The following is a 57671-nucleotide window of genomic DNA, read 5'->3' as shown; positions in this document are numbered from 1 at the left end:
GCCAAGGTAGACCCAAGTTTCTTCGCAAGACTGCATGAATCTTGGATTTCTCCAAAAGACAAGAGAAAACGCTACTCTGCAATCATTTTTCCTACTCCGGAAGAAGACAAGAAGTTTCATGATGAATATCCAACGATTTATCATTTGCGCGACAAGTTGATGAAGGATGATCAGAAGCATGATATTCGGGAAATCTACATTGCCATACACCAAATGATCAAAGCGCGCGGAAATTTCTTGCATGATGAATCCGTAGAAACTTACCGTTCAGGGATGAGCTCATTGGGTGGTCGGAGCGAAAGAACCATTTTGAGCGTTCAAACTCTTGAAGATTTGAATGATCTTTTTGCTGAGAATGAAGGCACAGAGGACGTTGAACTAAATGTTGCTTCAGCTAATCAGATTAATGATATCCTCACCGGTGGTCATTTGAATTCTGATAGTCAGAAAGAGATTGCCACCCTTTTGCTGCCAAGCAGCTTTCCGGCTTTTGAAGAAAAAGCCAAGGAAAAACAGGTCCAGAAACTGATCAAAAATGTGGCAACGAATATTTCTAAAGCATGGTTGGGATATAAGGCGGATTTCTCAACTATTCTGAATATCGCCAATGTTGACAAGGATAAAAAGAAAACTTTCGCTTTTGCTTTGCAAGGCGCGGATGAAGAAGACAAAATACAAGAATTGGACTCTTTGTTAGAACAGAGCCAAACAGAGATTGTGGATCGTCTTGTTGAGATCCGGCATGCAATTGTTCTTAGTGAGATTGTTCCAGTCGGAATGACCTTGTCTGAAGCGATGATCGAGAAGTACGAGCAGCACAAAGAAGACTTGGCTACTTTAAAGGCTGTCATTCGGAATACAAAGGACAAAAAGAATGCTGCTAAGTTACAGGCAATTTATGACTTGTACGTCAACAATCGCCATGCAGATTTGGCAAAAGCAATGAAGCTGACTGGGATTAAGAAGAGAAGCGAATTACTTGATCCTGAGGAACTTGAAAAGAAAATTTCTAATTTGTTGGATGATTCCCCAGCAGCACTTGAGATTAAGCAAAGACTCGAAGAAAAGACCTTTTTGCCTTTGCAAAGATCAAACAACAATGGCGTAATTCCAAATCAGCTTCATCAAGTCGAACTCGATGAGATTATCAAGAAGCAGAGTAAGTATTACCCATTCTTGGCTGAGAAGAATCCAAATAAATCCGAAGAAGCTCAAAAGAAGGCTCCAACTAAGTTGGACGCCTTGCTGACTTTCCGCGTGCCGTACTATGTTGGTCCAATGATTACCAAGGAAGAACAGGAAGCCCAAGACGGTCATAGTTTTGCTTGGATGATTCGAAAGGACTCGAAAGACCACAAGAGGATTACTCCGTGGAACTTTGATGAAAAAGTTGATCGGATGGCATCAGCTACGCAATTCATCAAGAGAATGACTACAAAGGATACTTATCTTTTGGGAGAGGATGTTCTGCCTTCATCCAGCTTAAAGTACCAATTGTTTACGGTGCTGAATGAACTGAACAATCTGCGGATAAACCATAAAAAGCTGACCCGTGAAGAAAAGGAACAAGTAATTGAAGATCTGTTCAAGAAGTACAAGACTGTTAAAACGGACAAATTTAAGAATTACTGGCTCAAGGGACATGCTGGCTTAGACGTGAAAATCCAAGGAATGGCAGACCCAGCAAAATTCAATTCCACGATGTCAACTTATATTGACTTGCGGAAGATTTTTGGCGATCAGGTCAATGATGAGCGTCGGCAAAATGACTTTGAAAAGATCATTGAATACTCGACGATTTTTGAAGATCGTAAAATTCTTGCGAAAAAATTGCATGCTGATTTTGCCTGGTTAAGCGAAGAGCAGATCAAGCAGCTTTGCCGTCTTCGCCTGCAAGGCTGGGGAAGGTTATCCTTAAAGCTGTTGACGCGCTTGACGGATGCTGAGGGCCAGAATGTACTCGAACGACTTTTAAATAGCAATGACAATTTTATGCAGATTGTCAGGGATCCAGTCATCAAAGCCAAGATTGAACAAGAAAATCAGAAGCTCCTGCGTGATGATCAGTCTGGGGATGCAACCGAGAGCATTCTGGATGAAGCATACACTTCACCTCAGAACAAGAAAGCTATCCGTCAGGTAATGCGTGTTGTTCACGATATCGTCAAAGCTTGTGATGGTAATCTTCCAGCAAAATTTGCAATTGAATTTGCCCGGTCACAAGAGGATGATCCTAAGCGGACAGTTGCCAGAGCTGACAGACTGCGGAAAATTTATGCTCAAATCAGTGATGAAATTGTCAGTCAAGGCGTTAAGGATCAGCTGAACGGAATGAAGTCGCTTAAAGATCGCTACTACCTGTATTTCATGCAGGGGGGCAGAGATGCTTACACTGGAAAGCCACTGAACATTGACCGTTTGTCAGACTATGATATTGACCACATTATGCCACAGTCCTTTATCAAAGATGACTCTTTGGATAACAGAGTATTAGTTGCCAGAGCCGTGAATAATCAAAAATCTGACAATGTTCCAGTATTACTGTATGGCAATCATTTGGTCGCTGACTTGGGGATTACCGTTCGTGAGATGTGGGATAGATGGCAGAAGAGCGGCATGATCTCCAAGAGAAAGCTGACAAATCTGCTTACTGATCCAGAAACGCTCTCAGAGTACCGTGCTGAAGGATTCATCAATCGTCAGCTGGTGGAAACCAGTCAAGTAATCAAGCTGACGGCTACCATTTTGCAAAGTGAATTTCCTGACAGCAAGATCATCGAAGTTCCAGCAAAATACAATTCGATTTTGCGTAAGCAATTTGATTTGTACAAGAGCCGTGAGGTTAACGACTACCACCATGCTATTGATGCCTACTTGAGTACAATTGTTGGCAACTATCTCTATCAAGTATATCCAAATCTACGCCGGTTATTCGTCTATGGCGAATTCAAGAAATTTGACCATGGTGCAGAAGAATCAGCACATCAGGTTGTTAGACGCGTCAAGTCGATGAACTTCTTGGATGACCTTCTGCGTGGCAAGAATGGCGATGACATCTTCTGTAGAAGTACTGGAGAGATTGTATTCAGCCGAAAGGATATCATTTCAAAGCTGAAGCAGGCATACTCTTTCAAGCAAATGTTGGTAACGCAAGAAGTATTTACGAAAAAATCAGCTTTGTTTGATCAAACTGTCTACCCATCCCCAGCTAGAGACTCTAAGGCTAGAACTGGCTTGATTCCACGAAAGCAGGGAATGGACACCGAAATATATGGTGGGTACAGTGGTAATCAGGATGCTTATTTTGTATTAGTAGAAGTTATAAAAAGCAAAGGTCATACATTACAGGTTGTTGGCATCCCTATTCGCGCGTTAGAGTCTTTGACAAATTGTTCAAATTATTCTGAGCAGTTGTTAAAGATTGTCAAAACGCAAGTGTTGTTTAATAAGAAGACTGGAAAAGCTAAGAAAGGGATTAACGATGTTAGGATCTTGCTTGATAAGATTCCATATCGGCAACCTGTCTTAGAAAATAGTACTTTCTATATGTTAGGCAGCTCTACTTACAAGTATAATCTTAAGCAAATTTCCCTTAGCCAGCAGTCAATGAAGTACATTCTTGATTACATTGACGATCCAAACTTCAATAAGCATGGAATGACTAAAATTGACCAACAAAACGAAAAGGAATGTTTGTTGTCAGTTTACGATGAAATTTTGGATAAGATGGATAAGTATCTGTCACTCTATGATATCAATGGCTTCCGAAAAAAATTGCATGCTGGAAGGGCTAAGTTCATCAAACTTGAAGTTGCAGAACAGGCAGAGGCAATTAAAAATGTTCTTAAAGGGCTTCATGCAAATTCAGATAGGACAAAAGTTTCCGAATTGGGATTAAGTACATCTTTAGGATTCATGCAAGCTCCGGATGGGATCAAGCTGTCAGACGATGCTGTATTTATTTATCAATCGCCAACTGGACTATTTGAAAGAAGAGTGAAGGTCTCAGATTTGTTAAAATAGGCAGACTATAAAATAAAGCAGGGAGCTACATGTTTGATGTAACTCCCTGTTTTATTGCATAAAAAAAGCCCACAATACGTGGGACAGATATATAAACTCAGTTCCGAAGAACTTTGCTTGATTTTAAATTAGATAGTCTATTCAATGAGATCTAACGTTGGGAGCTACCCAACAACTAAATTATAACATCGAGGTAGAAATAATCAAGGGAGATAAATTATGGGATGGCGAAATGTGATCATTACTCAGCATTCAAAGCTGTCATACTCATCTAATATGATGATTGTTCAGACTAGAGATGGGATAAATCAGATTCCGGTTAGTGATATCAATTTGCTGCTCGTGCTGACGACACAAGCTGTTATTACTAGTGCGTTGATTGCTGAGTTGGCTAAGAAACAAACGAAAGTGATTTTTGTTGATGAAAAGCAAGAGCCAATATGCGAAACTCAAAATTACTATTCTACAAATTGCCAACCAGAAAAGTTGCGCAAACAGTTTAATTGGAGTAAAGACAGAAAAGAGGTCTTATGGACGAAAATTGTTGCTGCAAAAATACAGAATCAGATAAATGTATTGCGCTTATATGACTTGCCAACGAGTGAAATCGAAAATGATTTGCTAGAACTAGAATACAACGATGAGTCCAATCGTGAAGCTACCACAGCGAGAAAATATTTTGCGGAATTATTTGGAAAGGACTTCAAGCGAAGAAAGGGTTCAGATGTAGTCAATGCTGCTCTCAATTACGGCTATTCGATTTTGTTGTCAGCAGTAAATCGCAAAATTACGATGGATGGCAATCGAACATATCTTGGGATACATCACTCGTCAGAAAACAACCCTTTTAATCTGGGATCCGATTTGATGGAACCCTTTAGGCCATTTGTTGATTACTGGCTTTATGATCATAAGGATATGAAGGATTTTACCCCAGATATCAAATATGGCTTAGTTGAGTTACTGAGTCTTAGAGTTATCTATAATGGCGACCGAATGATTTTGGGAAATGCTATCAATCAATATGTTCATGATTGCTTGAGATACTTAGATGGATATTTGTTCGAAATGGATATTGAGCTGAGGGTTGACAATGAGGTACCAAATGATGCGATTGATGATAATGTTTGATTTACCTGTTGATACTGCTGCTGATAGAAAACAGTACCGACAATTTAGAAAAGACCTAATTAATGAAGGTTTTGTAATGATTCAATATTCAGTTTATGTTAGAGTATGTGCCTCGAAAAAGGCAGCACAGCTGCTAGAAAAAAGAATCAAAGGGTACGTTCCGGAATATGGGGTCATTCAAAGCTTGATGCTTACCGAAAAGCAATACAATGATATGCATTTCTTACTAGGCGAACCAGTTAAAGACGTCAGAAACACTTCGGATCGGACGGTGATCTTATGATCGTAACCTATGAGTCTCATAAATCGTTTGAGATCAAAGAAAGCAGAATTAACATCATTGCAACATCTAGTCCAATTGTATATCGAGACCTTATTGAGGGACTGCAGGATAACAATGAGTTGGTAAGATCAATGACTGATGACTATGAGACGATTCCTTTAAATAAAGCATTAGATTGGCTTGGTGACCCACTAATCAGTGAATCCTTGTTTCAAAAATATATGACTAAAGTGACTAGCTATGTGGTAGAAGACTTGAGTGCAGATGGACGAAATAGGATTATTACACTCTATCGTGACTTGTTAAATGCAGTTCAAGATGAGCTTTTTATGGAAGATCTTCCATTGGAAATGAGCTTTGACACGGACTTGAAGAAGCTCATCAAATTCGGGGGACTTCATTTTGATAAGTCTCTTACTAAGGATCCGTATGGTATAATTGAAACGGTACTTAGGATACATGATAGATTAAATCTTAAGTCCATCGTTGCCTTTAGTAATGTAGCTCATTACTTAGATAGGCAGCAATTCAACGAGATTTCTAAATTATGTCTAGAACTAAATAGGGCAATCATTTTTGTTGAATTTTGCAGTCAGAAGGATCTGTCTGTGTATGGGGATGCAAAGCTCAACTATATTGATGAAGACCTTGTTGACTGGTACTAGCTTTGATTAAAGCCTTGTTAAAAAACAACGGTTTTAGAAGGTAGTCTATTCAATGAGTTCTAACCGACGGAAGTCCTCTATGCGATAGCGAGAGCAGTTTTAGAAGGTAGTCTATTCAATGAGTTCTAACCGCCGGCACGTAGTAGCGCACCCACTCACGCCGTTTTAGAAGGTAGTCTATTCAATGAGTTCTAACCGGGCCGGAGCGGGAATCGAACCCGCATTAGTGTTTTAGAAGGTAGTCTATTCAATGAGTTCTAACCGAATTCGTACTTCATTGTAGTGCCCTCCTTTGTTTTAGAAGGTAGTCTATTCAATGAGTTCTAACCGGTTAAGATGATGGAACTAGCAGAGCAATGGTTTTAGAAGGTAGTCTATTCAATGAGTTCTAACCTAGCAGCTTCCAGTGTCCCTTCTTGGTCTTCGTTTTAGAAGGTAGTCTATTCAATGAGTTCTAACCTGGAAAGACAGTTTAAAGGAAGATGACTATGTTTTAGAAGGTAGTCTATTCAATGAGTTCTAACCGGGCAGCTGAAAGACACAAAAAGCTGCTAGCGTTTTAGAAGGTAGTCTATTCAATGAGTTCTAACCGAAGAAATGAGACGACTCACCAGAGGCCAATGTTTTAGAAGGTAGTCTATTCAATGAGTTCTAACCGAATCCATGAGAGCGACCAGCTCAAGCGGATGTTTTAGAAGGTAGTCTATTCAATGAGTTCTAACCGTGATAACCGAGCTGGCGAAAAAATGCGGGTGTTTTAGAAGGTAGTCTATTCAATGAGTTCTAACCGAACGAACAGTTCAATCGTTGCCATGTCGGCGTTTTAGAAGGTAGTCTATTCAATGAGTTCTAACCGAGAGGAGAAAACTAATGGCTATCCCAGATGTTTTAGAAGGTAGTCTATTCAATGAGTTCTAACCTAGCGCCGGGGTGGACCTTCACTCTGAAGTCGTTTTAGAAGGTAGTCTATTCAATGAGTTCTAACCTTAAGAAAAAAGGTCTGCTTCGGCGGTGTCTGTTTTAGAAGGTAGTCTATTCAATGAGTTCTAACCTCTTCATGCGGTTTATCAACATTTAACCGTGTTTTAGAAGGTAGTCTATTCAATGAGTTCTAACCCCGTCTCAATCAGCGACGTTGAGAATTACACGTTTTAGAAGGTAGTCTATTCAATGAGTTCTAACCCATGCGATTTCCGTGAACGGGAACTCTTGACGTTTTAGAAGGTAGTCTATTCAATGAGTTCTAACCCAATACCAGGGAGTCCACTATGACTCAGTGCGTTTTAGAAGGTAGTCTATTCAATGAGTTCTAACCCAATGGGGGCGACAGCATGAACGAAGAAGACAGTTTTAGAAGGTAGTCTATTCAATGAGTTCTAACCCGAAGGAGTGTTTTATTATGACCGTTAGCGTGTTTTAGAAGGTAGTCTATTCAATGAGTTCTAACCCAGCGAGATTGAAGAGGATTTAAGCAATGGCGTTTTAGAAGGTAGTCTATTCAATGAGTTCTAACCCAAAATCTTTTAGCAAAAACAAAGCTCCGGCGTTTTAGAAGGTAGTCTATTCAATGAGTTCTAACCCGCAAACGGCGGGCGCAGGTAAGTTAACGACGTTTTAGAAGGTAGTCTATTCAATGAGTTCTAACCCTCTTTTTCGTTTTTAACTAGAAAACAACTGTTTTAGAAGGTAGTCTATTCAATGAGTTCTAACCAATCGACAGCGGCACCAGGCGTTTTAAGCGGTTTTAGAAGGTAGTCTATTCAATGAGTTCTAACCGTTCCGTCTCGTAGGTGTGGACGCATCAGCGGTTTTAGAAGGTAGTCTATTCAATGAGTTCTAACCGAACCGACTCAGCAGACATTTTGCTGGATCTGTTTTAGAAGGTAGTCTATTCAATGAGTTCTAACCGTCTGACCTTTTGAACGGTTGCTAGTGCTTGGTTTTAGAAGGTAGTCTATTCAATGAGTTCTAACCGGAAAGAACCGAAGTTTTGGAAAGGCAACACGTTTTAGAAGGTAGTCTATTCAATGAGTTCTAACCGTAGCCCTTGCTGGACTTCAGCAAAAAAGATGTTTTAGAAGGTAGTCTATTCAATGAGTTCTAACCGTGGAAAAGTGGCGCTCAATCCACTAAAGTTGTTTTAGAAGGTAGTCTATTCAATGAGTTCTAACCCCCATGCGCTTCACTCTGCGCATCTCATACAGTTTTAGAAGGTAGTCTATTCAATGAGTTCTAACCTGCCAGTTAAGATCTGTAAGTCACACGACCAGTTTTAGAAGGTAGTCTATTCAATGAGTTCTAACCTTCGTTAACCGTTGTTTTGCTCTTCGAAGGAGTTTTAGAAGGTAGTCTATTCAATGAGTTCTAACCTCGGTGTATTCCACCGTATTCTTGTAGATCAGTTTTAGAAGGTAGTCTATTCAATGAGTTCTAACCCTGAAAACAGGACCAAGGTGACCCTAATCAAGTTTTAGAAGGTAGTCTATTCAATGAGTTCCAATTCGATGTTCAATTGGCAACAGGTGTTGCCTGATTTGCTTTGGAATCATCCTACGTAAGTGGGGGTGATCGTTTTAGTAGGGTCTATTCAAAATATTAAGTGCTTTTCACCATGTGAGAAGCACTTTTTACTTGTTTAATTTTTGCTAAAGCAATCCCAGGCACACGCATCAAGCAAAAGATTATAGTAAACTATAGTAGTTTAGAACAGATATTAAATATTGCTGTTTTGATTATTTTTGAAGATTGTCCCCAAAATGGATGACTTATTGAGGAGAGTTTATTAATAATGCAAGAGATATATGTTGTTGCTGCAAAAAGAACCCCGTTTGGCCGCTACCACAAGCAGCTGGCCGATTTTTCCGCCATTGAATTAGGCGAAATTGCCTTAGAAGGGGCTCTGCAGGAAGCAGACCTTGATGCAACGGCTCTGGATGCCCTCTTTATGGGCAACGTCTTGTCCGCTGGCCTGGGCCAGAACATGGCCCGGCAAGTGGCTTTGAACGCCGGAATGCGCCAGGATTCCGTAGCAACCAGCATCAATGAAGTTTGTGGCTCCAGCTTGAAGGCCGTGCGTTTGGCCCAAGCCCAAATGGCTATCGGTGACTTGGGGCTGGTTGCGGTCGGCGGCAGCGAATCCATGACCAACCTGCCAAAAGACCTGATGATGAAAGACGGCTTGATTGATGCCTTCAGCAAGAAACCAATGGGCATCACTGCTGAAAACGTGGCTAAGCGCGACCACGTTTCAAGACGCGACCAGGACGAATTCAGCCTCGCTTCTCACCAAAAGGCCACTAAGGCTTGGAAGGAAGGCAAATTCGACGATGAGGTCCTGGTCATCATGGACGATGAGCGGGAAATCGACCACGATGAGAACGTTCGCCCAGATACCAGCATGGAGGCCTTGAGCAATTTGAAGACCAGTTTCTCAGAAGATGGGACGGTGACCGCGGGCAATGCATCCCCAATCACCGACGGCGCCAGCATGATCATCCTGGCTACCGCTGAGAAGGTCAAGGAATACGGCCTTAAGCCCCTGGCCAAGCTAGGTGCTTACTCAGAAGTCGGCTACGATCCGGAATTCATGGGCTATGGGCCTTACTACGCGATCAGCCGCTTGTTTGAAAAAACTGGCCGCGGCAAGGACGACTACGACTTCTTTGAAATCAACGAAGCCTTCGCGGCAACTACTTTGGCCGTGGCCCGCGACCTGGAGCTGCCTTTGGACAAGGTCAACCGGCAGGGCGGCGCGATTGCCCTGGGCCACCCGCTTGGCGCAACCGGCACCCGGCTTTTGGGCACTGCGGTGCGCCAGCTGCAAAGAGGCGGTGAGCGGGCAGTAGTCTCCCTGTGCATCGGCGGGGGGCTGGCCATCGCCTTTGAGGTTGAAAAAGCATAGATGAAGTTTTACCAAATGTCGCCCCAGGAGCGCCGGAAGGAACTGGCAAAGCAGGGCGCTTCACTTGAGCCGGTTGCTGAGGACACTCTGGCCCGGCTTAACGACATGAGTGAAAACGTGGTTGGGGAAATTGCATTGCCTCTCAGCTGTCTTACCGGCGCCGTAGTCAACGGCAAGCAGTGGCAGATCCCGATGGCGACTGAAGAAGCGTCAGTCGTTGCCGCGGCCAACCATGGCTTCAGCGTTTTTGCCAAAAATGGCGGCGTCACCGCCCACAGCCAGCGCGACGGCATCTATGGGCAGATCGTCTTGGAAGTTGGAGCAGATTTTTCTTTGCCTGACTTTAATGCCCAGCTCCCAGCCTATATTGACCTGGCCAACCAGGAGTTTTCCTCGCTGGTCGGCCATGGCGGCGGGCTGCGGCAAATTTCTGCCCGCCAAGAAGGCGACCTGCTCTATCTTTTGGCCCTGATCGACCCGGCCGAAGCGATGGGGGCCAACAAGGCCAACGCCATCTTGGAATTTCTGGCTGAAAAAATGCAGGCCGAGCCTGGCGTCAAATCCAAGCTCTTTGCCATCCTGTCCAACTATCCCAGTCAGCTGACCAAGGCCGAAGTCACTTTGCCTTTTGCCAGCCTGACTAAAGACGGGGACGTGGCAAGAGGCGAAGAAATTGCCAAAAAGATGGCCCTCTTGAGCCGGATCGGGCAAACCGACGTCTACCGGGCTGTCACCAACAACAAGGGGATCATGAACGGCGTTGACGCGGTCTTGGCGGCAACGGGCAACGACACCCGGGCCGTTGAGGCGGCCAGCCATGCCTACGCGGTCAAAGACGGAAAATATCAGAGCCTGAGCTCATGGACCATCGAAGGCGGCGTCCTGTGCGGGCGGATCATCCTGCCTTTGGCCCTGGGCGTCGTTGGTGGTTCGATCTCCAGCCGGCCTGATATTAGACAAAGCTACTCGATTTTAGGTAAAATAAAAGCCAGAGACTTGGCTAATTTGGTGGCCAGCGTGGCTTTGGCCAATAACTTCGCCGCCATCAACGCCATCTCGACCAAGGGGATTCAAGCCGGCCACATGCGCCTGCAGACCAGAAACGTGGTTGACCTGCTTGAAGCCACTCCAGCAGAAAAAAAGGCGGTCTTCGACTTGATGACCAGCCAGCATAAATATGGCGAAACTGCCGCCAAAGTTTTTTTGAAAGAATTGCGAGGACGATAATTACATGGAAATTGGTATTGATCAGATAGGTTTTTTCACGCCGAACAAGTTTGTCGACATGGTTGACTTGGCTCACGCCAGAGGCGAGGATCCCAACAAGTTCTTGATTGGGATCGGCCAAGACAGAATGGCTGTTGCCGACCAAACCCAAGATGCGGTTTCTATGGGGATCAACGCCACCGCAGAATACCTGGACCAGGTTGACCTGGACCAGCTGGGTCTGCTCATCTTTGCGACGGAAAGCGGGATCGACCAGTCCAAGTCTGCTTCGCTGTTTGTTAAGGAAGCCTTGGGCCTGCCTGCTCAAATCCGGACTTTTGAAATCAAGGAAGCCTGCTTTGCTTTGACGGCCAGTCTGCAGGTGGCCCGGGACTACGTCCGCGCCCACCCGCACCACAGCGCCATGATCATCGGCAGCGACATTGCCAGATATGGCTTGTCAACGCCAGGCGAAGTGACCCAAGGCGCCGGCGCGATCAGCATGCTGATCAAGGAAGACCCGGCGATCATTGCTTTAGAAGATGGCCACACCTCTTATTCTGAAAACATCAATGACTTCTGGCGGCCAAACAACTTCCAGACGGCCTTGGTGGACGGCCACTACAGCCGCGACGTCTACCTGGACTTCTTCAGACATACTTTTGCCCCATACTTGGAGGAAAAGGGCCTGGAAGTCAAGGACTTCGCCGGCATCTGCTACCACCTGCCATATACCAAGATGGGTTTCAAGGCCCACAGCATTGCTATTGACGGGCAAGATGAAGCGGTCAAGCAGCGCCTGGGCGACAACTTCCAGCTGTCAGCCAAGTACAGCCGCGAAGTCGGCAATATCTACACGGCCAGCCTTTACATGTCGGTCTTGAGCCTGCTGGAAAATGGCGACTTGCAGGCCGGCGACCGGGTAGGCTTCTTCTCCTACGGGTCAGGGGCCATGGCTGAATTCTTCTCAGGCAAGATCGTGGACGGCTATGAAAGACGTCTGCGTCCGGCAATGCACAAGCGGATGCTGCAGGAAAGAATCCGCCTGGGCGTTGGCCAATACGAGGAGACCTTTACTGAAGCCATGCAGACTTTGCTAGAAAACGTCGAGTTCACCAGCGATGCCAACCGGGGCACCTGGTATTTGGCTGGGCAGAAGGGCTACGTGCGTCAGTACCGGCAAAAATAACGCGAGCAGCAAAAGAGAGCAGGAGCTCTCTTTTTTTATGCCGTTTTGGAAGATTCAGAAATTGAACGTGTTTGCCCCAGCTGAATATTTGGCTGAACAAAAGCGGGGCGGCTATGACCTGCCGGAGCTTTTTGCCTGGATTGACCGCATTGCTAAATAAGACATATTTGAAGCATGGCCCTGCACGCTGCAGGGCCTCTTCGTCGACTGTTACAAAAAGGACTTCTGCCTTTACCAAGCTGGGCATCAGCGGGTAGAATAGGTTAGTAAAGAAAGATTGGGAGAGATAAAATGAAGACAAGAATCAGCAATATTCTGAAAATCATCCCCCTCCTCCTGGCTGCCTTGCTTTTGGCCAGTTGCCAGAAGCCGCTGCCGAAAAGCGTCAAGGCCCGCCAGTCCAAAGAAACGGTGACTTTTTTCTTCCACGGCTACGGGTCCAGCATCAATGCGGAAAAGCACATGGCTGAGGCGGCGAGAAAGGCGGGCAAGACCAATGAAGTCTTGATGGCGACGGTTGGCTGGGGCGGAAGCGTCAAATTGCGGGGAAAGATCCAAGACAAGCCCAAGAATCCGGTCATCCTGGTCGGCTTTCAAGACAACGATAACCCCGACTACCACCGGGACGGCTGGTATGCCTACAAGGCGATCAAGACCGTCCAGAAGAAGCTGGGCTTCGAAAAGATGAACCTAGTGGGCCACTCCATGGGCAACATGGCGATCTGCTACATGATCATGGATGACGGGGGCAAAAAGAGCCTCCCGGTCATCGAGAAGCAGGTCAGCATCGCCGGCCACTACAACGGGATCAAGGGCTACAGCGCGAATTCCGATTCGCCGCTGACCGCGTCTGGCAAGCCAGAGCACATGGACGCGACCTATAAAGACCTCCTGTATTTGCGGCAAGTCTATCCTAAGGGAGTCGCGGTGCTCAATATTTACGGCGATACCGGCAATGGCTCAGATGAGCGCGTCTACAACAACTCTTCCAGGTCTTTGAAATACCTGCTGGTCAACGCCAAGAGCTATCAGGAATTGCGGATCAAGGGCCAGGGCGGCCAGCACAGCCAGCTGCATGAAAACGCGCGCGTTGACCGGGCCCTGCAGAAGTTTTTGTGGAATTAAGAATTAGCAGCGGAAATCGAGGATTTAAGCATGATTAGAAAATTTCAAGCAGCTGACTTGGACGCAGTCGCGCGGATTTGGCTGCAGACGAACCGGGAGGCCCACGGCTTCGTGCCTGACCACTTCTGGCAGGACCAGCTTGCGGACGTGAAGAGGGAATTCTTGGCAGCTGACCTTTACGTGGCCGAAGAAGACGGGAAGATTGCCGGCTTCATTGGCCTTGAAGGGGACGAAGTCGCCGGCCTGTTCGTCGCGGCATCCTGCCAGTCGCGCGGTCTTGGCAAGCAGCTGCTGGACCAGGCCAAAAGCGAGCACCCACAGCTGCACCTGCGCGTTTATGAGCAGAATCCACGGGCTTTGGAATTCTATGAACGGGAAGACTTCAAGTTTCAAGGCGAAGAAACGGACCCTTATACCGGGGAGCCGGAATACGCCCTTTTTTGGCAGCGGGACTGCTAAAGAGGACACGGAAAAGACAAGCGAAAACGTTCCTGGAGTGATCCGGCCTCAGGAACGTTTTTGAATTTGCGATTTGAAAAGGAGCAATTATGGAACAAAGACCAGCCTGCATTAAGGTCCGCGGCGGCCGCGTGCACAACTTGAAAAATATCGACGTCGATCTGCCTTTAAACAAGATCGTGGCGATTGCCGGCGTCTCGGGCTCTGGCAAGTCCAGCCTGGCCTTGGGCATCCTGTATGCCGAAGGGTCAAGGCGCTACTTGGAATCGCTGTCGGCTTACACCAGGCGGCGGATGACCCAGGCAGAGAAGCCGCTGGTCGATGAGGTCTTATACGTGCCAGCAGCCTTGGCTTTGCGCCAGCGCCCTGGCGTGCCAGGCATCCGCAGCACTTTTGGCACGGGAACGGAGCTGCTCAACAGCCTGCGCCTGATGTTTTCCCGCCTTTCCAGCCACCGTTGCCCGAATGGCCACTATTTGGTCCCGTCTTTAAGAACCGCGGCCGGTCTGCCCTTGAAGTGCCCGGAATGCGGGTGTGAATTCTATGCTCCTTCAGCCGAGCAGCTGTCTTTTAACAGCCAAGGGGCCTGCCCAGACTGCCAAGGGACAGGCATTGCCCGCACGGTTGATGAATCGGCGCTGATTCCCGATGAGGGCCTGACCATTGATGAAGGGGCGGTTTTGCCTTGGAAGACGCTGATGTGGTCCTTGATGAAGGACGTTGCCCGGGAGATGGGCGTGCGCACCGACGTGCCTTACAAAGACCTGACGGACCAGGAAAAGGAAATCGTCCTGCATGGTCCGGCTGAAAAAAAGCACATTCTCTACCTTGACAAGAAGGGCCAGTCGACTGAGCTGGACTTTACCTACTATTCAGCCGTCCGGACGGTTGAAAATGCCCTGGCCAAGGTCAAGAATGAAAAGGGGATGAAGCGGGTGGCGCGCTTTCTGAAAGAAGGCACCTGCCCGCGCTGCCACGGCAGCCGCTTGAGCGAAGAAGCCCGGGCGCCCCGGTTGTGCGGGCGCTCATTGGCTGACGTCTGCCAGCTGACTTTGGCTGAATGCCAAAAGTGGGTGGATGAGGTGCCAGCGGCCTTGCCCAAGGAGATGCGGCCAATGGCCGAGAGCATCGCGGCTTCTTTTGACCTGTCGGCCAAGCGCCTGCTTGACTTGGGCTTGTCCTATTTGACCCTGGACCGGCCAGCCGCCACCTTGTCCAATGGCGAGCGCCAGCGGATGCAGCTGGCCCGGGCGGTCCGCAACCGGACGACCGGGGTCTTGTACGTCTTGGATGAGCCGTCAATCGGCCTGCATCCCGCCAACATCGAGGGCTTGAAAGGCGTCATGAGGGATCTGGTCGCGGATGGCAATTCCGTGATCCTGGTTGACCATGACACCCAGGTCTTGAAGGAAGCAGACTGGATGGTGGAAATGGGGCCAGCAGCCGGGGAAAAGGGCGGTGCAGTGGTTGCCCAGGGAACGCTGGCGCAGATCGCGCGGAATCCGGCATCCAAGATCGGGCCTTTTTTGTCTGGCAAGGAGCTGATCGACAAGCGGTCAAAGATTGCCGAGCAGGATTTGTTCAAGCTAGGCCGCATTCATTTGGAAAGCCGGCAGATCCACACGGTCAAGCCACTGAGCGTTGATTTTCCTAAGGGCCGCCTGTCCGTGATCACCGGCGTCTCAGGCTCGGGCAAGACGACCATGCTGCTGGAGACCTTGCTGCCAGGGCTGGTCAGCCAGATGAAGGGCGAGCCGTTGCCAAAAGCCGTCAAGGCCCTGGAAGCGGATGGAATCAAGCAGGCCAAGCTGATCGACGCGACCCCGATTGGGATCAACGTCCGCTCAACCGTGGCGACTTATGCCGGAATTCATGATGAGCTGCGCAAGGTCTATGCCCGGACCCCTGACGCCAAGCGCTTGGGCTATAAAGCCGGAGACTTTTCTTACAATACCGGCCGCTTGCGCTGCCCGACTTGTGACGGGACCGGCGCGATCGTCTTGGACGTCCAGTTTTTGCCGGACGTGGAAGTTGCCTGCCCGGACTGCGGCGGCTCGCGCTACCGCAAAGAAGCTGACTTTGTCCGCCGCCAGCCGAAGGCCAAGCAGGGGGAAAAGGCCGTCAAGGCCTATACCTTGCCTGAACTGATGGACATGTCGGTTGACCAGGCACTCGCGGCCACCCGCGACCTGCCGCTGGTGCAAAGACGGCTGCGGGTCTTGCAGGATCTGGGCCTGGGCTACCTGACCCTGGGGGAGGCCACGCCATCTTTGTCAGGCGGTGAAGCCCAGCGGCTGAAGCTGGCCAGCGAGATGGGCAAGGGCCAAGACGACACGGTCTTTATCTTTGACGAGCCAACGATTGGCCTGCATCCCCTGGATGTCGCCTCCCTGCTTGACGTCTTCCAGGGCTTGATCGGGCAAGGAGCCACGGTCTTGGTGATTGAGCACGACCAGGACGTGATTGCCAACGCGGACTACGTGGTCGACCTGGGCCCAGGCGGGGGCAAGGAAGGCGGGCGGATTGTCGTCTCCGGCACGCCCGAAGCCGTCATGGCCTGCCCAAGCAGCCTGACCGGCAAGTACTTGCGCTTAAACCGGAAGAAATAACAAAAAAGCGCTGCATGACTCATGCAGCGCTTTTTGTATTACTTGTTGACCCGGGCCTTGACCTTGACCCGCGGCGTCCAGTTCAGGGCGATAACCGCGAAGATGATCATGACTGAGGCAACGTAGTCCATCATTTGCGGGTGAAAGTGAAAAACGATGATTGAGCCGATCATGGAGGCCAATGGCTCAAAGGCATCCATAAAGGCGACAGTCATCCCCGAAATGTGTCCTAAGGCGTGGTTTTGCCAAAGGGTCGGGATGATCGTCCCCATTACGATCACCACCGTCAAGTTGATGTAGACGGCCGGCACGTTTGGGACGCTGGGCCAGACTGGGTGAATGGCCGTCAGGATCAGGCCGGAGATGAAGAGCCCCCAGCCCGTGACTGAAATCGTCGAGTGTCTGCTCACCAGCGCCTGGGGGATGAGACTGTTGGCGGCCGCGCCGACTGCTGACAAGATCCCGAACAGCAGGGTGATTGGCGCGATCCGCAGGTCATGAACGTTGCCATGGGTTGACAGCAGAAAGACCCCGCCAAAGGCCATCAGGCTGGCAATGACGTCAATGGGCCGCAGAATTTCCTGCTTGGTCAAGGTCAAATAGGCAAGGACGAAAAAAGGGCCAATGAACTGAATGACCGTGGCAATTGCCGCGTTGGCCTGGGCCACGACTAAAAAGAAGCAGTACTGAAAGGGCAAAACCCCGATGACGGCATAGGCCAGAAGCTTAAGGGCGCTGCCCTTGTCTTTCCAGACCTGCAAGGGCTGCTGGCCGGTCAGCTGGGCGACGACCAGCAAGATCAAGCCTGAACAGATCTGCCGCATTTGGGTGACCCACATCGGCGTGATGCGGGGGTCCAAGTTGAACAGGCCCTTGGCAAACAGGCCCGAAATGCCCCACAAGATGCAGGCCGCGGCAGCCACGCCCGCCCATTTGGTACTTGACTTCATTCTCTCCCAGATCCTCTCTATTTTTTGCTGAGCTATTTTTAATCAAAACAATCCTTTCCATTCTAACATAAGGGTCGGCAGAATAGCTTAAAAGACCAGCTGTTATCTTTTGCAAATTGAAAAGAATTGCTTGATAAATTGAAAAAGACGAAGAAAAAACGTCGGGATCTATGCTAAAATGTGAAAAGTTGCATTGAAAATGATAACCAAAGATTGAAAGAGGGCTTCTCAGGCAGATGAAAACTGAAACGACCGAGCAGGAATACCAGCACCACTTGTCCCAGCACCACCACATGCGGGTTCAGTGGGAGGAATTCTTCAAGAGCGAGGACACGACCAAGATTATGGACGCGACTTTGATTGAAAAGAGTTCCATCATTACCAGGGTCGGGATGATGATCTTGAGCTGCGGAACTGGGGCATGGCGGGTGCGCGATGCCATGGACACGATGGCGCGGACTTTGGACTTGACCTGCAGCACGGACATTGGCTTGGTTTCTTTGGAATGTACCTACTTTGACGTCAACAACCAGTCATACTCCCAAAACATGGCTTTGCCGGCAACTGGCGTCAACATGGCCAAGCTGGACGCGCTGGAGCGGTTCGTGCGGCAGTTTGAGGCCGGCGAAGGCGACTTCACGATCAAGGACGTCCGCCACCGCTTGGGTGAGATCGAGCACATCAAGGGCCAGTACAAGCTCTGGCAGGTCGGCCTGGCAGCTGCCTTAGCCTGCGGCGGCTTCATTTTCCTCCTTGGCGGGGGGATTCCGGAAGTCGTCTGTGCCTTCCTGGGCGCGGGCGTGGGCCAATTATGCCGGGGCGGGCTTGGCAAGCGCGGGATCACTTTCTCGGCGACGACCGCGGTTGGGGTCTTGGCCGCGTGCCTGACCTACTTCCTGGCCTTTTCGATTGGCTCGCACCTGTTTGCCTGGCCAGGGGCCCACATTCATGGCTACATCGGGGCCATGCTCTTCGTGATTCCGGGCTTTCCATTTATTACTTCCGGTTTGGACATGGCCAAGCTGGATCTGCGCTCTGGCCTTGAGCGCCTGTCCTACGCCTTGCTGATCATCTGCATCGCGACCGCGGTTGGCTGGATTTCGGCCACTGTTTTGGGCATTCGGCCCGGGACCATGCCGGACTTGAGCCTGGAAGTCTGGCAGATGGTACTCCTGCGGCTTTTGGCCAGCTTCTGCGGGGTCTTTGGCTTCTCAATCATGTTCAACTCCCACGTAAAGATGGCCGCGATTGCCGGCTGCGTTGGGGCGATCGCCAATACGCTGCGCTTGTCCATGGTTGACTACGGGCATGTGCCGGGACCGCTGGCAGCTTACCTGGCGGCTTTGTTGGCCGGGATCCTGGCCAGCTATGTCCGCGAGCGAGTTGGCTACCCGAGAATTTCTTTGACGGTGCCATCTATCGTCATCATGGTTCCAGGCCTTTACATGTACCGGGCCATCTACCTGTTGGCCAACGTTCATGTTGGTGCTGGGGCAACCTGGATGACTGAAGCCTTGATGCTGGTCTTTGCCTTGCCAATGGGCCTGCTCACCGCGAGAATTCTGACCGACAAGAAGTGGCGGCACGTCGGCTAGCATATGATATGAAAAAGAACGGATCACCCGATCCGTTCTTTTTGCTTGTATTGGATTATTGTTTTGCTCGCAGTGCTGCCTTATTCCTGCAGGTCAGCCACGGTGGCTTTGACCAGCTTGATCAGGTCGCTTGGGGCGATCAAGACGCTGCGGCCGACTTCCCCGCTTGAAACCCAGATGGCCTCTGAATCATTGACGCTTTGATCAAGGTAGACCGGGTACTTCTTGGCGTGGTAGATCCCGATTGGGGTATTGGCCCCGTGCACGTAGCCGGTGGTCTTTTCCAGCTTCTTTAAAGGAATCATTTCACACTTCTTGTTGCCGGAAGCCTTGGCGATCTTCTTCATGTCCAAGTGGCCTGAAAGAGGGATGACGCCAACCAATGGACCGGTCTTGTTGCCTTCCATGGCCAAAGTCTTGTAGACCGGATAGCCGTCCAAAATCGGGTCGCCTTTGGAGACCTGGGCTACCCCGTGGTCTTCTTCAATCTGGCTGGCATGCTGCTTATATGAAATTTTATGTTGGTCGAGAATCTTCTCAACCAGGGTCTTATCTAATGAATCTTTGTTCTTTTTCTTTTTTGACATTTGTTATCACCGCTTAACATGATAACATTCTAAGTGGAGATACAAAAGGAGGAACACATAGTTCATGAAACTACTTGAAGTCAAGATTGAAACTAGCTATGACGTCGAGGACGCCTTGTCCTATTTTGCCCAGGAAGACCTGCAAGCTTTGGGGATTGAGGCCAGACGCCGCAGCGACTTTGAACAGGCCGGCTGGCTGCACGACTCTACTGTCGTTGAAATGGACGACATCAAGGACTTGCCGGCAGAAGTCGAATTTATCGCCTACTTTGACGAAGAGCGCGACCAGGATGAGGTAGTCAAGGCCTTTGAGGACAAGCTCAAGGAATTGGCTGGCTACGGCCTGCGGACTGGCGAAGGGACAATCTCCACCAGCTATATTGCCGACCAGGACTGGAATACCGTCTGGCAAAAGTACTACCACGTCATCAACTTGTCCCGCCACCTGGCCATCGTGCCGGAATGGGAATCATACAAGCCATCCTTTCCTGACCAGCAGATCATTACCATGGATCCTGGCCTGGCTTTTGGGACCGGGAATCATCAGACGACCCAATTGACCATGCTGGGCATTGAGCGGGCAATGGTCAAGCCTTTAAGCGTCGTTGACGTGGGGACGGGCTCAGGCATTTTGGCAATTGCCGCCCACAAATTGGGGGCCAAGTCAGTTCTGGGGACTGACATTTCCGACGAGTCGATGACGGCTGCCAAGGAAAATGCCGGCTTGAACGATTTCGCTGATCTTAAGCTGCAAAAGACCAGCCTGCTGGCTGACGTTGAAGGCAAGTTCGACTTGATCGTGGCCAACATCCTGGCTGAAATCCTGCTGGACTTGATTCCTCAGCTGGACAGCCACCTCAATGAAGACGGACAAGTTATCTTCTCCGGGATTGACTACCTGCAGCTGCCAAAGATCGAGCAGGCCTTGAGCGAAAATGGCTTCAAGATTGACATGAAGATGCGGGCCGGCCGCTGGATCGGGCTCTGCATCAGCCGCAAGGAAGATTAGCCAGTAAAACTAGAGACGGCTTTCGACACTCATCTGACATGGATGAGTGTTTTTGCTTTTTTGTTTAATCTGTGCCTGACTGATGATAGAATAACTTGAGATATTTTCTAAAAAAGTTAAAAAGCCTTTGAAAAGATGTAAAATAAGAACAAGAGAAATTCTCATTTTTTCTTAAAATAGGCATTTGCGATAGAATAGATGTTACTGGCTAGAATTAAATAGAAATCGGTGATCTGTATGTCAAAATATGTTGAAATGACCCATGAGCAGGTAATGGATGCCTGCAAGAAATACATGACCAAGGACCAGCTGGACTTCGTGGAAAGCGCCTATGAATTTGCGGCCCGGGCCCATGAAGGGCAAACCAGAGCTTCTGGTCAGCCTTACATCGTTCACCCGACCCAGGTGGCGGGGACGCTGGCAACTTTAGGCCTGGACCCAGACACGGTGGCTGCCGGCTTTTTGCATGACACGGTGGAAGATACTCCCGTTACCAACGACGATATCAAGGAAAAGTTTGGTCCAGACGTGGCCTTTATCGTTGACGGGGTCACCAAGCTGAACAAGTACGAATACAAGTCTCACAAAGAATTCCTGGCGGAAAATCACCGCAAGATGCTGATTGCCATGGCCAAGGACCTGCGGGTCATCCTGGTCAAGCTGGCCGACCGCTTGCACAACATGCACACCTTGGAGCACTTGCGCCCGGACAAGCAGCGGCGGATCGCGGCCGAAACCTTGGACATCTATGCCCCACTGGCTGACCGACTTGGTATCGGGACCATTAAGTGGGAACTGGAAGACATGTCCTTCCGCTACACTAATCCAGATGAATACTATAAGATCGTTTCTTTGATGGATGCCAAGCGTTCAGAGCGTGAAGGCTACATCAGAGACGCGATCGACTACCTGCGCGGAACTCTGGACGCATTGGGCATCAAGTATGAGATCTCCGGACGTCCCAAGCACATTTATTCCATCTACAAGAAGATGGTCAACAAGCACAAGGATTTCAACGAAATCTATGACCTGCTGGCTGTCCGGGTAATCGTACCGACGGTCAAGGACTGCTACGCGGTCCTGGGTGCGGTCCACACCAAGTGGAAGCCAATGCCAGGGCGCTTTAAAGACTACATTGCCATGCCTAAGGCCAACGGCTACCAGTCCTTGCACACCACCATTATCGGGCCTGGCGGCAAGCCGCTGGAAATCCAGATCCGGACCAAGGCCATGCACCAAGTGGCCGAATACGGTGTCGCCGCCCACTGGGCTTACAAGCGCGGCAACTTTGACGGGGTCGATGCTAAAGACGGCGGAGCCTTAGATATTGGCCGTGAGATTCTGGATCTGCAGAAAGATTCCAAAAACGCGGATGAATTCATGGAGGCCGTCCACACGGACATCTTCTCGGACAAGGTCTACGTCTTCACCCCCCGCGGCGAGGTCTATGAACTTCCTAAGGGGTCGGTAACCCTGGACTTTGCCTACGCCATCCACACCCAGGTCGGCGACCACGCAATCGGCGCCAAGGTCAACGACAAATTGGTGCCGCTGGACTACAAGCTGAAAAACGGCGACGTGGTCGATATCCTGACCCAAAGCAATGCCAAGCCGTCCAGAGACTGGTCAGACATGGTCAAGACTTCCAGAGCCCGCAACAAGATCCGCCGCTACTTCCGGGAAATCGACCGGGATGAGTCGGTTGAGCGCGGGCGCGAGGAAATCTTGAACCTGCTCCGGGAAAATGAGCTCAAGCCGGCCGAATACCTGACCAAGGACAAGATCGACGAAGTCCTGCGCCACTACAGCTTCAAGACTGAAGACGACATGTACGCGGCGATTGGCTTTGGCAACATGTCAGCCTTGACGGTCTACAACCGGTTGACTGCCGACCTGCGCCACCAGCAAGAGCAGGCCAAGCAGAAAGAGCTGGAGGAGAAGATCATGACGGCTGGCCAGCAGACCGCGGCCGCGACCGTCATCAAGAAGACCAGCGATGCTGACGACAAGAGCAAGAACAAGAGCAAAAAGGGCAAAGGCAAGAAGTCTGACAGTCTGGTCGTCGTTCAAGGCCTGGAAGACCTGGACCTGCACTTTGCCAAGTGCTGCAACCCGGTTCCCGGCGACCCGATCGTGGGCTACGTAACCAAGGGCCGGGGCGTGACCGTCCACCGGGCGGACTGCCGCAACGTTGCAAGCAGCGATCCCGTCACCCAGGGCCGCCTGATCGACGTGGCCTGGAACAAGATCAGCGATGACAAGCAGGCTGGCTTCAATGCCAACTTCGAGCTTTTTGGTTACAACCGCCAGAAGCTGCTCAGCGACGTCATCAACCGCTTGAACTCCATGACCAAGAACATTACCAACGTTTCGGCCAGCGTCAACGATGACAACATCGCCCACTTCTACATCACGGTTGAAGTCAAGAACGCCGAGCAGCTCAATGACATCATGGCCAAGCTGCGCGACATTCCAGACGTTTACGATACTAAGAGAACGGACAACTAACATGCGAGTAGTAATTCAAAGAGTCAACCATGCCGCCGTAAGAATTGACGGGCAAGTCGTCGGCCAGATCAAGCAGGGGCTTTTGCTCCTGGTCGGCCTGGCTGAAGGGGACGGCTTGGACCAAGTGGTCAAAGCCGCCGACAAGATCGCCAAGATGCGGATTTTTGAAGATGAGCAGGGCAAGACCAACCTGGGCATCAAGGACGTTGGTGGGGAAATCCTGTCCGTCAGCCAGTTTACCCTGCTGGCTGACACCAAGAAGGGCAACCGGCCCAGCTTCGTCCACGCCATGCGGCCGCCAAAGTCCAAGGACTTGTGGGAAGACTTCAACCAGGAACTGGTCAAGCAGGGCCTGCACGTTGAAAAAGGGGAGTTTGGCGCCGACATGAAGGTCGAGCTGGAAAACGACGGCCCCTTCACCATCGTCCTTGACCTGTAAAAGGGCTTACAAAGCCTTGATTTATCAAGCAAAACAAGCTACACTAGTAAAGAATTATCAATGACAAAGAATGAAGATAGCAGGGCCTTTTTCAGAGACTGCTCGCCTGGTGAAAGAGCAGAAGGTCGCTAACTGTGACCCTTTAACAGATAATGGTTCGTTTCGTCAGCGTTAATGACAGCAAGCAAAAGGTGGTACCGTGCTATTTTCAAGCGCCCTTGATTCGATTCAAGGGCGCTTTTTATATGTTTTTCTTTGCGTGATGAAAATAAATTTTAGACAAAGGTGATCCAATGAGAGTTCAAAAGCCAAAAGGGACTGTTGACATCCTCCCAGAAACTTCCGGTCAATGGGAAAAGGTGGAGCAGACCGCGCGCGACTTGTTCAAGCGTGCCAACTACCGGGAAATCAGAACCCCAAGTTTTGAAAATTACGAAATCTTCTCCCGCTCATCCGGCGAGACCAGCGACGTCGTAGAAAAGGAAATGTACGACTTCTACGACAAGGGCCAGCGGCACATCGCCCTGCGGCCTGAAGGCACGGCCGGCGTCGTCCGCGCCTACGTTGAAAACAAGCTTTACGGGCCTGAAACCGTCAAGCCGTTCAATGTCTACTACATTGCCCCAATGTACCGCTATGAAAGACCGCAGGCTGGCCGCCAGCGCGAATTCCACCAAATCGGGGTGGAGAGCTTTGGCTCAAACAGCTACCTGGCTGACGTGGAAACCATCATGCTGGGGCATGACCTCTTAGGCGAGCTGGGCGTCAAGAACTACGAGCTGCACATCAACACCTTGGGTGACAGCCAAGTCCGCCAGGCCTACCACGAAGCCCTGGTCAACTACTTCACTCCAGTCAAGGACCAGCTCAGCGAAGACTCAAAGCGGCGCCTGGAAAAGAACCCCCTGCGGATTCTGGACTCCAAGGCGGAAGAAGACAAGCAGTTCTTGCCAGACGCGCCAAAGATCCGCGACTACCTTGACGATGAATCCAAGGAGAACTTCAAGAACATCCTGGCGGCCCTGGACGAACTGGGCGTCAAGTACGTCATTGACGACGACCTGGTCCGCGGCCTTGACTACTACACCGGGGTCATCTTCGAATTCATGGTGGACGACAAGTCCCTCTGGGCCAGCCCTTCAACGGTCTTGGGCGGGGGCCGCTACAACCACCTGGTTGAAGAATTCGACGGGCCGGAAACCCCAGCCGTTGGCTTTGGGATCGGCGAAGAGCGCTTGATGCTGGTTCTGTCCAAGCAAAACCCGGCGCTGTTCGCGGACCAGGGCATCGACTTCTTCATCACCAACATTGGTGAAGGCAGCGCCATGTATGCCGTCAAGACCGCCCGCAAGCTCCGCGGCCTTGGCTTCAGTGCCCAATACGACGTTGACCAGAAAAAGCTGAAGAACCAGTTCAAGAAGGCTGACCGCGTCGGCGCCAGCTACGTCGTGACCCTGGGGGCCAAGGAAATTGCCGCCGGCAAGCTGACCATCAAGCGCTTGAGCGACGGTGAGCAGTTCAGCTTGGAATTCAGTGACTTGGAAGACCGGGAAAAGCTGCTTTCCAAGATCGAAAAATAGGAGATTTTTTGCAAAATGATGAAAATGGATAAAAGAACAGATTATTGTGGCAACATTACCAGCAAGTATCTTGGCCAAGACGTTTTGCTCTACGGCTGGGTACAGCGCGTCCGCAACCTGGGCCAGCTGATCTTCATCGACCTGCGCGACCGGGAAGGGATCGTCCAAGTCGTCGTAAACCATGACTCCGGCAAGGAGCTGATGGACGCGGCTGCTTCCTTGGGCCAGGAATACGTGATTGAAGTCAAGGGCCAGGTCAACGAGCGGGCAAGCAAGAACCCGGACATGAAGACTGGCGACGTGGAAGTGATTGCCAGCGAGATCGATGTCTTGAACAAGGCCAAGACTCCTCCATTTGAAATCAAGGACGACCTGGTAGCCAGCGAACAGACCCGCTTGAAGTACCGCTACCTTGACCTGCGCCGGCCAACCCTGCAAAACGCCCTGATCTTGCGCGCCAAGATCATGACGGCAACCAACGCCTACCTGTCAGGCGAAGGCTTCATCAACATTGAAACCCCTGACCTGGGCAAGTCAACGCCAGAAGGGGCCCGCGACTACCTGGTCCCATCCCGGGTCTACCCAGGCTCCTTCTACGCCTTGCCGCAGTCACCGCAAATCTTCAAGCAGCTTTTGATGGGGGCTGGCTTTGACAAGTACTACCAGATCGCCCGCTGCTTCAGAGACGAAGACCTGCGTGGGGACCGGCAGCCAGAATTCACCCAGATCGACCTGGAAACCTCATTCATGGACGAGCAAGGGGTGCAGGACGTGACTGAAGGCCTGTTGGCTAAGGTGATGAAGGACGTCAAGGGAATTGACCTGAAATTGCCGCTGCCACGGATTACCTGGCAAGAGTCAATGGACAAGTACGGCTGCGACAAGCCAGACGTCCGCTACGAAATGCTGATCCATGACCTGGGCGCCATTTTTGCCAACTCCGGCTTCAAGGTCTTCAGCTCTGCTTTGGCAAACGGCGGCTTCGTCCGCGGGATTGCCGTTAAGGGCGGGGCCAAGTTCTACTCCCGCAAGAAGATTGACGCCATGCAGGACTACATCAAGCGCTACCACGCTAAGGGCCTGGCTTGGACCAAGTATGAAGACGGCGAATTCTCTGGCCCAGTTGCCCGCTTCTTGAGCGAGGATGAAAAGCAGGGCTTGATCAAGGAATTCGGCCTTGAAGGCGGGGAACTCCTCCTCTTCATCGCTGACCAATGGAAGGTCTGCTGCGACTCCTTGAACTACCTGCGCCGGCACACGGCCAAGGAAACCGGCATTATCCCTAAGGACACTTACAAGTACCTGTGGGTTGTTGACTGGCCGCTCTTTGAATACGATGAAGGCGACCAGCGCTGGATCGCGGCCCACCACCCATTCACCATGCCAGACGACAAGGGGATTGAGCTCCTGGAAACTGATCCGCACAAGGCCCACGCCCGCAGCTACGACATCGTTTTGAACGGCTACGAACTGGGCGGCGGCTCAATCCGGATCCACAAGCGCGAAATTCAAGAGAAGATGTTCAAGGCCTTGGGCTTCACCAAGGAACGGGCCTACGAGCAATTCGGCTTCTTGATGGATGCCTTGGACATGGGCTTCCCGCCACACGCCGGCTTGGCGATCGGCCTTGACCGCTTCGCCATGCTGCTGGCTGGCAAGGACAACATCCGCGACGTCATTGCCTTCCCTAAGAACGCCAGCGCCAGCGAGCCAATGATGCACGCTCCAAGTCCAGTTGCCGACCAGCAATTGCGCGACCTGGGCATTGAAGTGGCTGAAGACGCCAAGGAAGGCGTTGAAAAGTACGAAGCTTCATTGGAAAAGGAAGCGGCTGAAGACGTGAAGAGTCACGAAGAATAGCAAGCAAAAAAATAGTTCAAGATCTGCTGACAGATCTTGAACTATTTTTTTGCGCTGCATTTTGGTGAATTGCTGCAGGTGGCGTCAGTAAAACTTAGTTGTCTTGATCGACGTCATGGTCATCAACCGTATCAGCTTGGGTGTTATCGGTATCAGCTTGATTGTCGTCATTCGTGTCGCCAGTATCGTAGTCTGCATCCTTATTGTCGCTGTCGTCATTCGTGTCATAGCTGTCATCGTCCTTGGTGCTTGAGCTGGACGACTTGGTCGTTGACTTCTTGGAGCTGCTTGGACTGGAGTAGCTGTACTGGTAGTAAGAGTATGAATAGGAGCTGCCGCTGGAATTTGATCCAGTTGAAGTTGACTTCTTCTTGGAAGTCGACTCAGCTTGGCTGTGGTCTTCGCTGCTTGCGGAGTTGCTTTGGTCATCTTTGCTTGACTGGCTGCTTGACGAAGATGATTGGCTCATGTCTTCTGAGCTGCTTGAGGAGCTCGCGGATTCTTTCTTGCTCTTCTTCTTGGATTTGGACTTGGCTTTAGCCTTATCCTTGTCAGTCTTGTCGTCTTTGACAGAGCTCTTCTCGGCTTTCGGGTAGACTTTGTAGGTTTTGCTGCCGCTTTCGCTCGCCTGGCTGCTCTTGTCTGCCTGACTCTGGTGATAGAAAAACGCGGCTCCGACTAAGGCCAGTTCCACGGCAAGGATGCCGGCCAGCATTGGTTTGCGCATCTTGTTTCCTCCCAACGTAATGCAATTCGCCTTCATGTTAATCCATGATAGGTCAGTATAAACATAGTTTACCACGCTTATGCGGGAAAGGCATGATAAAAGCAGGCATCTTGCCAATGAAAGCCGCTTCTTTTTGCATTGCCAGGCAGAAGATTGCTGAATTATAATTAATTTAAGAAAAAAATAGCGATTGCATCAGTCCGGAAAGAGGGGATAAAAATGAAGCGCAAGCATTTAGCGCTCCTGGTCTTGCTTTTGGTCACCGGTCTGGCCTGCCTGTTGCCTGAGCGGGTTCTGGCCGACTATGACTTGGAACGCATGCAGGTGACGGCCGAAGTCAACGCCGACGGCTCATTGTCAATGACGAGAAAGATCGACTACGACTTTGACGACTCCGCCAACGGGGTCTACTACACCCAAAGCCTGGGGCAAGGGCAGAAAGTCAGCCAGCAGCGCGTTGAAATCAAGGACCTGGAAAGCGGGAAGAGCTTCCACCCGGTCTTGAACAACCAGGCTGAAAGCGGCAATGTCTACCACTTCAGCAAGGAGGGCAACTCCTACAAGTTCAAGGTCTACCACCGGGTTGAAGAGGGCAAGGTCCAGGTCGTTTACCGTTACCGGATTTCCGGCGCGGTGGACAGCTACCAGGACGCGTCTGAACTGAACTTCAAGATCATTGGGGCCGGCTGGGAGAAAGAAATCGCCAACGTTACGGCCACGGTCCGCTTCAAGAGCCAGAATCTGTCCTTTTTAAAGGGCTGGGTCCATGTCAATGCCCCAGGCCACTTGACGGTTGATCCAAAGCGCGGCCTGGTTCAAGCCAAAGTGGCTGCTCTGCCGGAAGCAACTTTTTTGGAGCTGCACCTGCTGTTTCCAAACAGCCTGGTGGCCAAGAACCCCAAGCGCCATTCCGGTGAGATCGCGGCCAAGGTCGTGGCCCAGGAAAAAAGCCTGGCTGAAGCCAGCCAGGCCAAGCAAGCCCGCAAGCGGGTCTATGAGCGAATTGGCCTGGTCCTCTTTGCCTTGGCCCCGCTCCTTTATCTGCCGGTCTTTTTCAAGACCCGCCAGTCTGGCTGCAAAGTCCGCTCAAAGAAGGAATTGGGGCACAATTTCGCCTTGCCGGACTTTAGTCCGACCGTGGCCCAGATGCTGGTCAACAAGAAAGCGCCAGACAGCACGGCCTTGTCCGCGGAAATCGCCATGCGGGCCGGGCAGGGCGAATTGACGATCAAGCCGGAGCAGGAAGGGCAGAACTTTCGCTGCGTCAAGACCAGCAAGTACCGGGGCGATCTGCCGCTTTTAAACAAGATCTTCAAAAAGGTGGGAGATGGCAAGAGCTTTACCAGCCAAGAACTGACCAAGTACGGCGACAGCAAGGGAATTACGTCCAGCTACAAGCAGTGGCAGGAAGACAGCCAGGAAGCCCTGATCAAAGAGGGCTACGTCGACAAGCAGCTGCAAGAGCGGGCAGACAAGCTGACCTTCTACGCGTACGCGATCATGTTTGCCAGCGTGGCTGCCGGGCTCGTCTGCTTCTTCTTGTATGAAGAAAGCGAGCAGAACTTCTTCTGCCTCTTCTTGGCCATGGCCTGGAACCTGGCATTTTTTGCCTTGTCAGTGCTGCGCTTGCACCGCTTCTCATCTTTGACGGAGAAAGGGGCCAAGGCAACTGAGCACGCGCTTGCTTTCAAGCAGATGCTGAACGACATTGGCCAGTTCAAGATGCGCGATATCGGCGAGCTGATCTTGTGGGAGCAGATCATGCCTTACGCGATTGCCTTTGGCCTGGCCAAGAAGGTGCTCAAGCAGCTGAAGCTGGAATTCCCAGCCGAAATTGCCGCTGATCCTTACTGGGCCTGCTACTACGTGGGCAGCAGCGGGGGGTTTGCGACCAGCTTTGATGAGGCGATTTCTTCCTCAGCTGGCTCGGGCGGCTCCTTCTCAGGCAGCGATGTCTCAAGTGGCGGCTTTGGCGGCGGCAGCGGCGGCGGAGCCTTTTGATAAATGAATTTTATAATTGGCCTGGGGAAGCCCTGGACCAATTTTTCTTTTGGCCTGGACTTAAGGAAATTGTAAGAGACGGCCTTGTGAAAAAGTGCTTTAATTAAAGGCAAGAGCAGCTAGCAACAAGTAAGGAGAAAAGGATATATTTATGGAAGGCAGTCTTTGGCAAAAATTTATTAAGAATGTCCACTTGCGCCGGGCGGTCGTGCTGGTCCTGACCGTCTTGGCTCTTTATTACGTCCGGGCCATGATGAACACGATCCTGCTGACTTTTATTTTTACCTACCTGATCGTCCACCTGGTCCGCTTTGTCCAGGCCCGCTTTAACAGAGTCCATGTCTCAGAGAAGCTGGTCGTCATCTTGACCTACGTCATCCTGCTGACCCTGCTGTACCTGGGCTTGCGCTACTACGTGCCGGTCCTGATCCGCCAGATCTACAAGATGACCAATTCCGTCATCACCTTCTACCAGTCTGATGACATGGGCTGGCTGATGAGCCAGGTGCACAAATACGTCCCGCAAAAGGACATGACCACCCAGCTAAAGAACAGCCTGGGCGTCATTACCGGGGCGCTCAAGGGCTTTGGGTCAGTCGCCGTGTCCTTCTTGATGGCCCTGGTCTTGAGCTTCTTCTACACGATCGAGCTCAAGGAGATGCGAAATTTCTCCAAGTCTTTTCTGACCAGTGAGCTCTTTGGCTGCTTTTTTGAAGACATCTACTATTTTGGCAAGAAATTTACCAACACCTTTGGGGTGGTCCTGGAAGCCCAATTTATGATTGCCCTATGCAACACGGCCTTGACCATGGTCTGCCTGGCCATCATGAAGATGCCGCAGGTCTTTGCCCTGGGGCTCTTGGTCTTCATCTGCAGCCTAGTGCCGGTGGCCGGGGTGATCATCTCGATGATTCCTTTGTCTATCGTGGCTTATTCCGTCGGGGGCTATCGCTATATCTTGTACGTCTTGATCATGATTCTGGTCTTGCACACCCTGGAAACCTATGTGCTCAACCCGAAGTTCATGTCGTCCAAGACCGAGCTGCCCATCTTCTACACCTTCGTGGTCCTGCTCTTGGGCGAGCACTTCTTCGGCACCTGGGGGCTAATCGTCTCCGTGCCGATCTTTACCTTCTTCCTGGATATTTTAGGGGTCAAGACGATTGGCAATGATTCTGCCGAAAAAGGCAAGCAGGCGAAGGCAAGAATCCGCGAAATCGCTAAAAATAGAAAAAACTAATAGAGCTGTCGATGAATAGCAAATGATGACTGAAGTCAGGAGCCTGCTCCTGGCTTTTTTCTTTGGCTATTTTCCAGGTGTTTTTTCTAGTCAAAGAAAAAATAAAATATTTTTTGCCCCCAAAAGGGCTGGAAAAGCTGGCCTAATGGCGTTTTCGTAGGGTATACGATATTGGTACAGTATTGACAAGCGGCAAGCGAAAACTATAATTAACAACTGTCAATCAAAAATATTATTTCTGGTATACATATAGCTTTGACCGGAGACAGAAAGGTGAGAGTGGGATTGAACTACGCAAGAATCATTGCCGCGGCTTCTGCCGTGCCCGACCGGATCGTAACCAACGACGACCTGGCAGGGCTGATGGAGACGAGCGATGAATGGATCAGCACGCGGACCGGGATCAAGCGCCGGCATATCAGCACGGGCGAAACCACGTCTTTTTTGGCCAGCCAAGTCGCTGGCAAGCTCTTGGACCAGACGCAAATTTCGCCTGAGGACATTGAGCTGATCATCGTGGCCACCATGTCGCCGGATGCCTATACGCCGTCAGTTGCCGCTCGGGTCCAGGCCAGCATTGGCGCCAGGAACGCGGCTTGCTTTGACCTGTCCGCGGCCTGCTCAGGCTTCGTTTATGCCCTGGAAGCTGGGGAGAAGCTGCTGACCCGCGATGGGGCCTGTGCCTTGGTCATTGGCGCGGAGGTTTTGTCCAAGCTGCTTGACTGGAGCGAGCGGTCGACGGCCGTCTTGTTTGGCGACGGGGCCGGCGGGGTCTTGATCAAGCGGGATGCCCCAGAGCGGCGCTTTTTGGCCAGCAGCCTGAAGACCTATGGGGAGATGGCGGACAGCATCAAGGCCGGGGAAACCCAGGCCGGCTGCTTTCCCAAAACCTGCCTGACCTATCGTCCTTTTCAAATGGACGGGCGGGCCGTTTATAAGTTCGCCACCCACGAGGTGCCAGAGACCATCCAGACCGTCTGCCAAAAAGCCGGGGTCAAGCTCGGGCAGGTGGACCGCTTCCTCCTGCACCAGGCCAACTACCGGATCATCAAGCAGGTGGCCCGGCGCCTGGAGCTGCCGCTTGCGAAGTTTCCGGTCAATATTGCCGACTATGGGAACACCTCAGCCGCCAGCGAAGCCATCCTGCTCAGCGAATGCTGGCAAAAGCAGGAAGTCCAAAAGGGCGACCTGATCCTTTTGGCCGGCTTTGGCGGAGGATTGACCACCGCGGGGATGCTGGTCCGCCTTTAAGGCGGACCGGGCCAGCAAATCCAATCAGCAAAATCAGTATTTTTTCAAGGAGAAGACAATGTCAGAAGAAGAAATTTTCGCAGCCGTTAAGGAAATCGCAGAAGAAGAATTGGACGTCGATGAAGGCAAGATCACCATGGATGCCGACATCAAGGAAGATCTGGACGCCGACAGCCTGGACCTGTTTGAAATCGTCAACGAACTGGAAGACAAGTACGACATCGACCTGGACGCCGACGAGGACACCAAGACGGTGGGCGATGTGGTCAAGCTGGTAAAGGAAGCTGTAGACGACAAGGACTAAACATGAAATTTGGAGTGCTGTTCAGCGGGCAAGGGGCCCAGAAGGCCGGCATGGGCTGCGACTTCCTGGCCGATCCGCTGTTTAAAGAAACGATTGCCGAAGCCAGTGAGGCCGCGCACCTGGACCTGGTCCAGGTCTTTAAAAGCAAGCATGGGGAACTGGACCAAACCAAGTATGTCCAGCCAGCCCTGGTCGCCTTTGAGGCGGCCTTGTGGAAGCTGATCGAGCGGGATGCTGACCTGGACGTGGCTGGCATGGCTGGTTTGTCCTTAGGTGAATACGGGGCCTTATTGGCCAGCGGCGCTTTGGCCTGGCCAGCTGGGATTACCCTGGTCGCCAGTCGCGGGGAATACATGCAAGCCGATTCCGACCGGGTAGCCAGCACGATGGCCGCCTTGCTTAAGCCGAACCTGGCCAAATTGGAAGCAGCGGTCAAGTGCGACCAAGCGGCGGGCTGGCAGGTCTATGTCTGCAACTACAATTCGCCAAAGCAGGTCGTAGTCGGCGGCAGCCGGCAAGATCTGCCCAAGCTCTTGGACCAGGTGGCCGAAGAGCAGCTGGCCAAGCGGGCGATTGAGCTGAATGTCGCCGGAGCCTTTCACACTCCCCTTTACCAAAATTCAGCCCAAAAGCTGCATGACCGGCTTAAAGGGGTTGAGATCCGCGATCCGGCCGTGCCGGTCGTGTCCAACACCCTGGCCGCGCCATTTGCGGGTGAACGGCTAGCAGAGGTCTTGGAAGTGCAGCTGGCCCGGCCGACCCACTTTGACGCCTGCGTCAAGTACCTGCTGGATCAGGGCAAGATTGAGGCGACTTTGGAAGTTGGCCCGGGCCAGACCTTGACCAAGTTCGCCAAGGCCCAGAAGCGGGACTTAAAGCAGTTCAGCGTCGGGACCTGGCCAGAATATGAGAAATTTGTGGAGGCTGCCAACAATGGATTTGCAGAATAAAAGCGTCTTAATCACCGGATCAACCAGGGGAATCGGCCGGGCCACGGCCCTGGCATTCGCCAAAAAGGGCAGCCGGGTGATCATCAACGGCCGGCATGCCGCGATGCCAGCCGACTTGCAGGAAGAGCTGGACGCGCTGGGGGCAGAGTACCGGTATCTGCCAGCTGACATCAGCCAGGAGGACCAAGTCAAGGCCCTGGTCAAGGAAAGCGCCAAGGCTTATGGGTCTTTGGACGTTGTGGTCAACAATGCCGGGATTGCCCGCGACCAGTTGATCATCGGCATGAAAATGAGCGATTTTGACGCCGTCGTCCAGGTCAATCTGCGCGGGACCTTTATGGTCTTGCAGAAGGCCATGAAGCAGATGTTCCGGCAAAAAAGCGGCGTGATCATCAATCTGGCAAGCGTGGTCGGCCTGCACGGCAACCTGGGCCAGGCCAATTACGCGGCTGCCAAGGCCGGCGTGATCGGGCTGACCAAGACGGGCGCCAAAGAAGGAGCCCGGCGCGGGGTCAGAGTCAACGCCATCGCGCCAGGGATGATTGAGAGCGACATGACCAAGCAGCTGTCCGCCGCGGTCAAAGATGCAGCCTTAAAAGAGATTCCCCTGGGCCGCTTTGGCCAGGCTGAAGAAGCCGCCCAAGCCGCGGTCTTTTTGGCCGAGAACGACTACGTGACCGGGCAAACCATCGTAGTTGACGGCGGGATGACGATTTAGGAGGGAAAAATGACGCGTGTAGTAATTACAGGCATGGGGGCGATCAGCCCCAATGGCAATGGCTATGAAGCCTTTGTTGAAAATACTTTGCGGGGCAAAGTCGGAATCAAGCCGATCAGGAAGTTCGCTGCCGCGGCGACGGGCATCGCGGTGGCCGGCGAAGTCGATGACTTTGACCCCAAGGCGGTCGTTGGCAAAAAGGAAGCCAAGCGGATGGACTTGTATTCGCAGTACGCCATCCAAGCCTGCCAGGAAGCCTACGACATGGCCGGGATCAGCCAAGCAAACACCAAGGATGAAGACCTGGGCGTCATTTTTGGCTCTGGCATCGGCGGCCTGACTACGATCGAAGAGCAGGTCATCAAGATGCACGACAAGGGTCCAAAGCGGGTCTCGCCCTTCTTCATTCCGATGGCGATTGCCAACATGGCGGCCGGGAACGTCTCCATTCGCTTTCATGCCAAAAATATCTCAACTTCAGTCGTAACGGCCTGCGCGACCGGGACCAACTCAATTGGCGAAGCCTACCGCCACATCAAGGCCGGGCGGGCCCAAGTCATGCTGGCCGGCGGCAGCGAGGCCTGCGTCAATGAAACGGCCATTTCCGGCTTCGCGGCCTTGACCGCCCTGACGACCGCGAGCGACCCGGAAAAGGCTTCCTTGCCTTTTGACAAGAACCGGTCTGGCTTCGTCTTAGGCGAAGGGGCCGGAGCCATGATCTTGGAAAGCCTGGACCATGCACAGGCGCGCGGGGCGCGGATCCTGGGTGAGATCGTCGGCTATGGGACGACCAGCGATGCCTACCACATCACCAGTCCTGATCCAGCCGGCACGCAAGCGGCCAGAGCCATGCGGCTGGCCATTGCCGAAGCTGGCATCAAGCCGGAAGACGTTGGCTACGTCAACGCGCACGGGACGGCCACCAAGGCCAATGACGCCGGCGAGTCCAAGGCGATTCGCCAGGTCTTTGGCGACTATCAGGTTCCCGTCTCCTCGACCAAGGGGATGACCGGCCACCTGCTCGGCGCCGCGGGCGCGATTGAAGCCGTAATTACTTGCGCCAGCCTGCAAAGAGGACAGCTGCCAGCCAACATCGGCTGCTTTGACCAAGACCCGGAATGCCAGGTCAACCTGGTCCGCCCAGGCAAGCAGCTGAAAGCGGCTGAGTACGCCATTTCCAACTCCTTTGGCTTTGGCGGCCACAATGCAGTCTTGGCATTTAGAAAGTGGGCATAATTTTGGAATTAACCGATGTTGAAAAACTTATCAAAAGTTTTGAAAAATCAAATATCCGGGAAATGGAGCTGGACTATGACCAGCTGCACCTCTACTTGAACAAGAACAAGCACTTTGGACAAAAAGAGCGGCAAGCCGAGCCGAAAGAGGCAGCTGCCGCGCTAGTTCCGGCACCAGAAAAAGCGGCCGCCGCCACAGCACCAGCCCCTGCTTCTGGCGATCATGCCATCAAGTCGCCGCTGGTAGGGACCATTTACCTGCAGGCCAAGCCAGGCGACTCGCCATTCGTAACGGTTGGCAGCCATGTCAAAAAGGGCCAGGTGGTCTGCATCGTAGAGGCAATGAAGATGATGACTGAGATCAAGAGCTCGGTCAGCGGCACGGTTTCCCAAGTGCTGGTGGAAAACGAGGATTTGGTGGAATGCGACCAGACCCTGTTCACGGTCAAGGAGGATTAGCGATGGAAACAATCCTAGATGCTGCTGCCATTCAAAAGATCATCCCCCACCGCTACCCGATGCTCTTGATCGACAAGGTCGTTGAGCTTGAGCCGGGCAAGCGGGCGGTCGCCATCCGCAACGTGACCATTCATGAAGCGACTTTTCAAGGACATTTCCCGGGCAATCCGGTCCTGCCTGGCGTCTCGTTGATTGAATCCATGGCCCAGACCGGAGCCGTGGCGCTCTTGTCTGAAGACCAGTTCAAGGGCAAGACGGCCTACTTTGGCGGCATCAAGGACGCCAAGTTCCGCCGGATGGTCAAGCCGGGCGACCAGGTCCGCCTGGAAGTCAGCTTGGAAAAGATCAAAGGGCCGGTTGGCCTGGCCAAGGGGAGCGCGACCGTTGACGACAAGAAGGCCGCCACGGCGGAATTGACCTTTATTATCAGTTAGGTGAGTCAAATGTTTAAAAAGGTTTTAGTCGCCAATCGCGGCGAAGCAGCCGTACGGATTATCCGTACCCTGAAAGAAATGAATATCAAGGCGGTGGCCATCTATTCAACCGCCGATCGCGAAAGCCTGCACGTCCAGCTGGCCGACGAAGCCGTCTGCGTGGGCGGTCCCCGGCCCAAGGACTCCTACCTGAATATCAGGAACATCATCGCGGCCGCTGCCGGCACGGGGGCGGAAGCCATTCACCCCGGCTACGGCTTTTTGTCAGAGAGTGCTGAATTTGCCCAGGTGTGCGCGGACTGCGGGATCAAATTTATCGGTCCTAGCGCCAAGACCATTGACCAGATGGGCAACAAGGAGCACGCCCGGCAGTTGATGATCAAGCATCAGGTGCCAGTCACTCCAGGCAGCCGCAGCATGCTCAAAGATGCCGCGCAAGCCTGCCGGATTGCTGACCAAGTCGGCTACCCGGTTCTGCTCAAAGCCGCTGCCGGCGGCGGGGGCAAGGGGATCCGCCTAGTTCAAGAGCCCAGCCAGATGGCTGAAGCCCTGCAGGTCGCCAAGAATGAGGCCAAGATGGACTTTGGCTGCGACGACATGTATCTGGAAAAGGTATTGACCGGGGTCAAGCACATCGAAGTCCAGGTCATCTGTGATGATTTTGGCCACTGCGTCTACTTCCCGGAAAGAGACTGCAGCCTGCAGCGCAACAAGCAGAAGGTCATCGAAGAGAGTCCTTGTGAGCTGTTGACTGATGAAGAGCGGGCAAAGCTTGGCCAAATTGCCATTAAGGCAGCCAAGGCCGCTGACTACCGGAATACCGGGACCATTGAATTCCTGATGGATCAAGAGCACAAGTTCTACTTCATGGAAATGAACACCCGCCTGCAGGTTGAGCACACCGTTACGGAAATGGTGACGGGCGTGGACCTGGTCAAGGCCCAGATCTTGGTGGCGGCTGGGGAAGAGCTGCCCTTTGCCCAGGCTGACCTGGCCTTCCGGGGGCACGCGATCGAGTGCCGCATCAACGCGGAAAACCCCGCCAAGGGCTTCATGCCATCGACGGGCAAGATCGACTATCTTTTCTTGCCGGTCGGCAACCCAGGGATGCGGCTGGACTCGGCCCTCTACCAGGGGATGGTGGTGTCGCCGTTCTATGACTCCATGCTGGCCAAGATCGTGGCCATTGGCACAAGCCGCCAGGAGGCCATCGCGCGGATGGAGCGCCTGCTTAAGGAACTGGTCATCCGCGGCATTGCGACCAACCAGTCCTTCCACTTGGCGATTCTGGCGGATCCGGTATTTAAAAAGGAAACTTTTGACAATACTTACTTGGAAAAGGTATTTTTGCCAAGCTGGAAAAAAGGCTTGCAAAAAGCCGCAGATAAAGAGGAGGCGGAAAGCGCGTGAGGCTGTTCAAGAAACGCAATACTTTGTCCGAGCACCGGGTCAAGGCCAGCCGGCGGGGGGACGACTTGATCCCGGCTGGGATCTTGAAGCGCTGTCCCAAGTGCCATGAGGAGATTTTTGCCAGCCGCTTGGACAAGTATCTGACCTGCCCGAACTGTGACTACGGCTTCCGCATCCCCGCTAAGAAGCGCTTGGCCTGGCTGACGGACGATTCGCGGGAATGGTTTGCCGACATGAAGCCAGCTGACCCCCTGCACTTCCCCGATTATGATGCCAAAATTTCCAAGGGCCAGCAGGCAACTGGCCTAAATGAAGCCGTTTGGACGGGGCAGGCCAGCTTTGCCGGCGAGCAGGCGGCTTTGGCAATCATGGACCCATATTTCATCATGGGCTCCTTAGGGCAAACCACTGGCGAGAAGCTGGCCAGAATGATTGAACGGGCAACAGAGCTGAAGCTGGCGGTCGTCATCTTTACGGCCAGCGGCGGGGCCCGCATGCAAGAGGGGATCTATTCCTTGATGCAGATGGCCAAGGTGACCAATGCCCTGGCCTTGCACAAGCAGGCCGGGCTCGTGTCGATCGTGGTCTTGACTGACCCAACCACCGGCGGGGTCACGGCCAGTTTTGCCAGCGAGGGGGTCATTACTCTGGCTGAGCCCCATGCCATGGTGGCCTTTGCCGGCCGCCGGGTGATCGAGCAGACGATCCACGAGCAGCTGCCGGCAGATGCCCAGGACGCGGAAACGGTCCTGAAGCACGGCTTTATTGACCACATCGTATTGCGCCAGGAGGAAAAAGCGACTATCGCCTGGCTGCTGAAGAATGGAGGGCAAAGACATGACTAAGGCAATTGAGATCGTCAAGGCGGCCCGGGCCAGCGACAAGCTGTCCGGCCACCTGATCAGAAGCCAGCTCTTTCCTGACTTCTTTGAGCTGCACGGTGACGGGGCGGGAAGCGATGACCCGGCGATCGTGGCGGGGCTGGCGACTTTTCATGGCCAGCCGGTCACGGTCGTGACCACCAGTCGCGGGCACAATCTGGAAGAGCGCCTGGCCAAGCACTTTGGCCAGCCTCAGCCAGGGGGCTACCGCAAGGCCGCCCGCGTGGTCAAGGAAGCCGCCCACTTCCAGAGGCCGGTCTTCATGTTTGTCGACACGGCCGGAGCCTTTCCTGGCAAGGAGGCCGAATATGCCGGCCAGGGGCAGGCGATTGCCCAGTGCCTCTTGGAAATTGGCCAGGCAAAGACGCCGATCATCAGCGTGATCTACGGGGAAGGCGGCTCTGGCGGGGCCTTGGCCTTGGCCTGCGGGGATGAGGTCTGGATGCTAAAGCATTCCATGTACTCGGTCTTGTCGCCGGAGGGCTTCGCGGCCATCCTATGGAAGGACGCCGCCAAGGCACCGGAAGCGGCTGAGCTTTTGGGCTTGACCCCAGAGCGCCTGTTGGCTGGCCAGGTGATTGAAGGAATCGTTCCTTACCAAGCCGACCGGCTGATGCAGTGCCAGGAAATCGACCAAGTGCTGGCCAGGGAGCTGGCCAAATTGCAGCAACTGACGCCAGCTGAATTGCTGAAGCGCCGCTATGAACGTTACAGAAAGTTTTAGGTGAAGCAGATGTCAGGAATTTTACAGGGAAAAAAGATTATCGTCATGGGCGTGGCCAACAGCCGCTCCATTGCCTGGGGCTGTGCTCGGCAAATCATGGCCCAAGGCGGGGAAGTAATCTATACCTACCAAAATGAGCGCATGAAGAAGAGCCTGGTCCGGATGGACTTGCCAGAAGACCACTTGTTTGAGTGCGATGCCGCCGATGATGCCAGCATCGAGCGCGCCTTCAGCGGGATCAAAGCCCGCTTTGGCCAAGCGGCTGGTCTGGTTCACGCCATTGCCTTCGCGCCAAAAAATGAGCTGGAAGGGTCGATCTTGAATTCAACCCGTGACGGCTACCTGACGGCCCAAAGCATTTCAAGCTACTCCTTGATTGCCGTTGCCAAGGCGGCGGTTTCCCTGGACTTGCTGAGCCGGCCAGCCAGCATCGTGACCTTGACCTTTATGGGGTCAACCCGGGCCATCGTCAACTACAATACGATGGGGATTGCCAAGGCGGCCCTGGAAAGCAGCGTCCGCTACCTGGCCCGGGACCTGGGAACCAATGGAATCCGCGTCAACGCCATTTCCGCCGGGGCCATGAAGACCTTGGCGGTCACGGGCATTGGCGACCACAAGCAGCTGCTGGAGCAGTCAAAGAACCGGACGGTCGACGGAGTCAACGTGACTCTGGATGAATTGGGCAATACTTGTGCCTTTTTGACCAGTGACCTGGCTACAGGCTTGACCGGGGACGTGATCTACGTCGACAAGGTCGTGCATCTGTCATAGGCGCCCTGAGATGGAGATTGAATATTACGCGGAGCTGCCTTCAACCCAAGACAAGGTCAAGGAAATACTGGCCAGGCCACGGGCTAAGACGCCCTTTGCCGTCTGCGCCTTGCGGCAGACGGCGGGTTATGGCAAGCAGGGCCGCCAGTTCTATTCGCCCGCTGCCGGCTTGTACTTGACGCTTGCCTTGCCGGTACCGGAGGCGGCCAATCTGGGTCTGGTCACCCTGGCGGTGGGCTGTGAGCTGGCAGAATGGCTCAACCGCCGCTATCAGCAGCAGATCCGCCTGAAGTGGGTCAATGACCTTTATCTGGACGGAAAGAAGCTTGGGGGCATTTTGACCGAGCGCCGGGGGGACTGGCTGCTGGTCGGTTTCGGCTTGAATTTTGGCACCGCGGCCTTTCCCGCAGAATTGGCACCAAATGCCGCCAGCCTGCTGCCGGGCGCAAAGCTTGACCAGGACTTGGTCCAAGGCGCCTGCCGGGCAATCGAAAAAGCCGCGGTTTCGGCGAAAAACAGGGCTTTTCTTGACCGCTACCGGCGGCTTTGCTTTTTGCCGGGCCGGCAGATCAGAGTCAAGTTAGGCCACGGGGAGCTGCAAGGGCAGTGCCTGGACATCGACGACCAGGGCCGACTCCTCCTTAACACGCCCGCGGGCGTCAAGGCCGTGGCCAGCGGCGAAGTTACGAAGGTAGACTTTTGATCTTATCGAAAAAAAGAGGCAATTTTGCCTCTTTTTTACTTTTCTGGGACTTCTGTAAAGAAAATTGAAAAAAGTTGCGAAAAAAGCTTTACTTTCTGAAAGATCTCCGGTAATATAATAAACGTGATCGGGAACGAATCACTAAACAAAAAGAAAGCCCACTTGGCGGAATTGGCAGACGCGCAGCGTTCAGGTCGCTGTTCTGGCAACAGAGTGAAGGTTCGACTCCTTTAGTGGGCATCAGAGTACGAACGAAGCAGGTCTTTGACCTGCTTTTTTCTTTTCAGGATTAATCTTTACAAAGGTACTTTTCGGGAACCAGTTTTCGAAAAAATTGCTTCAGTAGGGCACTTTTGAGCTTCAGCAGCTCTCTGCTGTGATAAAAAAGGCTTCCAGAAGTTTTTTCACTTCTAGAAGCCTTTTTTATTTCCAGCCTCTTTATGACTCTTGATGCTTTATTCCAAGCCGCTTTGCTGCTTGCTGAGCAGCTTGCCGTTTTGGAAGGTGACGTAGAGGCTTGGCCGGCCTTCGCCTTTGAGGCCACTGGTATAGATCCAGAGGATGGTGACCTTGTTGCCATAATCAGATTCTGAGTAGCCGTTGGGCTGGCCCAACAGGGTCTTGACTGCGGCCTGGCTTTGGCCCTTTTTCAGCTTTTGGTAGTCTTTCAGGGTGATGTCCTTTTGCCGGTTCACTTTGAAGCCACTGATCTGCTTGACCAGGGCCACGCCTTTGGCAAATTCAACCGTCAGGTTGGAGCCAGCCGTTCCGCCAGCCACGCCTTGCCAGGTGTAGACCTTGACTTTGAGGCCGTTGTTGCTGCTTTTGGAAATCGCGTCCGCCTTGCGTCCCAGGAGCCGGTTGACGTCCTGGAGGGTGCTGCCGGTCTTTTCCACGACCTTGATCTTTTGGTAATTTTGGTAGTTGATCCGGTTGCTGGTCTGGGTGACCACGTTGGAGCTGGCCAGGGAACTGGCCGCCTTGTTGACGTCCGTGTGCTTGCCAGCGCTTTTTTTGGAGCAGCCAGTCAAGGCTGCCGCGGCCAGGATGGCCGCTAAAATCTTAATGCTTTTCTTCATGTTCTTGCTGCTTGTCGCTTTCTTTTTTGAAAAATAAAGGCTAATCTTCCTTTAAGACTTCGCCGTAGACTTGAACCTGGCCGTCTTCGTCTTCTTGGTAGACGCCCTGGATTTCCGGGTCAAAGCCCGGGAACTTGTGGGCGCAGCCGATCAGGATCTTGAAGTAGTCAATATCGCCCTTTTGCCACTTTTCCCCAGGTGCCACGACGAAGACGCCTGGCGGGTAAGGAAGGGCACCTTCAAGGGCGGTGCGGCCCTCCAAGTCATCCAGCTTGACCAATTCGGATCTTGACTCATTAAAGGCCAGGTCCGCCTGGCTTGGCAGCATTTGGTAGTCCTGGAAGCTTGGCTTTAAGAAGAGCTCTTGCTGGTACTTGAAGATCTGGCTTTGCTTGTAGTATTCATGAATTTCCTGGCAGAGCTGGTCCAAAGTGTAGCCTTGGTAGCGGTCCGCGTGCTGGCGGTAAAGGCGTGGCATGACTTCGCTGAGGGGAGCATGATTTTCATATGCCTTTTCAAAGTCAAGCAGGGCGTCCAGGATGGTCCGCATGTCCGCTTCGCTTTCGCCTGGCGTGAGCAGGTAGAGGGTGGAGTAGGAGTCGGACTTTTCCGGAATGATCCCGCGCTCATGGAGGAATTCTTCCACGACTGAGCCCGGGATCCCTTGGTCGGTGAATTCCTCATGCTCCAGGTCGATCCCCGGATTCATGACCGTGACTTTTTCCGGACTGATTAGGGCTTCGCCGTCAGCGATTTTTCTAAAGCCGTGCCAAGCGTCATCTGGGTGCAGCTGCCAGGCTTCAGGATCATTGGCCAAAACTTCGGTTGGGACCTCTTCCCACTTTTGCCCGTGGAAATACTTGGGAATGAGCGGCTTAAACAGCTTGCTCTCCTTCAGCAAGGCCTTGCGGAACTCAATTCCCAGGCGGGTGGTCTCATCCCACCAGGACCGGCAGGCCGGGCTGGCCGCCATGGCCGCGTTGACGACCAGTGAGGCATAGAGCGGATAAGAATATGAGGTCGTCACGTACTTAAGGTAGGCATGGTTGAAGTGCTTGTGGTCGACGTAGCGGGCCTGGCCCTTGATGTGACGGTCTTTTTTCAAGATTTGGGAGACCTGGGTCATCCCCGCCTGCTGCTTGTGGATGGACTGGGTGACCAGGATGCCGGGATCATCCGGTCCATATTCCTGGGCCAAAGGGGAGGTGCCGTCAAGGACTTTGACGAACTGCTCATAGCCACCCCAGGCACAGTCAAAGAGAATGTAGTCGCAGAGCTTGCCAAGCTTCTTGAGCAGGAGGCGGGCATCATAGAAGATCCCGTCATAGGTTTCCAGCTGCAGGACGGCCATTCTGAAGGGCCGCTTGGCTTGAGCCCGTGCCGGGTCGACCTTGGCGATTTCCTGGCGGATCCGGTCTTCATCCAAAGCTTCCTTAGTCAAGGGACCGATCAGCCCATCGGCATTACGGTCGGTTGGCAGGTAGACCGGCTTGGCCCCGGTCATGATTAAGGCACTGTTGTAAAGGGACTTGTGGTTGTTGCGGTCAAACAGGACCAAGTCGCCCTGCTTCAGGAGGGCTTGGGCACAGATGGTGTTGGAACTGGTGGTCCCGTTGGTGCAGAAGTAGACCTTGTCGGCGTTGAAGGCCTTGGCTGCCTGCTTTTGGGCAGTCAGGGGCGTGCCTTCATGGGTCATCATGTCGCCCAGTTCCGGCAGGGTGTCAGAGACGTCAAACTTGAAGAAGTTGTCGCCCAGGAAGTTGTACAAGGCCGCTCCAGCTGGATGACGCTGGTAAAAGTGTCCGTTGTGGTGGCCCGGCGTGGCCAGCATCAGGGCATCCCGCTGGGCAAAGTCGATCAGGTCGGTCAAAAATGGCGGCAAGACCTGATCCGCGTAGCTTTTGGCCTTGGCGGCGATTTCAGCGGCAACGGCCTTTTGGTCAGCTTCAGGGTCGATGACGATTAAAGGCAGGGGTAATTGCAGCTGCTTTTCAAAGAGGTGCCACATGCCCTCAGCCCGGCTGTCGCCGCGCTTGATGACGACCGCGGCCAAGTCCGCCGGGTTCATGTTTTCCGTGAGTTCCTTAAATGGCCAGCCGTAGGGGATAAAGTGCTTGACTTCAGCGCGGCCAGCGATGGCTAAATAGTGCATAATCTCTAAACCTTTCTATCAGCATGTTCTTGTTTCTTTATAAATTCTAGCTCATGTTGGCAAATATTCATATCTCTTGTGATAATTATTAAGATTTTAACGCTTTTTAACAAATCGGAAATTTCCCTTTGCCTTGAAGCGCTTTACGCGGCTATACTGGAAACATTGCTTTTAGAAAGCAAAGAAGAAATAGCAAGCGGGATTGCGCGGAAAGGGGATGCCTGTGTCTTATCAAAAGAACGACCCTCCGCTGGTGATTGGGAGAAAACGAAATGCTTAATCACTAAAGAGGTAATAAATTGATCGAAGAAAAAAAGCATAAAAACTATATGAGCTGGCTGACCCTGGCCATGCTGGACTACGTGACCATCATCGGGTTTGAAGACATCTTCTTCCCCTTCCAGAACCAAGGACTGTCAGTCGTAATTTCCTGGCTGTTCCTGCTGGCGACCTACATCATTCCTTACGAAATGATCGTAACCCAGCTGGGCTTGACTTTTAAGGAAAATGAGGCCGGCGGTCTGGCCTCCTGGATTCGCCGGGGGACCGGCTCTGACGCCTTGGGCTACGCGACCAGTTGGATGTACTGGGCCCAGACCATTCCATATTTGGTTGACGTTTCCAACTCAGTCATCGTGGCCATCTCCTGGCTGATCCTGGGCAACAACACCTTGAGCCAGCACATGTCGACCTTTACTTTCGGCCTGCTGACCTTCGTGATCATCCTGCTCTTCCTGGTCTTTGAAAATTCCTACCGGAAGGCCCTGGACATCATGTCCTTGATCGGCGGGATCGCCATGTTCAGCATGTCTTTCATCTTTGTCCTGCTGGTTGCCTGGGCTTTAACCCACGGTGCCCACATGGCCACGCCTTTGACCTGGTCAAACCTGAAGCCTTCCTTTAGCCTGCACTACTTCTCAACGACCGGTCTGCTGATCTTTGCCATGTCCGGGGCGGAACTGGCCGCGCCGTACGTTTCCCGCCTGAAGCACCCAGTCCGCGACTTCCCTAAGTCAATGTGGGCCCTGGTCTTCATGACGGCCTTTATGACCATCTTCCAGACTTTGGGCCTGGCTGCCTTGTTTGACACCCACAACATTCCAAAGGACTTCAAGATGAACGGGTCCTACTATGCCTTCCAGATCCTGGGCCGGGAAGCCGGCATGGGCAACACCCTGATGTACGTCTTCGCTGCCGTCCAGCTCTTCTTCATGCTGGCTCAGCTGGCAGCCTTGGTTGACGCGGCCAGCCGGGTCTTCGCGTCCGACACGGCCAGTGAGTACATGCCGAAGTGGATCTTGAAGAAGAACAAGTCCGGCCGTCCGGTTCACAGCTACATGCTGACGGCGGGCATTGCCTTGTTCCTGCTGCTTTTGTCAGGGACTTTGCCAGAAATCAACGATATCTTCAACTGGCTGCTGAACTTAAACGGGATCGTTTCCCCATACAAGACTTCCGTAGTCTTCATTGCCTTCCTGGCCATCCGCTACCAGCAGGACAAGTTCAAGTCAGACTTTGTCTTTATCAAGAACAAGAAGGGGGCCCTGGCTGTCGGCTGGTGGTGCTTCCTGTTCACTTTTGCCTGCGCGACGATGGGCTTCTTGCCGCAAGAAGCGCAATTTGGCACCCAAGCCTGGACCAACCAGCTGTGGATGAACATCTTCTCCGTGCTGGTCTTGTTCGGGACTGGCTTCCTGTTGCCATGGCTGCGCAAGCTTGAAATGAAGCGCGAAGCTGCCGCAGAAGTCTTGTCTGACTAAGCCAAGGCGCAAATTCAAAATCAGCAAAAAAGGCGATCCGTCTGTTGACGGACCGCCTTTTTGCATGCCTGAAATTGCGTGAGTGCCTTTAAGCGTTAAAGACGTACTTGTCCATGCGCTCGAAGGCTTTTTTGATTTGACTGTGCGGGGAGGCCAGGTTGACGCGCAGGCTGCTGGCATCTTGAAAGAGGCGGCCGTCCTGCCAGCCGATCCCGTAGTCCCAGCCCTTCTTCAAAAGTTCTTGCTGGCTCAGGCCGCGCTCTTGCAGCCACTTTGAGCAGTCAAGGAAGAGCATGTAGGTGCCTTCGGCCTTGAAGGCCGTTACGCCGGCAAATTTGTGGTCGATATAGTCGCAGGCCAGGTTGACGTTGGCAGACAGGACCGGCAACAATTGCCCCAGCCAGTTGCTGCCTTCTGGTGAATAAGCGCCAATCAGGGCATGCTCTGAGAAGACGTTCATGGAATTGTAGATCGTTTTGGCGCCGATGGCCTCGACCCGTTCTCTGATTGGCTGATTGTAGATGACGTGGTAGCTGCCGATGAGCCCGGCCAGGTTGAAGGTCTTGGATGGCGCGTAGAAGGCCAAGACATGGTCATGAGCCCAGGCGCTGACTGATTGGGCTGGGGTATACTGGTGTCCGTTCAGCAGCAGGTCCGACCAAATCTCATCAGAAATCACCCAGACGTGGTTGCGCTCATAAACCGCCATGGCTTGGGCAATTTCCTCCTTGGTCCAGACGCGCCCGCACGGATTGTGGGGGTTGCAGAAGACGGCCACGTGAATGTGGTTCTCCTGAATTTTCCGCTCCATGTCCTCATAGTCCATCCGCCAAGTGCCGGCGGCATCTCTTTTCAGAGGACTGTGGACGATGCGGAAGCCGTTGTCTTCAAGAGCGTGGGTGAAGCCCATGTAGGTTGGCGAGTGCAGCAGGACCGGGTCGCCGGCTGAAGCGAAGACTTTCAAGGCAGAAACGACGCCCCCAAGAACGCCATTTTCATAGCCAATGTCTTCTTTCTTAAGGTCCGCGACTCCCTTATGCTCCTTGTGCCAGTTGATGATGGCGTCAAAGTACTCATCGCTGGGCAAAAAGTAGCCAAAGGCCGGATGCTTGGCCCGCGCGATAATTGCATCTTGGATCGACGAAGCGGTTGGAAAGTTCATGTCGGCCACCCACATTGGAATGGTGTCAAAGCCTTCCTTGGCCTTGTCCGGGGCGAAGCCGCCCATGCCAATCGCGTCGACTGCCAGGGCGTCATGGCCGCGGCGGTCCAGGAGGGTCTCAAAATCGTATTTTTTCATCTTGTTTACCTCGGTAATCTGAATTAGTACTTGGTTTAATAGTACCTTTTTTGGCTGGTCTTGTCCCGACACGCGTCTTGGCAATTTTTTTGCTATATGAGAAAGAAAATTAAGCTATGTCAATTTTTTTATTAAAAAAATTCTTTGAAAGCCAGGAGAAAATTTGTTGCTTATAATGAAATTATCTTGAAAAGCGCTTACATCTGTGCTAAAAATATTATTAAAGAACTAAGTTTCAGGAAAATAGGGAGAGAATCAAAATGAACAAGGATACCGCAGAAAAAGCCCTGCCGGTAGTTTGCCTGGTAGGCTTGGGCTATGTGGGGATGCCCCTGGCCCTTGAATTTGCCAAGCAGCTGCCAGTGATCGGCTTTGACATCAACCAGCAGAAGATTGCCAACTATCAAAAAGGGGTGGACCCAACTGGGGAAGTGGGCTCAGCCCGCCTTAAGGCCAGCAAGGTCCATTTTACCAGCGATGAGCGGGAGATCAGCAAGGGCGACTTCGTGATCGTGGCCGTGCCGACCCCGGTCTACCAGGACCACATACCCGATTTGCGCCCGCTTCAGTCAGCCAGTGAGATCATTGGCCGCAATCTCAAGCCTGGCGCCATCGTGGTCTATGAATCCACCGTTTCGCCAGGCATTACTGAGAACGTCTGCGCGCCCATCCTGGAGAAAAACAGTGGGCTCAAGTGCGGCAGCGGCTTTAAGGTCGGCTATTCGCCTGAGCGGATCAATCCTGGCGATCCGGTCCACAAGGTCGCGTCCATCAAAAAGGTCGTTTCCGGCATGGACGAGGATTCTTTGATGAAGATCAAGGGCTTGTATGACCTGATCATCAAAGCGGGGACCTATCCGGTTTCTTCAATTAAAGTAGCTGAGGCGATCAAAGTCACTGAAAACAGTCAAAGAGACGTCAATATTGCCTTTATCAACGAAATGGCGGTAATTTTTGAAAAATTGGGCATCAGCACCAAAGAAGTGGTCGATGGGATGAATACCAAGTGGAATGCCCTCGGCTTTCAGCCTGGGCTAGTCGGCGGCCACTGCATTGGCGTTGATCCTTACTACATTATTGAAGAGGCGGAAGGCTTGGGCTACCATCCCCGGGTCTTGACGGCGACGCGGCAGGTCAACAACCAGGTGGCAGCGTTCGTCGGCGGATGCGTGATCAAGCGCCTGGCCTTGCTGGGCAAGCGGCTCAAGGGGTGCAAGGTGGCGGTTTTGGGCATCACCTTCAAAGAAGACTGCCCGGACATCCGCAACAGCAAGGTGGTTGACATTATTCGCAAGCTGCAGGACTACGGCATCGTGGTCGAAGCAACCGACCCCTGGGCTGACCCGGCCTTGGTTAAGCGGGTTTATGGCCTTGACTTGAAGCCTCTGGCTGAAATTCGGGATGCCGACTGCCTCCTGGTGGCCGTCGCCCACCAGCAATACAAGGACCTGTCAATGGCCGAGCTTGACCAGCACTTCAAGGATATCCCTGAAAAAGAGAAGCTGCTGATCGACGTCAAGAGCATCTATGACCCAGCCTTGGTTAAGCAGGCCGGCTTTTCTTACTGGTCTTTGTAAGATTTTGCAAGCGAGGGGATGAGAAAAATGAAGGAGCAAGGAAAAAAGAGTTCAGCCCAAAAACAAGACCACAAGCGCTACCTGCTCCGGCACGGCGAAAAGACCAGCACCGGCATGGGCGTCTTGATCCTGGTGATCGCGGCAGCCATTTGCCTCTTGGGCTGGACCGCCTACCGGGGCGTGCAGATTGCCAGGCTCAGCCGCAAGATCGACGTTCATGTCGATGGAACGACCAGTCTGAAAAAGCAGCCGGTCTCTGGCAAGCTGCTGGCTAAATACGGCAAGAGCGCGCCCAGCGACTTGATCACCAGCAAGCAGGCGACCAAGACTGTCAAAGTTTCCCTGGTATTTGCCGGCATCAATGAAGATGAGGAAATCGATGAGCACATCCTCCGCCTGCTCAAGCAGTACCGGATTCAGGCGACTTTTGCCGTTCCCGCGGCCCATGCCCGGGAAAACGACGTCCTGCTCAGGGAAATTGCCAAAAATGGGCAAAGGGTGATCGGCAATGGGATTACCGGCAAGGAAAATCTTGGCGCCATGCCGCTGAAAAAAGCCCTCTCCACCCTGCAATTGGCCAAGCAAACCTTGGAGTCAGAGAGCGGGCGAAAAATCAGCAAAAACTACCTGATGGGGACCAGCTGGGATTCCAGCCTCTTGCAGGCCGCCAAAGCAACCGGCTTTGACCAGGTGGTGGTTCCGGATGAAAGCGACCTGATCGACAGCAAAACCTTCACCAGCCAGCAGGAAGCTCAAAACTACGTCAAGCACCTTGATGGCCACCGGATCGTGGTCGTCAAGCTGGATGGCCTGGCTGACAAGACCCATCAAGAGCCGGCAATCGTGGCCGCGACGCCGGCTTTGGACAAGCAGGCCGATCTGCGCGACCAGGCTGCTAGGAAGCGCAAGAAAGAAGTGGAGATCGACCAGGTCACCAAGTGGCTCTTGGCTGCCTTGGCCAAGCAGAAGATTGCCAATGTTAAGCTGGATGATTTAGGCGTGGAAAAATCCGCGTCCTACATCAAGGCCATGCTGGCTGATCCAAGCCAAGAAGCCGTGATCTACCGCTATTCTTTGACCAATAAAAAGCAGCTGGCTCTCTTGGTCAAGGGAGTCGATACGACCAGTGAATACGAGGCCGTTAAGCATGAATTGACGGCCCACCAGGCCAGCGCTTCTTTCGTCGTCAACGGCACCACGCCCAGCCAGCTGGTCAAGCGAATGACTGCTGACGGCTATGGAATTGAAACTGGCGGCTTAGCCGACAAGGCCAGCTTGACCATTGCCGGGGCATATCAAAACATCGAAAAGGGCAAGGAAGCCCTGACGAAGAATGGCTATCAGCCTGCCGCCTATGTCATGCACCAGGGCGACAATGAGACCGCTGTCAAGCGCTCCTGCTGGCAGGTCAGCCTGATCCCGGTCCAGGCCCAAAATCCTGCCAAACTTAGCCGGGGAGCCTACTACCTGTACCAAGCGGACCAGACCAAGGAGATTGGCGAGCTGTTGGCCAAGGCGGACAAAGGCAAGTACAAAGTGGTCAAGTTCAGCACCATCTTAAAGGACTCAGGCACGATTCCCCAGCTGTCACGGTCGAAGATCGCCCAGCTGAAAAAGCAAAATCAAGGCCGGCAGGCTGACTTCTTGAAGTACGTGCCAACTACTGAACAAGCGGTGGCCTTTACTTTCGGCAACCTGTCCAATCAGGCCGTTGACTTGGACGTGGCCCAGCGCTTGAACAAGCGGGGCTACCAAGGCACCTTTTTTGCCAGCTTTGATGAGCTGCGGACCGCTGGGCCGGCAATTAGCCAATTGCGGCAGCAAGGCCATGAAATTGGCTTGGTCTATGCTCCAAACAACCAGTACAAGGCCGACTTTACCGGGACCTGCGAATATCTGCATGATTCCTTGGCCTACTGCAAGTGGCGCTATGACGATCAGCCTAAGCTGGTCTACCTGACCGGCAAAAATGCCAAGAAGGCCGTTCTGCAGGCCATCCATGCCTATGGGATGCAAGCGGTCGGGGCAACGCGGTCGATGATTGCCAGCAAGACCGCGGCAACTGACCAAAGCAGTCTGGGAAAAGCCGCGCGGAAAGTTGCCAAGGTCCGCTTCAGCCGCGGGAGCCTGGACTACTTCAACTTGGGCTATTACCGGCATGACCAGGGGAGCCGGGCGGGGCAGAAGACCATCATGGGCGACATGGTGATGGCCATGATCCGCGAGCACCTGGATTCAATTGCTTACAAGGCTCACGGCTCCAAAGTCACGGCGCCAAAAAGCCGCTATCAAATCAAGACGGTCAGCCACTTGCTGGCTTCGCCTTTGGTCTACCGGCTTAATCCGCCAAAGCAGGACAAAGTCACGATGAACAAGGACTTTTTGGCCAATCTGAAATCGCCGGCTGAACGCTTTGGCTATCTGAAGCGGCACTACGTGGGCTCGAATTTCGTGGTCAGCCGCAAGAAGCTGCCCGGCTTTAATGACTCTGAAATTGCCCAGCTTAACAAAATTGGCCGGCTGACCGACAAGAAAGTCCTGTTTTTGACTTTTGACGACTGGGGAAGCGACAACTCGATCAACAAGATCCTGTATGTTTTAAAGAAGCACCACGTCAAGGCAACCTTCTTCGTTTTGACCCAGAACGTCCAGTACAACCCGAATCTGTTGCGGGCAATCGCGCGGGACGGGCATGAAATTGCCAGCCACTCCAATTCGCACGATCAGCTGGCCGTTGCCAACCAAAAGCATACGGCCTACCGCAATCTGACCAAGGCTGAGCGGCTAAAGCTGCGCAAGGACCTGGTCAAGTCCTATGAGAAATTGAACAAGTACGTCGGCGACGTCAAGGTTGCCGGCAAGCCGGCTTTGCAGCTGGACTTCCGGCCGCCGACCCTGGAAGTCAGCAAGGCCGGTCTGTTCGAAGCCTTCGACGTGGGCTTTCGCTACGTCATTTCCGGCAACGTCTCAACTGATGACTATGCCCGCAAAGACTATGACAAGTACGTCAAGGAGATGCGTTATGGCTCACCGAAATCCGCAGGTGATTTCAACGTTGCAAGCGGAAGCGTGATTGTTATGCACAGCTTGGAGAATGCCTATCTGACGCCGCAGATGCTCGACAAGATGATTCCAATCTGGAAGAAGGAGGGCTACAAGTTCGCGCGCGTTGACGAATATACCGGCGACTTCTCCGGCAGGGTGATGGGAGGCAGATAAAAATGACAGGGAAAGAATTTAAAGTCAATGGCGAAGTTCTCCTTGATGAGAAAAAGGACCGCCGCCTTTTGCCCAACGTTCCTGATCCAAGCCACCAGCGCTCCAAAATGGACCGGCGCGGGGACATTACCGCAGACGAGAACCTTTCATCGGTGATGAGCGACTACCGGCTGGGGATCCGCTACGTGAGCGACTTTAAGGTCAAATTGAGCGCCCGCCATCACGCGCATCCGGTTAAGGCTGCCGGAACCTGCGCGGACATCTCTGATACGGGGATGCTGATCAAGTTCAAGGACCAGGATGACTATGAGAAATTTAAGGACGCGGAAGAGCTGCGCCTGAAGTTCAAGGTGCCGGCTGGCGCCATGCCGGAAGGCCATGAGATGCGCTTTCGGACTTCTGCCAAGCTTGTCCGCTTTGACGATGCCCAGCAGGCAATCGGGGTCCAGTTTTCTGCCAATCTGGCCAGCTACATGAAGCGGCACAAGGACCGCTTTATCTTGGTTGGCGCTTCCTGGTGCCTGGCATTAGTCGCCTTTTGCGTCGTCTTGATGCGGGCTGAGTCAGTGATCTACTACAAGTACAATGCCATTTTGTATACCTACTCGCTGATCGCGGCCGCCTTCTTGCTGACGCGCTACCTGTTCGGCGCTCTTTACAAGCCAGTCCCGGTCAACCCCGACTTTACCCCGTCGGTGACGATCATTATTCCCTGCTTTAACGAAGAGACCTGGATTCAGACGACCATCTTGTCCTGTCTGGACCAGTACTACCCAGTCGACAAGCTGAAAGTGATCGTCGTTGATGACTGCTCGACTGACCGTTCAGTCGAAAAAATCGAGGAATTGTACCAAAAGCTGCTCAAAAGCGAAGATGAGCGCTACCGGATCAAAGACCGCTTCAAGTACTTCGTTCAGGAAAAGAATGCCGGCAAGCGCGATGCCCTGGTCCGGGGGGTGGAGAATACCGACACTGACCTGGTCATGTTCGTTGACTCTGACTCCTTCTTGGAGCCGGATGCCGTGGTCAACCTGGTTCAGCCTTTCCAAGACCCGAAGATGGGCGGCTGCGCTGGCCGCTGCGACGTGGCCAACACTTACACCAATGCCTTGACAGAGATGCAGTCAGTCCGCTACTACATTGCCTTCCGGATCATGAAGGCAGCCGAAGGAATTTTTGATGCGGTGACCTGCTTAAGCGGGCCTTTGTCCTGCTACCGGCGGGACCTGGTGCTCAAGTACAAGGATGACTGGATCAACCAGCGCTTTTTGGGGCATAAGGCCACTTTTGGCGATGACCGCTCCATGACCAATTTCATCCTCAGCCACAACCGCTGCGGCTACCAGGACACGGCCGTCTGTTCAACCATCGTGCCGCGCAAGCATAAGGTTTTCTTAAAGCAGCAGATGCGCTGGAAGCGGTCATGGCTGCGCGAGTCGCTGCGGGCTGGTCTTTTTATGTGGCGCAAGGAGCCATACGCGGCGATCAACTTCTATATTGGCCTGATCGTGCCGATGCTGGCGCCGGTCGTCGTGGTTTACAACCTGATGTGGGTGCCGCTGACCCAGCACATTTTCCCAACGACTTTCCTGGTTGGGTTAATGCTGATGAGCCTGATGATGACTTTTGCCCAGCTCTTGCTGAGAAAGAGCAGCACCTGGGCCTTTGGCTTCCTCTTCTGCCTCTACTATGAAGTCGTGCTGTTGTGGCAGATGCCGATTGCCTGGTTCACCTTCTGGAAGTCAACCTGGGGCACGCGGATGACGCCAAGCGACGTCAAGGAAAAAGCCAAGAAAGAGGCCAAGAAAGAGGCTAAAGCAGGCAAAATATCCATGAAAGGAGGGGAGAGCAATGGCTGAAGACAAGCAGGAAAAGCGCGCTTCTGCTTTGGCAAAAAAGCGGCCGCTTTTTCAAACAAAGAAGGACGTGGTCAAATTCGTTCGCGGCATTCTTGAATTAGTCAGCATTATCGTGATTGCCTATGTTGCCATTCACTCCCTTTTCGTCATGAAGAGCTACCAGCATTACGATGAAAATGATCCAAAGATCATGTCGACCCGCAAGAATGACCATGGTTTCGTGGCCTTGTCCTATTTTGGGGTGGACCGCCAGGGGACGGACAGCTTGATCGCCATCAAGCGCCTTGATGAGGAATTGTCCGACCTCAAGCGTCTGGGCTACGTGACGGTCAGCCAGAAAGATCTTGAGGATTACTACTATCATGACCAGCCTCTGCCTAAGAAAGCCGTCTTTATCATGTTTGAAGATGGGCGCAAGGATACGCTGCTGTTTACGGAAAAGCTGCTGGAAAAAATGAACTACCAGGCCAGTATTTTGACTTACGGGGAAAAGTTCAAGAATAATGACCAGAAATTCGTCTCGCCCAAAGACTTGCAGAATTTGAAAAAGCAGGGCTTCTGGGAACTGGGGACCAATGGCTACCGCCTCTCCTACATCAATGCCTATGACCGCTACGGCCGCTTCCTAGGCGAGCTAGATTCGCGGGAATTTGTCGAGATCAACCAGTTCATCGGCAGAAACTACAACCACTACCTGATGGACTACATTCGCGACAAGAACCACATTCCCGTGGAGAGCACGCGGGAGATGGACAAGCGCCTGAGCAAAGACTACCAGCTGATGAAGCAGGTCTATGGCCAGCGGGTTGGCCAGCTGCCTGATCTGTATTGCCTGATGCACTCCAACACCAGCCGCTACGGGAACAATGCCAATGTTTCCGCGGTCAACGCCCGCAATTTAGAGGGCATGTTCAAGCTGAACGTCAATCGGGAGGGCTATTCCTGGAACAGCCGCAAGTCATCGCCTTATGACCTGACCCGGCTTGAGCCGCAGGCCTGGTGGTACAGGAACCACCTCCTGATGCGGATCAGGGATGACTTGCCGAAAAAAGACAAGGGCAATATCAAGTTCGTCAAGGGCAACAAGCGGAAATTCAACCAATGGAAACTGGTCAAAGGAGCGGCGGAATTCAAGAATGACTTGGTTGCCGTAACCTCAGAGTCTGAATCAAATGGCTTGATTACCCTAAAAAATAAGCAGTTCCGGGACTTTCACCTGCAGTGCGAGCTCTTGGGCAATAAGATCGGCCAGCAGACCATCTACCTGCGCACCCAGGGGACCGCGACCAAGAAAAAGGACTACACAGGCTACCTGGCGGTGTCCGTTGAAAACAACGTCTTGTACGTCCGCCAGAAGACGGCTGGACACGTCAGGACCCTGGTCAAGCAGGACATGTTCAAGCTCCATGATGACCATCCGGTTTCAATTCCCCAGGACAAGCAGGCTGCCCTGACGGCTGAGCTGAAAGTCCGGGCAAAATTTGCCAGAAACAATACCACTGCCGGCCTTTACCGGCTCAAAGCTGCTAAAGCAGCCCGCAAGAAGCCCAAAACGGTCAAGCAGGGGGCTAAAGAGTACGTGCCGACCATTCAGATTCAGGATCCAGGCGACGTGAAGCTGGACCTGACCGTGGCCGGCGACCGGCTGGACTTGAAAGTCGATGGCATCCGCGTGGCCAAGCAGGTCAAATTGGCCGGCCAGCCAGCGGGCGGCTTGGCTCTAGAGAGCATTTTTGGCGGCTTCGGGGCCAGTCAGCGCAATATTGCCGATGACGTTTACGATGGCGTCTTCAAGAACTTGGTCGTCACTTCGCCGGATGATCAGCGGACCTACTATGATGAGCGCTTGCATGGCTGGGACTTGTTCAAGGACAAGTGGAATAATTTCTGGAACGCGGTCATCAATTGGTTTATTGTCAATTTGTAGGAGGCAAAGATGAATCACCCACTCAAAAGCCTGGCTCTAGTCGTTTGTCTCGCCTTGCTTAGCGGGGGATGCGGGCAAAAGGCAGAGCAGGGCAAGCCGCGCCAAAAAACGGACTTAAGTCAGGACCAGCAGATCAGTGCCTTGCTCAAGGGAAAGCGCCAGCTGTACCTGTGGTCAGTCTACTGGGACAATGAGTCCAGTCTGACCAGCGTCTATCAGCACGCGGGAAAGATTGCCGCGTTAGGCGATTTTGCGGCGAGCTACACGAAAAAGAACCGGCTCTTTTTGCCAGCTGCCAGCCAGGAATTGGCGAAAAGAGTCCGCCAATCTTCGGTGGCTAAGCTGCCTGTCTATTTGACTGTGGTCAATGACCGGCCAAACGATCTAAAAAGCCTGGAGCTTCTGCAAAGCCTGCTAGAAACGCCAGAGTCTAGAAAGCAGGCCGCGCAGGAAATCGTCTCGCTGGCCAAAAGTCAGCATTTTTCCGGAGTTGAGCTGGATTTTGAAAAAATCCGCGACGACCTGTCCTTGTGGCGGAAGTTTATTTCCTTTGAGGAGGAGCTGCAGACGCGATGCCAAAAGAGCGGCTTGCAGCTGCGGGTAGTCTTGGAGAGCTCAACGCCCAAGGCAGTCAAGCTTCCAAAAGGACCAGACTATGTCGTGATGTGCTACAACCTGCACTATAGCGGGACCAAGCCTGGTCCAAAGGCTGACAAGGCATTCTTGAAGCAGGTGGCCAGAAAATTCAAGCAGCTGCCTAGCGTCTCCTACGCTTTGGCCAATGGCGGCTTTGACTTTAAGGGCAAGAGCGCGGCGGCTTTAACAAGCAGCCAAGTCGCGGCCCTGCTTGACCAGAAGAAAGCCATTCCCAAGCGGGATGCTGAAAGTGGGGCAATGCACTTTAAGTATGGCCTGCATGAAGTGTGGTATGCCGATAGTACGACCTTGGCTGAATGGGCCAAGACACTGGATCAGGCTTCCGGCCGCCAAGTTGCGATCAGCCTCTGGCGGATTGAATAAGCAGGCATCAAGTCAAAAAGAAAAATAAAAGCAAGAAACCGTTAAGTTCAGCACATGTTGGCTTAACGGTTTTCGCATTCTGTCAGGAAAAAGTCAAAAAAATCAGCAAATAAACAAAAACTTTGTAAAAAGTTTTTGCTGAAAAAAGAGCGGAACGCGAACTATTGAAGCAGTCTGCAGGCGGTAAGCGGAAATTAGCAGGCAGATAATCCGGAGCGGAAAATCTAATTTGTTACAACACGTCCCCGTGTTCACCATGTAAAACGAATGAAAAAGTAAATTTGACGAAAAAGCAAAATGCAGGTAAAGTATTATTTGTTCCCGCGGGAAAGCCGAAGCGCTTTCCTAAGGAAACGAAATCTTAAAAAAAAGTTGTTGACAAAGATTCATCATCTTGCTAAGATATAAAACGTTGCGTCGCCGAAAGGCAAGCAACAAGTTGGTACTTTGAAAACTGAACAAAGTTTCGCAGTGTGCGGGTTCAATATTTGAATCCAAACAAATAAGCGAAGTCAATTCGCAAGCAATAATCTGGAGCAGATTAAAAAGAGCTCATTTTCAAAATGAGAGTTTGATCCTGGCTCAGGACGAACGCTGGCGGCGTGCCTAATACATGCAAGTCGAGCGAGCTGAATTCAAAGATCCCTTCGGGGTGATTTGTTGGACGCGAGCGGCGGATGGGTGAGTAACACGTGGGCAACCTGCCCTAAAGACTGGGATACCACTTGGAAACAGGTGCTAATACCGGATAACAACAGAAGCTGCATGGCTTTTGTTTGAAAGGCGGCTTTAAGCTGTCACTTTAGGATGGGCCCGCGGTGCATTAGCTAGTTGGTGGGGTAACGGCC

Annotated in this window: 43 protein-coding genes, 1 tRNA gene, 1 rRNA gene and 1 CRISPR repeat array (1 of these 46 running past the window's edge); of the genes, 39 read left to right on the top strand and 6 right to left on the bottom strand. The window is 52.6% G+C overall.

All coding sequences use genetic code 11. The annotated features are described in order from the left end of the window. From cas9 to OCH80_RS00175, 11 genes are all read left to right on the top strand, one after another. Positions 1–4023, top strand: the 3' portion of a protein-coding gene (gene cas9, locus OCH80_RS00225) for a type II CRISPR RNA-guided endonuclease Cas9 (protein WP_404536989.1). The gene continues 240 nt to the left of window position 1, outside the view; 4023 of the gene's 4263 nt are visible here — the last part of the coding sequence; its start codon lies beyond the left edge, outside the window; its stop codon occupies positions 4021–4023. Between the two features lie 219 nt (positions 4024–4242). Beyond that, entirely contained in the window at positions 4243–5154 is a 912-nt protein-coding gene (gene cas1 / locus OCH80_RS00220; RefSeq protein ID WP_404536987.1) for a type II CRISPR-associated endonuclease Cas1, read from the top strand. Beyond that, complete coding sequence (gene cas2 / locus OCH80_RS00215; RefSeq protein WP_404537165.1) at positions 5132–5437, top strand: CRISPR-associated endonuclease Cas2; 306 nt, start codon at positions 5132–5134, stop codon at positions 5435–5437. The genes cas1 and cas2 overlap by 23 nt, the downstream gene beginning before the upstream one ends. Beyond that, a complete protein-coding gene (gene csn2 / locus OCH80_RS00210) occupies positions 5434–6102 on the top strand; it encodes a type II-A CRISPR-associated protein Csn2 (protein ID WP_404536984.1) in 669 nt (222 codons plus the stop codon). The genes cas2 and csn2 overlap by 4 nt, the downstream gene beginning before the upstream one ends. A gap of 30 nt (positions 6103–6132) precedes the next feature. After that, a CRISPR array of direct repeats spans positions 6133–8604; the repeat unit is 35 nt; unit sequence GTTTTAGAAGGTAGTCTATTCAATGAGTTCTAACC. Positions 8605–8890: 286 nt separating this feature from the next. Then, complete coding sequence (locus OCH80_RS00205; protein ID WP_404536982.1) at positions 8891–10003, top strand: thiolase family protein; 1113 nt, start codon at positions 8891–8893, stop codon at positions 10001–10003. Beyond that, positions 10004–11230, top strand: coding sequence for a hydroxymethylglutaryl-CoA reductase (locus OCH80_RS00200; RefSeq protein ID WP_404536979.1), 1227 nt, complete (start codon positions 10004–10006; stop codon positions 11228–11230). Between the two features lie 4 nt (positions 11231–11234). Further along, positions 11235–12398: a hydroxymethylglutaryl-CoA synthase gene (locus tag OCH80_RS00195; RefSeq protein WP_404536978.1), complete on the top strand. Its 1164-nt coding sequence runs from the start codon at positions 11235–11237 to the stop codon at positions 12396–12398. Between the two features lie 37 nt (positions 12399–12435). Continuing rightward, positions 12436–12558, top strand: a complete 123-nt coding sequence (locus tag OCH80_RS00190) for a hypothetical protein (protein ID WP_404536976.1) — start codon at positions 12436–12438, stop codon at positions 12556–12558. A 131-nt stretch (positions 12559–12689) separates the two neighbouring features. Beyond that, a complete protein-coding gene (locus OCH80_RS00185; protein ID WP_404536973.1) occupies positions 12690–13523 on the top strand; it encodes an alpha/beta hydrolase in 834 nt (277 codons plus the stop codon). 30 nt (positions 13524–13553) lie between these two features. After that, positions 13554–13982, top strand: coding sequence for a GNAT family N-acetyltransferase (locus tag OCH80_RS00180; RefSeq protein ID WP_206988200.1), 429 nt, complete (start codon positions 13554–13556; stop codon positions 13980–13982). A gap of 89 nt (positions 13983–14071) precedes the next feature. Then, a complete protein-coding gene (locus OCH80_RS00175; protein WP_404536971.1) occupies positions 14072–16591 on the top strand; it encodes an excinuclease ABC subunit UvrA in 2520 nt (839 codons plus the stop codon). A gap of 38 nt (positions 16592–16629) precedes the next feature. Here the strand turns inward: OCH80_RS00175 and OCH80_RS00170 are convergent, their stop codons facing one another. Further along, entirely contained in the window at positions 16630–17541 is a 912-nt protein-coding gene (locus OCH80_RS00170; protein ID WP_154548788.1) for a DMT family transporter, read from the bottom strand. Positions 17542–17777: 236 nt separating this feature from the next. On the opposite strand from OCH80_RS00170, the gene OCH80_RS00165 reads away from it, so the two are divergent. Continuing rightward, positions 17778–19136 carry a threonine/serine exporter ThrE family protein gene (locus tag OCH80_RS00165; RefSeq protein ID WP_404536969.1) on the top strand — a complete coding sequence of 453 codons (1359 nt, stop codon included), beginning with the start codon at positions 17778–17780 and terminating at the stop codon, positions 19134–19136. Between the two features lie 80 nt (positions 19137–19216). On the opposite strand, the gene OCH80_RS00160 is transcribed toward OCH80_RS00165, so the two are convergent. Next, positions 19217–19723, bottom strand: a complete 507-nt coding sequence (locus OCH80_RS00160) for an aminoacyl-tRNA deacylase (RefSeq protein WP_154548784.1) — start codon at positions 19721–19723, stop codon at positions 19217–19219. Between the two features lie 64 nt (positions 19724–19787). Between OCH80_RS00160 and prmA the strand changes: the two genes are divergently transcribed. From prmA to aspS, 5 genes are all read left to right on the top strand, one after another. Further along, positions 19788–20732 carry a 50S ribosomal protein L11 methyltransferase gene (gene prmA / locus OCH80_RS00155; protein WP_404536966.1) on the top strand — a complete coding sequence of 315 codons (945 nt, stop codon included), beginning with the start codon at positions 19788–19790 and terminating at the stop codon, positions 20730–20732. Positions 20733–20969: 237 nt separating this feature from the next. Further along, positions 20970–23240 (top strand): RelA/SpoT family protein, encoded by a 2271-nt coding sequence (locus OCH80_RS00150; protein WP_404536964.1) that lies wholly within the window; start codon positions 20970–20972, stop codon positions 23238–23240. Between the two features lies 1 nt (position 23241). Next, on the top strand, positions 23242–23679 hold the full coding sequence (gene dtd, locus OCH80_RS00145) for a D-aminoacyl-tRNA deacylase (protein WP_154548779.1): 438 nt from the start codon (positions 23242–23244) through the stop codon (positions 23677–23679). A gap of 293 nt (positions 23680–23972) precedes the next feature. Next, positions 23973–25259 (top strand): histidine--tRNA ligase, encoded by a 1287-nt coding sequence (hisS, locus tag OCH80_RS00140; RefSeq protein ID WP_154548777.1) that lies wholly within the window; start codon positions 23973–23975, stop codon positions 25257–25259. A 15-nt stretch (positions 25260–25274) separates the two neighbouring features. Further along, positions 25275–27119 (top strand): aspartate--tRNA ligase, encoded by a 1845-nt coding sequence (aspS, locus tag OCH80_RS00135; RefSeq protein ID WP_404536959.1) that lies wholly within the window; start codon positions 25275–25277, stop codon positions 27117–27119. Positions 27120–27213: 94 nt separating this feature from the next. On the opposite strand, the gene OCH80_RS00130 is transcribed toward aspS, so the two are convergent. After that, on the bottom strand, positions 27214–27846 hold the full coding sequence (locus OCH80_RS00130; protein ID WP_404536956.1) for a hypothetical protein: 633 nt from the start codon (positions 27844–27846) through the stop codon (positions 27214–27216). A 219-nt stretch (positions 27847–28065) separates the two neighbouring features. On the opposite strand from OCH80_RS00130, the gene OCH80_RS00125 reads away from it, so the two are divergent. The 15 genes from OCH80_RS00125 to OCH80_RS00055 all read left to right on the top strand — a co-directional run bounded on the left by OCH80_RS00125 (position 28066) and on the right by OCH80_RS00055 (position 41170). Then, complete coding sequence (locus tag OCH80_RS00125) at positions 28066–29847, top strand: DUF2207 family protein (RefSeq protein ID WP_404536954.1); 1782 nt, start codon at positions 28066–28068, stop codon at positions 29845–29847. A gap of 151 nt (positions 29848–29998) precedes the next feature. After that, positions 29999–31087, top strand: coding sequence for an AI-2E family transporter (locus tag OCH80_RS00120; protein ID WP_404536951.1), 1089 nt, complete (start codon positions 29999–30001; stop codon positions 31085–31087). Between the two features lie 285 nt (positions 31088–31372). Then, the gene (locus OCH80_RS00115; protein ID WP_404536949.1) at positions 31373–32338 is read left to right on the top strand and encodes a beta-ketoacyl-ACP synthase III; all 966 of its coding nucleotides are present in this window, start codon (positions 31373–31375) and stop codon (positions 32336–32338) included. Between the two features lie 58 nt (positions 32339–32396). After that, positions 32397–32642, top strand: a complete 246-nt coding sequence (locus OCH80_RS00110; protein ID WP_404536946.1) for an acyl carrier protein — start codon at positions 32397–32399, stop codon at positions 32640–32642. Positions 32643–32644: 2 nt separating this feature from the next. After that, on the top strand, positions 32645–33592 hold the full coding sequence (locus tag OCH80_RS00105; RefSeq protein ID WP_404536943.1) for an ACP S-malonyltransferase: 948 nt from the start codon (positions 32645–32647) through the stop codon (positions 33590–33592). Beyond that, on the top strand, positions 33576–34310 hold the full coding sequence (gene fabG, locus OCH80_RS00100; RefSeq protein ID WP_404536941.1) for a 3-oxoacyl-[acyl-carrier-protein] reductase: 735 nt from the start codon (positions 33576–33578) through the stop codon (positions 34308–34310). Before OCH80_RS00105 ends, fabG begins: the two co-directional genes overlap by 17 nt. 9 nt (positions 34311–34319) lie before the next feature. After that, complete coding sequence (fabF, locus tag OCH80_RS00095) at positions 34320–35546, top strand: beta-ketoacyl-ACP synthase II (protein WP_404536939.1); 1227 nt, start codon at positions 34320–34322, stop codon at positions 35544–35546. A 2-nt stretch (positions 35547–35548) separates the two neighbouring features. Next, a complete protein-coding gene (gene accB, locus OCH80_RS00090; protein WP_404536937.1) occupies positions 35549–36004 on the top strand; it encodes an acetyl-CoA carboxylase biotin carboxyl carrier protein in 456 nt (151 codons plus the stop codon). Positions 36005–36006: 2 nt separating this feature from the next. Continuing rightward, the gene (fabZ, locus tag OCH80_RS00085; protein ID WP_404536936.1) at positions 36007–36438 is read left to right on the top strand and encodes a 3-hydroxyacyl-ACP dehydratase FabZ; all 432 of its coding nucleotides are present in this window, start codon (positions 36007–36009) and stop codon (positions 36436–36438) included. Between the two features lie 9 nt (positions 36439–36447). Beyond that, a complete protein-coding gene (gene accC, locus OCH80_RS00080) occupies positions 36448–37848 on the top strand; it encodes an acetyl-CoA carboxylase biotin carboxylase subunit (protein ID WP_404536934.1) in 1401 nt (466 codons plus the stop codon). Beyond that, positions 37845–38693, top strand: a complete 849-nt coding sequence (locus tag OCH80_RS00075) for an acetyl-CoA carboxylase carboxyltransferase subunit beta (RefSeq protein WP_404536932.1) — start codon at positions 37845–37847, stop codon at positions 38691–38693. Before accC ends, OCH80_RS00075 begins: the two co-directional genes overlap by 4 nt. Further along, the gene (gene accA, locus OCH80_RS00070; RefSeq protein WP_404536930.1) at positions 38686–39453 is read left to right on the top strand and encodes a carboxyltransferase subunit alpha; all 768 of its coding nucleotides are present in this window, start codon (positions 38686–38688) and stop codon (positions 39451–39453) included. Before OCH80_RS00075 ends, accA begins: the two co-directional genes overlap by 8 nt. Positions 39454–39462: 9 nt before the next feature. Further along, on the top strand, positions 39463–40227 hold the full coding sequence (gene fabI / locus OCH80_RS00065; RefSeq protein WP_404536927.1) for an enoyl-ACP reductase FabI: 765 nt from the start codon (positions 39463–39465) through the stop codon (positions 40225–40227). 10 nt (positions 40228–40237) lie between these two features. Beyond that, on the top strand, positions 40238–40930 hold the full coding sequence (locus OCH80_RS00060) for a biotin--[acetyl-CoA-carboxylase] ligase (protein WP_404536925.1): 693 nt from the start codon (positions 40238–40240) through the stop codon (positions 40928–40930). A gap of 156 nt (positions 40931–41086) precedes the next feature. Continuing rightward, positions 41087–41170: transfer RNA gene (locus OCH80_RS00055), tRNA-Leu, on the top strand. A 215-nt stretch (positions 41171–41385) separates the two neighbouring features. On the opposite strand, the gene OCH80_RS00050 is transcribed toward OCH80_RS00055, so the two are convergent. Both OCH80_RS00050 and OCH80_RS00045 read right to left on the bottom strand, forming a co-directional pair. Beyond that, the gene (locus OCH80_RS00050) at positions 41386–42009 is read right to left on the bottom strand and encodes a DUF3862 domain-containing protein (protein WP_404536922.1); all 624 of its coding nucleotides are present in this window, start codon (positions 42007–42009) and stop codon (positions 41386–41388) included. 40 nt (positions 42010–42049) lie between these two features. Next, a complete protein-coding gene (locus OCH80_RS00045) occupies positions 42050–44161 on the bottom strand; it encodes a putative ornithine decarboxylase (RefSeq protein ID WP_404536919.1) in 2112 nt (703 codons plus the stop codon). Positions 44162–44460: 299 nt separating this feature from the next. Here OCH80_RS00045 and OCH80_RS00040 point away from each other — a divergent pair, with 299 nt between their 5' ends. Then, complete coding sequence (locus OCH80_RS00040) at positions 44461–45921, top strand: APC family permease (protein ID WP_404536916.1); 1461 nt, start codon at positions 44461–44463, stop codon at positions 45919–45921. 88 nt (positions 45922–46009) lie between these two features. Here OCH80_RS00040 and OCH80_RS00035 read toward each other — a convergent pair whose 3' ends face one another. Next, a complete protein-coding gene (locus tag OCH80_RS00035) occupies positions 46010–47221 on the bottom strand; it encodes a MalY/PatB family protein (RefSeq protein ID WP_404536913.1) in 1212 nt (403 codons plus the stop codon). Positions 47222–47481: 260 nt separating this feature from the next. Between OCH80_RS00035 and OCH80_RS00030 the strand changes: the two genes are divergently transcribed. From OCH80_RS00030 to OCH80_RS00005, 6 genes are all read left to right on the top strand, one after another. After that, the gene (locus tag OCH80_RS00030; RefSeq protein ID WP_404536910.1) at positions 47482–48798 is read left to right on the top strand and encodes a nucleotide sugar dehydrogenase; all 1317 of its coding nucleotides are present in this window, start codon (positions 47482–47484) and stop codon (positions 48796–48798) included. 27 nt (positions 48799–48825) lie between these two features. Next, a complete protein-coding gene (locus tag OCH80_RS00025; RefSeq protein ID WP_404536908.1) occupies positions 48826–52017 on the top strand; it encodes a polysaccharide deacetylase family protein in 3192 nt (1063 codons plus the stop codon). Positions 52018–52019: 2 nt separating this feature from the next. Then, positions 52020–53876 (top strand): glycosyltransferase, encoded by a 1857-nt coding sequence (locus OCH80_RS00020; RefSeq protein WP_404536906.1) that lies wholly within the window; start codon positions 52020–52022, stop codon positions 53874–53876. Next, on the top strand, positions 53869–55803 hold the full coding sequence (locus OCH80_RS00015; RefSeq protein WP_404536904.1) for a hypothetical protein: 1935 nt from the start codon (positions 53869–53871) through the stop codon (positions 55801–55803). Before OCH80_RS00020 ends, OCH80_RS00015 begins: the two co-directional genes overlap by 8 nt. 9 nt (positions 55804–55812) lie before the next feature. After that, positions 55813–56823, top strand: a complete 1011-nt coding sequence (locus OCH80_RS00010) for a hypothetical protein (protein WP_404536902.1) — start codon at positions 55813–55815, stop codon at positions 56821–56823. Between the two features lie 559 nt (positions 56824–57382). Further along, a 16S ribosomal RNA gene (locus OCH80_RS00005) occupies positions 57383–57671 on the top strand; the annotation flags it as partial.

Source organism: Lactobacillus sp. 23-2, assembly GCF_044902225.1.
GTDB lineage: Bacteria > Bacillota > Bacilli > Lactobacillales > Lactobacillaceae > Lactobacillus > Lactobacillus absianus.
The sequence above is the reverse complement of the archived record's forward strand: the minus strand, read 5'-3'. Positions and strand labels throughout refer to the sequence as shown.

Bases quoted from the DNA above. Each gene is read 5' to 3' on its own strand.
- cas1 (WP_404536987.1), top strand. From the start codon at position 4,243: ATGGGATGGCGAAATGTGATCATTACTCAGCATTCAAAGCTGTCATAC.
- cas2 (WP_404537165.1), top strand. From the start codon at position 5,132: ATGCGATTGATGATAATGTTTGATTTACCTGTTGATACTGCTGCTGAT.
- csn2 (WP_404536984.1), top strand. From the start codon at position 5,434: ATGATCGTAACCTATGAGTCTCATAAATCGTTTGAGATCAAAGAAAGC.
- OCH80_RS00205 (WP_404536982.1), top strand. From the start codon at position 8,891: ATGCAAGAGATATATGTTGTTGCTGCAAAAAGAACCCCGTTTGGCCGC.
- OCH80_RS00200 (WP_404536979.1), top strand. From the start codon at position 10,004: ATGAAGTTTTACCAAATGTCGCCCCAGGAGCGCCGGAAGGAACTGGCA.
- OCH80_RS00195 (WP_404536978.1), top strand. From the start codon at position 11,235: ATGGAAATTGGTATTGATCAGATAGGTTTTTTCACGCCGAACAAGTTT.
- OCH80_RS00190 (WP_404536976.1), top strand. From the start codon at position 12,436: ATGCCGTTTTGGAAGATTCAGAAATTGAACGTGTTTGCCCCAGCTGAA.
- OCH80_RS00185 (WP_404536973.1), top strand. From the start codon at position 12,690: ATGAAGACAAGAATCAGCAATATTCTGAAAATCATCCCCCTCCTCCTG.
- OCH80_RS00180 (WP_206988200.1), top strand. From the start codon at position 13,554: ATGATTAGAAAATTTCAAGCAGCTGACTTGGACGCAGTCGCGCGGATT.
- OCH80_RS00175 (WP_404536971.1), top strand. From the start codon at position 14,072: ATGGAACAAAGACCAGCCTGCATTAAGGTCCGCGGCGGCCGCGTGCAC.
- OCH80_RS00170 (WP_154548788.1), bottom strand. From the start codon at position 17,541: ATGAAGTCAAGTACCAAATGGGCGGGCGTGGCTGCCGCGGCCTGCATC.
- OCH80_RS00165 (WP_404536969.1), top strand. From the start codon at position 17,778: ATGAAAACTGAAACGACCGAGCAGGAATACCAGCACCACTTGTCCCAG.
- OCH80_RS00160 (WP_154548784.1), bottom strand. From the start codon at position 19,723: ATGTCAAAAAAGAAAAAGAACAAAGATTCATTAGATAAGACCCTGGTT.
- prmA (WP_404536966.1), top strand. From the start codon at position 19,788: ATGAAACTACTTGAAGTCAAGATTGAAACTAGCTATGACGTCGAGGAC.
- OCH80_RS00150 (WP_404536964.1), top strand. From the start codon at position 20,970: ATGTCAAAATATGTTGAAATGACCCATGAGCAGGTAATGGATGCCTGC.
- dtd (WP_154548779.1), top strand. From the start codon at position 23,242: ATGCGAGTAGTAATTCAAAGAGTCAACCATGCCGCCGTAAGAATTGAC.
- hisS (WP_154548777.1), top strand. From the start codon at position 23,973: ATGAGAGTTCAAAAGCCAAAAGGGACTGTTGACATCCTCCCAGAAACT.
- aspS (WP_404536959.1), top strand. From the start codon at position 25,275: ATGATGAAAATGGATAAAAGAACAGATTATTGTGGCAACATTACCAGC.
- OCH80_RS00130 (WP_404536956.1), bottom strand. From the start codon at position 27,846: ATGCGCAAACCAATGCTGGCCGGCATCCTTGCCGTGGAACTGGCCTTA.
- OCH80_RS00125 (WP_404536954.1), top strand. From the start codon at position 28,066: ATGAAGCGCAAGCATTTAGCGCTCCTGGTCTTGCTTTTGGTCACCGGT.
- OCH80_RS00120 (WP_404536951.1), top strand. From the start codon at position 29,999: ATGGAAGGCAGTCTTTGGCAAAAATTTATTAAGAATGTCCACTTGCGC.
- OCH80_RS00110 (WP_404536946.1), top strand. From the start codon at position 32,397: ATGTCAGAAGAAGAAATTTTCGCAGCCGTTAAGGAAATCGCAGAAGAA.
- OCH80_RS00105 (WP_404536943.1), top strand. From the start codon at position 32,645: ATGAAATTTGGAGTGCTGTTCAGCGGGCAAGGGGCCCAGAAGGCCGGC.
- fabG (WP_404536941.1), top strand. From the start codon at position 33,576: ATGGATTTGCAGAATAAAAGCGTCTTAATCACCGGATCAACCAGGGGA.
- fabF (WP_404536939.1), top strand. From the start codon at position 34,320: ATGACGCGTGTAGTAATTACAGGCATGGGGGCGATCAGCCCCAATGGC.
- fabZ (WP_404536936.1), top strand. From the start codon at position 36,007: ATGGAAACAATCCTAGATGCTGCTGCCATTCAAAAGATCATCCCCCAC.
- accC (WP_404536934.1), top strand. From the start codon at position 36,448: ATGTTTAAAAAGGTTTTAGTCGCCAATCGCGGCGAAGCAGCCGTACGG.
- accA (WP_404536930.1), top strand. From the start codon at position 38,686: ATGACTAAGGCAATTGAGATCGTCAAGGCGGCCCGGGCCAGCGACAAG.
- fabI (WP_404536927.1), top strand. From the start codon at position 39,463: ATGTCAGGAATTTTACAGGGAAAAAAGATTATCGTCATGGGCGTGGCC.
- OCH80_RS00060 (WP_404536925.1), top strand. From the start codon at position 40,238: ATGGAGATTGAATATTACGCGGAGCTGCCTTCAACCCAAGACAAGGTC.
- OCH80_RS00050 (WP_404536922.1), bottom strand. From the start codon at position 42,009: ATGAAGAAAAGCATTAAGATTTTAGCGGCCATCCTGGCCGCGGCAGCC.
- OCH80_RS00045 (WP_404536919.1), bottom strand. From the start codon at position 44,161: ATGCACTATTTAGCCATCGCTGGCCGCGCTGAAGTCAAGCACTTTATC.
- OCH80_RS00035 (WP_404536913.1), bottom strand. From the start codon at position 47,221: ATGAAAAAATACGATTTTGAGACCCTCCTGGACCGCCGCGGCCATGAC.
- OCH80_RS00030 (WP_404536910.1), top strand. From the start codon at position 47,482: ATGAACAAGGATACCGCAGAAAAAGCCCTGCCGGTAGTTTGCCTGGTA.
- OCH80_RS00025 (WP_404536908.1), top strand. From the start codon at position 48,826: ATGAAGGAGCAAGGAAAAAAGAGTTCAGCCCAAAAACAAGACCACAAG.
- OCH80_RS00020 (WP_404536906.1), top strand. From the start codon at position 52,020: ATGACAGGGAAAGAATTTAAAGTCAATGGCGAAGTTCTCCTTGATGAG.
- OCH80_RS00015 (WP_404536904.1), top strand. From the start codon at position 53,869: ATGGCTGAAGACAAGCAGGAAAAGCGCGCTTCTGCTTTGGCAAAAAAG.
- OCH80_RS00010 (WP_404536902.1), top strand. From the start codon at position 55,813: ATGAATCACCCACTCAAAAGCCTGGCTCTAGTCGTTTGTCTCGCCTTG.